The following is a 57090-nucleotide window of genomic DNA, read 5'->3' on the forward strand; positions in this document are numbered from 1 at the left end:
ACGGAGGAAAGCGTTGAATTATTTTAATAGAATTAACGTCATTGTGTTAACTATCGCACTACTTTGTGGGTGCAGAGATAAGACAGATCAGACGCTTTCCCCTCCTGATAATGCCCGACGTGTCAGCGTTTCATTCCGGATGCCAGAGGGCATCACTCTAATGCCGATGCAGGTTTTTTACCGCTCTGAAAAGTGTATGGATAAAAGCTATAACTCCAGCTTTGAATCTTACCCTGTCCGGGGATACAACGGTTTTACGCAGCCTTTCGTCCGGCAGGGTATGGGGGGGCTGTGGCAGATCAGTATTGCCATTGATGGTGGCGGGCCGTGCCAGTGGCAGCTAAATTCACTGAGAGTAAGTTTCAGGATTGCGGATAATATTCCACTGGTGAAAGGAAAAGAAGTCATTGAGACCAGTTATATCTTTGATTTTGGAGATTATGGCCTCAGTGACGGGTATGGGACAGGGAGGGCAAAAGAGGTCAGTGGAGATCTTGACTTAAAAACGGATTATTTCCCTGAAGTATTTATTAGCCATTTATTTAATCAAACAACATTGAACTTATTTGGTGGAAATGCCGGCCCTGAAAAATGGCGAAGGCGTTTTCGGCTTAGGAATACTCAAAACATCCTTATTGAGCCAGTCATTCATTTCGATAAAGTTGTTATATTGACACCTCCAGATGCTCCAGGCAAACTTACGGCAACTTATCCCGATGGCAGTAGTGAAAAGATCCCGCATATTTATCCCAGCTATGAAAAATTGCTGTCGATGAAATGATGATTTATGTAGTTCCCGCCAGAGAATGTGCTGGCGGGATTTTTCATTAATGGCCAATTTCTGAAGAATTACTTACCAATACAGAAGCTGGAGAAAATCCGTCCCAGCAGATCGTCGGAGGTAAATTCTCCGGTGATCTCACTGAGGTTCTGCTGCGCAAGGCGTAGCTCCTCAGCCAGCAATTCTCCGGCCCATGCTCCGAGCAGTTGGGCTTTACCCTGCTCGAGATGCTCTGCAGCTTCTGCCAGCGCCTGCAGGTGACGACGACGGGCCAGAAAGCCGCCTTCCATATTGGTTTCAAAGCCCATGCTCTGTTTGAGATGATTACGCAGTACGTCAACGCCTTCACCGGTACGCGCAGAGAGGCGAACCAGTGAGTGGCCATTTACTTCACTAAGGCCCAGCGTCTCACCGGTAATATCCGCTTTGTTACGCACCACGGTGATCGGCAGTTTGGCTGGCAGACGGGCAATAAAGTCTGGCCAGATATCTGCCGGGTCCACGGCGTCAGTGGTGGTGCCATCAACCATAAACAGTACACGGTCGGCCTGTTCAATTTCCTGCCAGGCACGTTCGATACCGATGCGTTCCACTTCATCGTTAGCGTCGCGCAAACCGGCGGTGTCGATGATGTGTAGCGGCATGCCATCGATGTGAATATGCTCACGCAGCACGTCGCGGGTAGTCCCGGCGATATCGGTGACAATGGCCGCCTCACGGCCAGCTAGCGCGTTCAGCAGGCTTGATTTCCCGGCGTTTGGACGCCCGGCAATCACCACCTTCATCCCTTCGCGCAGCAGGCTGCCCTGACGCGCTTCCGCACGCACGGCATCAAGATCGCTGATAACGCTGTTGAGTTGCGCTTCAATCTTGCCGTCAGACAGGAAGTCGATTTCTTCATCCGGGAAGTCGATCGCTGCTTCAACATAGATGCGCAGGTGAGTGAGCGCTTCCACAAGATGATTTACCCGTGCGGAAAATGCGCCCTGCAACGAGTTCAGCGCCGAGCGAGCGGCTTGCTCTGAGCTGGCATCGATCAGGTCGGCAATCGCCTCGGCCTGGGCTAAATCGAGCTTATCATTGAGAAACGCTCGCTCGGAGAATTCACCTGGTCTGGCAATGCGCAGCCCGGGAATGGTCAGAATACGTTTGAGCAGCAGGTCAAGAATCACTGGACCGCCGTGGCCCTGAAGCTCTAAAACGTCTTCGCCGGTAAAGGAGTTTGGGCCGGGGAACCACAAGGCAATTCCTTGATCCAGCGCGCTGCCATCCTCGTCTTTAAACGGCAGATAATCGGCATAACGCGGTTTGGGCAGTTTCCCCAGTACGGTTTCTGCGACCTCACGCGCCTTCAGGCCGGAGATACGCAGGATACCCACGCCACCACGTCCCGGTGGGGTGGCTTGAGCGACGATGGTGTCGTTATGGCTCATGGTTTGTCTCTTCTTAATGCAATAAAAAAGGCGGTCTAATGACCGCCCTTTACTTTATGTTCCGTTTGCCGGATGGCGGCTTCGCCTAATCCGGCCTACACCGAATCAGGAGTTTTTCTTCTCGCGGCTATGCAGGCCACGTTTCTCCAGACCACGGTAAATCAGCTGCTGCTGAATAATGGTTACCAGGTTGCTGACGATATAGTACAGCACCAGACCTGACGGGAACCACAGGAAGAACACGGTGAAGATGACCGGCATAAAGGTCATGATCTTCTGCTGCATCGGGTCGGTTACAGTGGTCGGAGACATCTTCTGAATGAAGAACATCGTCACGCCCATCAGAATCGGCAGGATGTAGTACGGGTCCTGTGCAGACAGGTCATGGATCCACAGAGCGAATGGCGCATGACGCAGTTCAATGGAGCCCATCAGCATGTAGTACAACGCCAGGAAGATTGGCATCTGGATGATCAGCGGGAAGCAGCCGCCCAGCGGGTTAACCTTCTCAGCTTTGTACAGGGCCATCATTTCCTGGCTCTGACGCTGTTTGTCATCGCCCAGACGCTCACGCATAGCCTGAATCTTCGGCTGCAGCATACGCATCTTCGCCATGGAGGTGTACTGCGCTTTGGTCAGCGGGTACATGATGCCACGAACGATAAAGGTGATAACGATGATGGAGAAGCCCCAGTTACCCAGGAAGCTATGGATCCACTTCAGCAGTTTAAACAGCGGCTGAGAAATGAACCACAACCAGCCGTAATCCACGGTCAGATCCAGGTGCGGTGCAACGGCCGCCATTTTATCCTGAATTTCCGGGCCGACCCACAGGGTGCTGGTCATCGCGCCAGTCTGGCCAGGCTGAACCAGTACCGGCTGTGATTTATAGCCGATAGCGGCAATGCCGTTACCCAGGTTAGCGGTATAGAAGTTGTTGGTGCCGTCGTTACGCGGAACCCATGCCGTTGCGAAATACTGTTGCAGCATTGCGACCCAGCCGTCTTTAGCATTGACGTTCAGGTTTTCGTTTTCAGCAATGGTGTCGAATTTGTATTTCTCATACTTCTCATCCGGCGTGGAGTACGCCGCGCCACGGAAGGTGTGCAGCGCAAAGTTGCTGCTACCGGTGTCGCGATGAGATGGCAGATTGATGGATTGCTTCAGCTGACCAAAGGTGGAGATTTCCAGCGGTTTTTCGCCGGCGTTCTGCACGCTGTAGTTAACGTTGACAGCATATTCACCACGCTTAAGAACAAACGTTTTAGTGAATGTGTTACCCGCTGCGTCAGTATAGGTCATCGGGATCTGCAGTTCGTTCTGACCGTCAGCCAGTACAAACGCGTCTTTATCGACGTTGTACAGCGGACGTGGGCCGTTAGCCGGGTTGTCCGGGCCGTCACGACCTGTCAGGCCACTCTGTGCCTGGTAGATGAACTGTGGCGTGGTTTCCAGTAACTGGAACGGTTCGGTAGAACCGAGTTCTTTCGGGTAAGCTGGCAGTGAAGCCTGTTCCACATCACCACCACGGGTGTTGATGGTCAGATCAAGCACGTCAGTTTTAACCGTAATCAGTTTCCCCTGGCCACTGGCCGGTACGCCCTGGTCTGCGGCGCTACCCGCTGCGGTGGTCGTTGTCTGCGTGGTCTGTTGGGCCTGAGGTTGCGGGTTTTTATCCTGCTCCCAGGCTTGCCAGATCATGAAAGACACGAACAGCAAAGCGATGACTAAAAGATTGCGTTGCGAATCCATCGTTAGTGTTCTCTGGTATCAAATGGTCCGGGCGGGACGGGATCGTCACCACCAGGGTGTAAAGGGTGGCATTTTAATACGCGTTTCACCGTCAACCAACTGCCTTTTATCACTCCAAACCTGCGCAATGCCTCAATTCCGTAGCTCGAACAGGTTGGAGTGAAACGGCAATGCGGCCCAAGCAGCGGACTGATCAGGCGTTGATAGACCCGAATGAGGGCTATCAGGACCCGCGAGCCAGGCGACAATGGCGACGCCATAATTTTTCCAACGCTTCCGAGAGAGCACGGTTATCGAGGTCAGCAACCCCTTTTTTCGCCACCACCACGAAATCCATTGCTGGAAGCTCGTGCTGACGTAAACGGAAGCTTTCACGCGTCAGACGTTTAATCCGATTGCGTTCATGCGCACGTTTAACATTTTTCTTGGCGACTGTAAGACCGATACGGGGATGCCCCAGCGAATTCAGGCGGCCGAGGATGGTGATTTGCGGCGTGCCAGCCCGTTGTGGCTGCTGGAAGACGAATGTGAAATGAGTGGGAGTTAACAAACGTAACTCCCTGGGAAATGCGAGCTTAACCACTCAGGGGCTAGCTTTTATTACTTAGAAACGGTCAGACGAGAACGGCCTTTAGCACGACGACGTGCCAGAACCTGACGACCATTTTTATTAGCCATACGAGCACGGAAGCCGTGAGAACGGTTGCGCTTCAGTACAGACGGTTGAAAAGTGCGTTTCATGGCGATTTCTACCTAAACTTGAATAAATTCACTGACTTTTGCGTATACCCGAACGAATTTCGAACGACTTACGCCACAGTGTGGGTGATTAAAGAGGCCGGATTGTAATAATTGTACACTCCGGAGTCAATTCTCTTTCCTTATTTCCCGCTTTTTTCCGCATGGTTTCGCGTAAAAAACAGGCAGCGTTGACGCCGTAAGGCGACCGTTACTCGCTGGGGGTAAGAATTATACGGGCTGGTGGATAAAGCGCAAGGATCGCTCGGGATCTTTATTAGATCGTTTAAGCAGTAAAGCATCTTTACTCATTAATTTTTTCAATATGCGCGCTAAAACCTGCAGCACTTCTCCAGGATCGTTTACACTTAGCCGATTCTGGATCATCCTGTGGATAAATCGGGAAGAATCTGTGAGAAACAGAAGATCTCTTTCTCAGTTTACGCTATGATCCGCGGTCCTGATCGTTTCAATGGATCCTGATCGGGTAAAAATTGCAGATAGCAATTCGCACGTCACCCTTTGCATAGGGTCTTGTCGATGTGCGTCAACAATCATGAATGTTTCAGCCTTTGTCATTTATCGACTTTTGTTCGAGTGGAGTCCGCCGTGTCACTTTCGCTTTGGCAGCAGTGTCTTGCCCGATTGCAGGATGAGTTACCAGCCACAGAGTTCAGTATGTGGATACGCCCGTTGCAGGCGGAACTGAGCGATAACACGCTGGCTTTGTATGCGCCAAACCGTTTCGTGCTCGATTGGGTAAGGGATAAATACCTTAATAATATTAATGGATTACTCAATAATTTCTGTGGAGCGGATGCCCCACAGCTGCGCTTTGAAGTCGGCACTAAACCCGTCACGCAAACGCTGAAAACGCCGGTCAACAACGTTGTTGCGCCCGCCCACGTGGCTCAGCAAGTGCAACCACAACGTGCTGCTCCGGCGGCGCGTCCAGGCTGGGATAACGTCCCGGCTCCGGCAGAACCTACCTATCGTTCTAACGTCAACGTCAAACACACGTTTGATAACTTCGTTGAAGGTAAATCTAACCAACTGGCGCGCGCGGCGGCACGTCAGGTGGCGGACAATCCTGGCGGCGCCTACAATCCGTTATTCCTATATGGCGGTACGGGTCTGGGTAAAACCCACCTGTTGCACGCTGTCGGTAACGGCATTATGGCGCGTAAGCCAAACGCCAAAGTGGTGTATATGCACTCCGAGCGTTTTGTGCAGGACATGGTCAAAGCCCTGCAAAACAACGCGATCGAAGAGTTTAAACGCTACTACCGTTCCGTTGACGCGCTGCTGATTGACGATATCCAATTCTTCGCGAATAAAGAGCGATCGCAGGAAGAGTTTTTCCACACCTTTAACGCCCTGCTGGAAGGCAATCAGCAGATCATCCTGACCTCGGATCGCTATCCGAAGGAGATCAACGGCGTTGAAGATCGTCTGAAATCCCGCTTTGGCTGGGGACTGACTGTCGCGATCGAACCGCCTGAACTGGAAACGCGTGTTGCGATCCTGATGAAAAAAGCCGACGAAAACGACATTCGTCTGCCGGGTGAAGTCGCGTTCTTTATTGCCAAGCGTCTACGCTCTAACGTACGTGAGCTGGAAGGCGCACTGAACCGCGTGATCGCCAACGCCAATTTTACCGGCCGGGCGATTACTATCGATTTCGTGCGTGAAGCGCTGCGCGATCTGCTGGCTTTGCAGGAAAAGCTGGTCACCATCGACAATATCCAGAAGACGGTGGCGGAGTATTACAAAATCAAAATTGCGGATCTGCTTTCTAAGCGTCGATCTCGCTCGGTAGCTCGTCCGCGCCAGATGGCGATGGCGCTGGCAAAAGAGCTCACTAACCACAGTCTGCCGGAAATTGGCGACGCGTTTGGTGGGCGTGACCATACTACCGTGCTTCATGCCTGCCGCAAGATTGAGCAGTTGCGTGAAGAAAGCCATGATATTAAAGAAGATTTCTCCAATTTAATCAGAACATTATCTTCGTGACGCTATGAAATTTACCGTTGAACGTGAACATTTATTAAAACCGCTTCAGCAGGTCAGCGGCCCGCTGGGTGGACGTCCTACACTGCCTATTCTCGGAAACCTGCTGCTGCAGGTTGCTGACGGCACGCTTTCGCTGACCGGTACCGATCTCGAAATGGAGATGGTGGCGCGCGTGGCGCTGATCCAGCCTCATGAACCTGGCGCGACCACCGTTCCGGCGCGTAAATTCTTCGATATTTGCCGTGGATTGCCGGAAGGCGCGGAAATTGCCGTTCAACTGGAAGGCGACCGTATGCTGGTGCGTTCTGGCCGCAGCCGTTTCTCGCTGTCTACGCTGCCTGCCGCCGACTTCCCGAATCTGGACGACTGGCAGAGCGAAGTCGAATTCACCCTGCCGCAGGCGACGATGAAGCGCCTGATTGAAGCCACGCAGTTTTCGATGGCGCATCAGGACGTACGTTACTACTTAAACGGCATGCTGTTTGAAACCGAAGGGGAAGAGCTGCGTACCGTGGCGACCGACGGTCACCGCCTGGCGGTTTGTTCAATGCCTGTTGGTCAGCCGTTGCCAAGCCATTCGGTGATCGTACCGCGTAAAGGTGTGATTGAACTGATGCGTATGCTCGACGGCGGCGATAACCCGCTGCGCGTGCAGATTGGCAGCAACAACATTCGTGCGCACGTTGGTGACTTCATCTTCACCTCTAAGCTGGTTGATGGCCGTTTCCCGGATTATCGCCGCGTATTGCCGAAGAATCCGGACAAACATCTGGAAGCCGGTTGCGATATCCTCAAACAGGCGTTTGCGCGTGCGGCGATCCTCTCGAACGAGAAATTCCGCGGCGTGCGTCTGTATGTCAGCGAAAACCAGCTCAAAATCACCGCCAACAACCCGGAGCAGGAAGAAGCAGAAGAAATTCTGGATGTCTCCTATCCTGGTACAGAACTGGAAATCGGCTTTAACGTGAGCTACGTACTGGACGTTCTGAACGCGCTGAAGTGCGAGAACGTGCGTATTCTGCTGACCGATTCCGTATCGAGCGTACAGATTGAAGATGCCGCATCACAGTCGGCTGCCTATGTTGTTATGCCAATGAGACTGTAATGTCGCTCACCCGCCTGTTGATCCGCGATTTTCGCAATATCGAAAGCGCGGATCTCGCTTTATCCCCTGGCTTTAACTTCCTGGTTGGCGCGAACGGCAGCGGCAAAACCAGCGTCCTGGAAGCCATCTATACGCTCGGCCATGGCCGGGCGTTTCGCAGTTTGCAGATTGGCCGCGTGATTCGCCACGAGCAGGAGTCGTTTGTTTTACACGGGCGTTTGCAGGGTGAAGAACGTGAGACGTCGATTGGCCTGACGAAAGACAAACTGGGCGACAGCAAAGTGCGCATTGATGGCACTGACGGGCACAAGGTCGCAGAACTGGCGCACCTGATGCCGATGCAACTGATCACGCCAGAGGGGTTTACTTTACTCAACGGCGGCCCCAAATACAGAAGAGCATTTCTTGACTGGGGATGCTTTCACAATGAAGCCGGATTTTTCACCGCCTGGAGCAACCTGAAGCGACTGCTCAAGCAGCGTAATGCGGCACTGCGCCAGGTGAGTCGTTATGAGCAACTGCGCCCGTGGGATAGAGAACTTATCCCGCTGGCGGAACAAATCAGCACCTGGCGCGCGGAGTACAGCGCCGGTATTGCGCAGGATATGGCGGATACCTGCCAGCAGTTTCTTCCCGAGTTTTCGCTCTCCTTCTCGTTCCAGCGCGGCTGGGAGAAAGAGACTGATTATGCCGAAGTGCTGGAACGCAGTTTTGAACGCGATCGCATGTTGACCTACACTGCGCACGGCCCGCATAAGGCGGATTTCCGCATTCGCGCCGACGGTGCGCCGGTGGAAGATACGTTGTCGCGTGGGCAGCTAAAGCTGCTGATGTGCGCCTTACGTCTGGCGCAAGGGGAGTTCCTGACCCGTGAAAGCGGGCGGCGCTGCCTGTACCTGATAGATGATTTTGCCTCTGAACTGGATGACGCGCGTCGCGGACTGCTGGCCAGCCGCTTAAAAGCCACGCAATCTCAGGTCTTTGTCAGCGCAATAAGCGCTGAACACGTTATAGACATGTCCGATGAAAATTCGAAGATGTTTACCGTGGAAAAGGGTAAAATAACGGATTAACCCAAGATAAAATGAGCGAGAAACGTTGATGTCGAATTCTTATGACTCCTCCAGTATCAAAGTCCTGAAAGGACTGGATGCGGTGCGTAAGCGCCCGGGTATGTATATCGGCGACACGGATGACGGCACCGGTCTGCACCACATGGTATTCGAGGTGGTAGATAACGCTATCGACGAAGCGCTCGCGGGTCACTGTAAAGATATCGTGGTAACGATTCACGCTGACAACTCCGTGTCCGTTACCGATGATGGCCGTGGTATCCCAACCGGTATTCACCCGGAAGAGGGCGTTTCGGCAGCGGAAGTTATCATGACCGTTTTGCACGCAGGCGGTAAATTCGATGATAACTCCTATAAAGTTTCCGGCGGTCTGCACGGCGTGGGTGTTTCCGTCGTTAACGCCCTGTCACAGAAGCTGGAACTGGTGATTCGTCGTGAAGGCAAAGTGCATCAGCAAACGTACGTGCACGGTGTGCCGCAGGCGCCGCTGGCGGTAACGGGCGAAACGGAAGTAACGGGTACTCAGGTCCGTTTCTGGCCAAGCCACGAAACCTTTACCAATGTTGTTGAATTTGAATACGACATTCTGGCGAAACGTCTGCGTGAGCTGTCATTCCTGAACTCCGGCGTCTCTATTCGTCTGCGCGACAAGCGTGACGGCAAAGAAGACCATTTCCATTATGAAGGCGGCATCAAGGCGTTTGTTGAATACCTCAACAAAAACAAAACGCCGATCCACCCGAATATCTTCTACTTCTCCACCGAAAAAGACGGTATCGGCGTTGAAGTTGCGCTGCAGTGGAACGATGGTTTCCAGGAAAACATCTACTGCTTCACCAACAACATTCCACAGCGTGACGGCGGTACTCACCTTGCAGGCTTCCGTGCGGCGATGACCCGTACCCTGAACGCCTACATGGACAAAGAAGGCTACAGCAAAAAAGCGAAAGTCAGCGCTACTGGTGACGATGCCCGTGAAGGCCTGATTGCCGTTGTTTCCGTGAAAGTACCGGATCCGAAGTTCTCCTCACAGACCAAAGACAAGCTGGTCTCCTCTGAGGTGAAATCGGCGGTAGAACAGCAGATGAACGAACTGCTGAGCGAATATCTGCTGGAAAACCCGTCTGACGCGAAAATCGTTGTCGGCAAAATTATTGATGCTGCGCGTGCTCGTGAAGCTGCACGTCGTGCGCGTGAAATGACCCGTCGTAAAGGCGCGCTGGACTTAGCGGGTCTGCCGGGCAAGCTGGCGGACTGTCAGGAACGCGACCCGGCGTTGTCCGAACTGTACCTTGTGGAAGGGGACTCCGCGGGCGGTTCTGCTAAGCAGGGCCGTAACCGTAAAAACCAGGCGATTCTGCCGCTGAAGGGTAAAATCCTCAACGTCGAGAAAGCGCGCTTTGACAAGATGCTCTCCTCTCAGGAAGTCGCGACGCTGATCACCGCGCTCGGCTGTGGCATCGGTCGTGACGAGTACAACCCGGACAAACTGCGTTATCACAGCATCATCATCATGACCGATGCCGACGTCGATGGCTCGCACATTCGTACGCTGCTGTTGACCTTCTTCTATCGTCAGATGCCGGAAATCGTTGAACGCGGCCACGTTTACATTGCACAGCCACCGCTGTACAAAGTGAAAAAAGGCAAGCAGGAACAATACATTAAAGATGACGAAGCGATGGATCAGTATCAGATCTCTATCGCTCTGGATGGTGCTACGCTGCACACCAATGCCAACGCACCAGCCCTTTCAGGTGAGTCGTTAGAGAAACTGGTTTCTGAATACAACGCGACACAGAAAATGATTGGCCGTATGGAACGTCGTTTCCCGAAAGCGCTGCTGAAAGAGCTGGTTTATCAACCGACGCTGCCAGAAGCTGATTTGGCAAATGAACAGGCCGTTACCCGCTGGGTGAATGCACTGATTACCGAGCTGAACGAAAAAGAACAGCACGGTAGCCTGTGGAAGTTTGATATCCACCACAACGCAGAGCAGAACCTGTTTGAACCGATTGTGCGCGTCCGTACTCACGGTGTGGATACCGACTACGTTCTGGACCACGAGTTTGTGACCGGTGGCGAATACCGTCGAATTTGTACGCTTGGCGAGAAGCTGCGTGGGCTGATCGAAGACGATGCGTTTATCGAACGTGGCGAGCGTCGCCAGCCGGTTGCCAGCTTTGAGCAGGCACTGGAATGGCTGCAGAAAGAGTCTCGTCGTGGCCTCGCTATCCAGCGTTATAAAGGTCTGGGCGAGATGAACCCGGAACAGCTGTGGGAAACCACCATGGATCCGGAAAGCCGTCGTATGCTGCGCGTTACCGTGAAGGATGCGATTGCTGCCGACCAGCTGTTCACTACGCTGATGGGCGATGCCGTTGAACCACGTCGCGCATTTATCGAAGAGAACGCCCTGAAAGCGGCGAATATCGATATTTAAGCCAATCTGTAGGCCGGATAAGGCGGTTTACGCCGCCATCCGGCAAGACGTTGTATTGTGCCTGATGGCGCGTTGCTTATCAGGCTTTCAAACGACAACCAATCTACAAAAAGGGGAATCTCGATTCCCCTTTCTATCCCCCTTTTCGTAGCTGTTTTTTGAGCGGAATCGCGTTAGCATGAGGACGGACTCATTTAATCCGGGGAACTCATGGCTATCAAACTTATTGCTATCGACATGGATGGCACACTTCTGCTGCCCGATCACACCATTTCACCAGCGGTCAAAACGGCGATTGCCGCGGCACGCGCGCGTGGCGTGAATGTGGTGCTGACCACGGGACGCCCGTATGCCGGCGTTCACAGCTATCTGAAAGAACTACATATGGAACAACCCGGTGACTACTGCATTACCTACAACGGTGCGCTGGTGCAGAAAGCAGGGGATGGCAGTACCGTGGCGCAAACCGCGCTGAGCTATGATGATTATCGCTACCTGGAGCAGCTTTCCCGGGAAGTTGGCTCGCATTTCCACGCCCTCGATCGCAATACGCTGTATACCGCGAACCGTGATATCAGCTACTACACGGTGCACGAATCGTTTGTCGCGACCATCCCGCTGGTGTTCTGTGAAGCCGAGAAAATGGATCCCGCAACCCAGTTCCTGAAAGTGATGATGATTGACGAGCCGGAGATCCTCGATAAAGCTATCTCTCGTCTACCTGCGGAAGTAAAAGAGAAGTACACCGTGCTGAAAAGTGCGCCGTATTTCCTCGAAATCCTCGATAAACGCGTCAATAAAGGGACGGGCGTAAAATCGCTGGCCGATGCGTTAGGCATTAAAGCCGAAGAGGTGATGGCGATTGGCGATCAGGAAAACGACATTGCGATGATTGAATACGCAGGGGTGGGCGTTGCTATGGATAACGCTATTCCATCAGTCAAAGAAATCGCCAACTTTGTGACGAAATCTAACCTTGAAGATGGCGTCGCCTGGGCGATAGAGAAATACGTCCTTTCCTGATTCGTGTTATGCCTGGTCTCGGCTGGGCATTAACATTAAAATGTTATAAAACATATATTTATATTATCAGATGTGAAACCGCACATTAATACCTCCACATAGTACGTAACTTCTATACTCTCCCTTCTTCTTTTATATCTGGGCAATTCTTGCCTGCTACTAAACTTTCTTATGACAAACACAAGCATCCGCGTGGTGTTGATAACGTCTTCCTGTCTGGTTTTTCATGCCAGTGCCGCGACGGATTCCAGCTCAACTATTACACCTCTCTTTGGCTATCAGGATGACGGTCTGTCTGCGCCTGTACCGGAAAAAACGACGGTTAAACCTGCCGAAAACCACACCATTTTGCCCTTTTTAGGCGATGAAGCGCGTAAGCGCGGATATGAACTACCGGCACCATTTGGCGTGAATATTAACTACATGAATATCCGACAAAATATTAATGTTGATAGTATTAACTTCAACGGTCTTTCCCTCGGTGGCCGCTCACTGGATAACGCGTTTAAAATTAGCGTCGGCAATACGCGTGAACGCAGTAAAACCGAAACGCTGAAGCTGGATGCCTGGCTGCTGCCGTTTATGAACGTCTATGGCCTGATTGGCTATACCGATGGCCACTCCGTTTCGCAAATAGGCGTCGGGATAAAAGGCCCCCTTAAAGACCGCACACCAAGCAGTTTGCAGAATCTGGCGTTTCAACTCGACTTTAAAGGCACCACCTACGGCGTAGGGACGACGCTGGTTGGCGGTGTAGGCAACTGGTTTACTGCTTTTGATGCCAACTACACCCAGACGCGGTTCGATATTCTGGATGGGAGTATTGACGCCTTAACCCTTTCTCCGCGCATCGGTTATCGCTTTACTACCCCCAGTGTGGATGCGCTGCACCTGCCATCCGGAAAGTTGAATCTATGGGTTGGCAGTATGTACCAGGACGTGCAGCAAGAATTTAGCGGTAGCCTTAACGACCTCACCATGCCGTCTGAAACGCTGCAAAGACTCGTTGATATTGCCAACAAAGACGGTAATGGTCGCTTTGACGTTAAACAGCATCTGCAATCCCCCTGGAACGTGCTGGTGGGCGCACAGTATGAAATTACCCGGAACTTCAACGTCACGACCGAAATCGGCTTTGCTGAACGTAACAGTTTCTTCATGGCGGGAGAGTATCGCTTTTGAGCCGTCTTACCCTCTTCCTGCTGTTCAACATGCTCTCCTGTACAGTGCGGGCAGCGTTGCCGAGCCGAGGCGAAGTTGACGGTTGGCTAAATAAGTTGGGTGCCAGTGATAGCTTTGACGCCAGCAAAGGCATTGACTGGGGCGTAATGCCGGGACCGTTTTATACCCCGGAGCTGGGGTTAGGGATCGGTACAGCGGTGGTGGGGATGTATCGCCCTGACCCGAATGATACGGTAAGCCAAAACTCGACGCTGACGCTCAGCGGCTATTTTAGCTCAACTGGCGCATTCGGTATCACGATGCAAAATTACGCATTTTTTGCCGACGATCGGTGGCGATTTTTTCTCAATGGCGCATTAACGGATACTCCAACCTACTACTGGGGGCAAGGTTTTAGCGCTGGGGATAAAGATAACCAAAAACAGCAATACACCGCTCAGATCCTGGAGTTGCGTCCAACGTTGTATCGCCAGTTGGCACCCAATGTTTATCTGGGGCTTGGCTGGTCGCTGAACGCCCAGCAAGCTACCCAAATGGACGATAACGATCCGCCCAACATTGAGCATACCGGGCAGGGGGCGTCGGTTCTCAGCTCCGGAAGTAGTGTCGAACTCAGCTGGGACGATCGTGATTTCGTTCCCAACCCGCGTAAAGGACAGTATGCCGGTGTGCGCTATACCCGATTCACACCAGAGGTGGGAAGCGATACGCGATTTGATGAATATCAACTGCACTACAGCCGCTATCACTCGCTGGACGAGAACAATGTGCTTGCCTGGGAGATGGACGGCGCGTTTACCCAAGGCGATGTGCCGTGGAGCATGATGCCGCTGCTTGGCAGCAATCAGCGTATGCGCGGTTATTACGAAGGGCGCTACCGGGATAAAAACGCCGTCAGCGGGCAACTGGAGTATCGGCGGAAACTTGACTGGCGGCATGGTGTGGTTGGTTGGCTCGGTGCGGGCACGATGGGACCCTCTTTTCATGCGCTGGACGATGGACGCTGGTTACCGTCCGCCGGTGTGGGCTACCGCTTTGAATTTAAGCCCCGGGTGAATGTGCGTCTTGATTATGGGATTGGCAAAGGGAGCAGCGGTTTTTATTTTCAGGTTGGAGAGGCATTTTGATCAATAAGGTGGTGTTAATAGCGCTCTTATGGCTGGCAACGGCGATAGCCCGTGCGGCAATACCTGTAACTTTGCAGCTCGTTTCTACAGAGGATAAGGCCCAGGGTACTGCCTGGCCGGTAGTTTCGCCCCTCCCTGCACCTCAGGGATTACGTCCGTGCTGCGCGTTTGGCTACGACCTGCACGCACAGGTACTGCATATGCCGGTGCCATTTTATGAACTTGATAATGTTGTCACGATCGATAGCATCGGCGAGCACCGCTATAACGATAGCCTACTGTTAGGGCTAGCGAATCTGGCAGGGATCGGGCATGAGAATAATGGCATAGTGTATACCGCTCGCGGTGGCTTCATTGATACCGCACATGTCCGTGATACCGCAGACATGACGGCCTGGCTCTTTAGCCATCTTCTTCCACGGCTTGGTCAATCATTTACGCTGCGTCTGGATGATGAGCTTGCGCAACGGCATGTCGTATTTAACGCTTTCACACCCCCCACAGAGCCTGCTGATCGTTACGCGCTGGCGGCATGGATGGCCGCGCATCTGGCGTTTCAGCTCGCTGCCTGGCATGAAATTGCGCAATGGTATGGTTTTGAGTCTGTTCCAGGATTTTCGGAGGAGGTTTCTGCATTTTCCCCGGAAGATCTCTACTCAAATTTGTTGGGTACCAGAATTGCGGTATCGCTGATCCTCAATGGGCAACTGGCAACAACGGAAATGTACGATGCGGCGATGAACAACGCGCTGCGCCAGGCGTTGATGCAATTGGGGGCAAAACCGGAAAAAATCACCCGCTTTCAGTTTGATATGCTGGATGGCAAATGGTGGAACAGCCAGCGTCGGGTACCAGAGAAATATTTGGTTCTGCACAGAAACTATGATGTGAGTGACTCGCGTTTACCGACGCCGGTACCGGGTGAACAAGCCTCGCCATTGAGACTGATGTTGCCACATCACTGGCGAGAATATTCCCTTGATGCGTTGGCACAACTCGAACTTTGGCCTGGCCGTACAATGGAGCGGCTGCCTACGCCAGGTTCCTGGTACACCGCCGCCAACTTTCCCGCGCTGGCTACGGTGGCACAAGGCCGTGACAGCGAGGTGAACTCAGTCCCTTAAGAAAACGCGCCACAATGTCATTGCCTTACTACGTTTTCTCTCACGTTTTTCTTTCGCTGGCGGGTGACTTTCAGATTTTGCCAAGGGAATATGCGCCACGCCGCTGCGCATTATCCATTTACGGGAAAACGCTGACGTCAGGGCCCGGCTTTTCAGGATTTTGCCATACAGTTTGAGACGTAACTTGTGGGTGGCTTTACGGTAAGCGTGATTCATATCTGGTGTATCCCGCAGCAGTACCGATTTGAGGATCTCCGCGCTGTCCAGCGCATAGCTAATCCCTTCCAGCGAGCTGGCGCTGATAAAACCGGCCGCTTCACCAATCAAAAATGCGTTGTCCTCGCCGCAGACGAAGTCTTTCCAGCGTGAGGGGAATAGCACCGTACATTTTTCACTTTTCACCGGTTTGCCGAACTGGAAATGGAACGCTTCCAGCTTCTCTTTCAGCGCGTCAAAGCGTGCCTGTCCGTCCTTCATGGGGTAGGCGCCACCAAAGATAAAATAGCCATCTTTGCTGATACTCCAGGAATAACAGTCAGTTGCATCGTTATCAAAAATACAGGAATAGAACGGTACGGGATGCTTTTCCGCAAACCATTGTTGAATAGCGACATATTTACGGATTTGGTGCTGTGGATAGAGATGACGGCGCACCAGTGAGTTCGCACCGTCTGCCCCCACCAGATAACGTGCAGTTATCTGCTGCTCCCAACCGTCGGCGCGGAAGATAACATGCCATTTATCGCCCTCGCGCCAGATTTTCCGGCACAGGCTGTCGTGATAAACCTGCACATCATCAGGGATGAGAGATTTAAGCCATAAATCAAAAGCATGGCGGTTGATATTAATGTAGCTGCGCTGGTAGTTACGCGTCAAAGAAGCGGCAACATCAACCGTTTTAACGCTAAAAATCTGCGGGTTGGCGATAACATCAACGGGTAAGGTTATCCCGTCGCGGATAAACGAACGCTGGGCGTCCGGGGCCAGCAGACCGCCGCAGGGTTTAGTGAAACCTTCGTTGCCGCACTGGCGTTTTTTATCCAACGCAATCACGCGCATTTTTCCGCTCAACTGTCTCGCCAGCGCTGCGCCTGCCGGACCTAAACCGATAATCGCTACGTCAAAATGTTCCATCTTTCTGTCCGCAAAAATGAAGATGGCGATACGCTAAAGCCTGAAAGTGAAGTGCTTGTGAAGTATGATTGTTTTAATCGTCTTGTATCAGGGCATCCCATGAAGCAAATCACCTTTACGCCGCGTAATCATCAGCTTACCAATATCAATACCTGGACACCGGACAGCCAGTGGCTGGTCTTTGATGTGCGCCCTTCCGGCGCCTCTTTTACCGGTGAAACAATTGAGCGCGTCAATATCCATACTGGCGAGCTGGAGGTGATTTACCGGGCTACTCAGGGATCGCACGTTGGTGTGGTGACCGTTCATCCAAAGTTGGAAAAATATGTCTTCATTCACGGGCCTGAAAATCCTGATGAAACATGGCATTACGACTTCCATCATCGTCGTGGGGTGATTGTTACGCAGGCTGGGGTGGAGAATCTGGATGCAATGGATATTACTGCGCCCTATACGCCAGGTGCGCTGCGCGGCGGGAGTCATGTGCATGTCTTTAGCCCGAACGGTGAGTTTGTCAGTTTCACCTATAACGACCATGTACTGCATGAGCGCTCTCCGGCGCTCGATTTACGCAACGTCGGCGTGGCTGCACCGTATGGTCCGGTGAAGGTCTCCGCGCAGCATCCGCGTGAATACAGTGGCAGCCATTGGTGCGTACTGGTGAGCCAGACGACACCAACGCCAAAACCGGGTAGCGATGAGATTAACCGCGCCTATGAAGAGGGCTGGGTTGGAGAAAACAGGCTGGCGTTTATCGGTGATACGCTATCAGCCACTGGCGAGAAAGTACCAGAGCTGTTTATTGTTGATTTGCCACAGGATGAAAGCGGCTGGAAACAGCCGGGGGACGCGCCTCTGGAGGGGACTGACATGACCATGCCTGCGCCACCATCCGGTATTCGCCAACGCCGTCTGACGTTTACCCATGAGCGCGCCTTCCCGGGGCTGGTGAATCAGCCTCGCCACTGGGTACGCAGTAATCCAAAGGCAGCTGAGATTGCGTTTTTAATGCGCGATGACAACGGTATTGTGCAGCTATGGCTGATTTCCCCACAGGGTGGAGCGCCGCGTCAGCTTACCCAGTGCGCTACGAATATTCAGTCAGCCTTTAACTGGCACCCATCGGGGAAATGGCTGGGATTTGTACTGGAGAACAGAATTGCCTGTTGTGATGTTCAAACGGGCGAGATTGATTTTTTAACGGAACGTCATGATAACCCGCCGTCGGCCGATGCGATCGTCTTCTCCCCTGATGGTCGACAGGTTGCGTGGATGGAAGACGTCGAGAGTTTCCGCCAGCTGTGGGTGACTGAAACCGGGCGTTAATTTATGGAGCAGACATTTCTGCCGGGGGAATAACGGCGTTCGTGGCCTGGGTTCTCTCCTCGCTCTTTTCCACGCGGGATCTCACCGAGTTATCTTTGCGAAAGAGATCCCAAGGTAGCAATACCGTATCGAGCACCGCGGTAAAAGGCATATCCAGAATCGCCAGCGACTTGGTTCCCCAGTTCGTATCACTTTCGCTAATCATTGTGGCACTGGCTCGCGTGCCAGGATACGTCCCTTCTTTGCCACCTGTATGCGACATGATGCTGGAACAGCCGCTTACAAACGCCATCCCACTACACATCGTCAGTGTTACCAACATTTTTTTAATCATCATTTATTCATCTGTATTTATCGTGTTTGCATGGTGAGTTAAAGCGATCCGTTGCGAAAATAACATCACCATTTCGTCGCACTGTGGCGGCCATCGCGATTTAACGAGAACAACTGCTCCCCCCAGTGTATGCAATAGACAACAAACTGCAAAAAAAGTCAGATGAATACGCTTGAAAAGTTTGTATTAAGACCCATTTTTAGAGTGTAGACAAATGAAGGGCATGCCTGATGGGTGTCCTGGCTACCTGACCTGTCCATGATGGAAGGTCAATTATTCTCGCTGATTTCAGGAGCTATTGATTATGCGTAACTTTGATTTATCCCCGCTGTACCGTTCTGCTATTGGTTTTGACCGTCTGTTTAACCTGCTGGAAAACAATCAGGGCCAGAGCAATGGCGGCTACCCTCCGTACAACGTTGAGCTGGTAGACGAAAACCATTACCGCATTGCAATTGCCGTTGCCGGTTTTGCTGAAAGCGAACTGGAAATTACTGCCCAGGACAATCTGCTGGTGGTAAAAGGCGCCCATGCGGACGATCAAAAAGAACGTACTTACCTGTATCAGGGTATTGCCGAGCGCAACTTTGAACGCAAGTTCCAGTTAGCGGAGAACATTCATGTTCGCGGCGCAAACCTGGTAAATGGTCTGCTGTATATCGATCTTGAGCGCGTGATTCCTGAAGCGAACAAACCGCGCCGCATCGAAATCAACTAATTCTGTTGGCCGCTTCAGGCGGCCTTGCTAAGTCATCGGCTTGCCGTCAGGGAGCCGAAAGGTACCTACTCGCTTCTTAGAAGGAGATTATTATGCGTAACTACGATTTATCCCCACTGCTGCGTCAATGGATCGGTTTTGACAAACTGGCCAATGCCTTGCAAAACACCGGTGAAAGCCAGAGCTTCCCGCCTTATAACATCGAAAAGAGCGATGATAACCACTACCGCATTACCCTTGCGTTAGCCGGTTTCCGCCAGGAAGATCTGGATATTCAACTGGAAGGCACGCACCTGACCGTAAAAGGTACGCCGCAGCAATCGGAAAAAGAGACCAAATGGTTGCATCAGGGGCTGGTCACTCAGCCGTTCAGCCTGAGCTTTACGCTGGCTGAAAATATGGAGGTCTCCGGCGCAAGCTTCACTAACGGCTTGCTGCATATTGATTTGACCCGGAATGAACCTGAAACCATTGCTCCACAACGTATCGCCATCAGCGAACGTCCTGCATTAGATAGTTAAATAGCTCCATGCCTTTGCCCCGCCAGAAATGACGGGGCTTTTTTGTGCTTTACCACCCATACATTGCGACTGTACTCTGCGAGAATCCATTTACTTAATGATGTTATTCACAGGGAACAGGATATGAGTGATATAGCATTGACGGTCAGCGTTCTGGCATTGGTGGCAGTTGTCGGGTTATGGATCGGCAACATAAAAATACGTGGTGTGGGTTTTGGCATTGGAGGCGTGCTGTTCGGCGGTATTATCGTCGGGCATTTTGTCGATCAGGCAGGGATGACCCTGAGCGGCGACATGCTGCATTTTATTCAGGAATTTGGCCTGATTCTTTTCGTCTACACCATTGGTATTCAGGTGGGGCCGGGCTTCTTTGCTTCTCTGCGCGTTTCGGGCCTGCGGCTGAATCTGTTTGCTGTGCTGATTGTCATCATGGGTGGCCTGGTCACCGCGATCCTGCATAAGATTTTTGCCATTCCTCTCCCTGTGGTGCTGGGAATATTCTCTGGAGCGGTCACCAATACCCCGGCGTTAGGTGCGGGGCAGCAAATTCTGCGCGATTTAGGTACGCCTGGCGACGTAGTTGACCAGATGGGGATGAGCTATGCCATGGCTTATCCTTTCGGCATCTGCGGAATTTTACTGACCATGTGGCTGATGCGCCTTATTTTCCGCGTTAACGTCGATGCTGAAGCCCAGCAGCATGAATCCACGCTGACCAACGGGCACGCACTGATTCAGACGATGAACATCCGCGTGGAAAACCCAAACATCAACAATATGGCGATTCAGGATGTCCCGATTCTGAACAGCGACAAAATCATCTGCTCGCGTCTGAAACGTGACGAGACATTGATGGTGCCGTCGCCAGGGACGATTATCCAGATGGGCGACCTGCTACACCTGGTCGGGCAGCCAGCTGACCTGCATAACGCGCAGGTGGTGATTGGGCAGGAGGTAGACACATCGCTGTCCACGCGAGGTACCGATTTACGCGTCGAACGCGTGGTGGTGACCAACGAACAGGTACTGGGTAAACGTATCCGCGACCTGCACTTTAAAGAACGTTACGACGTGGTGATTTCCCGCCTGAACCGTGCGGGTGTTGAGCTGGTAGCCAGCAGCGACGCCAGCCTGCAATTCGGGGATATCCTCAATCTGGTGGGACGTCCTTCGTCCATTGATGCTGTTGCCAATGTTGTCGGCAACGCGCAGCAAAAACTGCAGCAGGTGCAGATGCTGCCGGTATTTATCGGTATCGGGCTGGGGGTTCTACTGGGTTCAATCCCGCTGTTCATCCCGGGGTTCCCGGTGGCGTTGAAACTGGGGTTGGCCGGCGGGCCGCTGATTATGGCCCTGATCCTGGGGCGTATTGGTAGCATCGGTAAGCTGTACTGGTTTATGCCTCCCAGCGCTAACCTGGCGTTGCGAGAGTTGGGTATCGTGCTGTTTCTTGCAGTGGTGGGTCTGAAGTCAGGCGGTGATTTTGTCGATACCCTAACACAGGGAGATGGTCTGAGCTGGGTGGGTTACGGTATTTTCATTACCGCGATTCCGCTTATTACCGTGGGCTTGCTGGCGCGAATCTTTGCCAAAATGAACTATCTGACGCTGTGTGGCATGTTGGCTGGCTCAATGACCGATCCCCCGGCTCTGGCGTTTGCTAATAACCTGCATGCCACCAGCGGGGCAGCAGCGCTCTCCTACGCTACCGTTTATCCACTGGTCATGTTCTTGAGGATTATCACCCCGCAACTGTTGGCGGTGCTCTTCTGGGGATTAGGTTAAAACTGACTTATCCGGCCTGCATCTCCTGTAGGCCGGATAAAACGCAACTCTCCATCCGGCATTACAAACCCCTCTCTCTTTCCCATTGTCTCATCACCCGACTCGCCCACTCGTTTGAGAATCAGGTTCATACTCCTTAACTGTTCCGGTATAACGACCAGACAACAATATTTAAGGAGCTGTCATGAAGATTTCTCGCCTTGGAGAAGCACCGGATTATCGCTTCTCGCTGGCAAATGAACGTACCTTTCTGGCGTGGATCCGCACTGCGCTCGGATTTCTGGCGGCGGGGGTTGGCCTTGATCAACTGGCCCCGGATTTTGCCACGCCGGTCATCCGTGAGGCGCTTGCCTTGTTGCTGTGTCTGTTTGCCGGCGGTCTGGCGATCTACGGCTACCTGCGCTGGCTACGTAACGAAAAGGCGATGCGACTGAAAGAGGACTTGCCCTACACCCACAGCCTGCTGATTATCAGCGTCATGCTGACTATTGTGGCGGTGATTGTCATGACGCTGGTGCTGTATGCCGGATAGCCGCAAATCGCGACGCATCGCTGACCCGGGGTTACAACCGGAGCGGACTTCACTGGCCTGGTTTCGCACGTTGTTGGGCTATGGCGCGTTAATGGCGCTGGCGATTAAGCACAACTGGCACCAGGCGGGAGCGTTGTTCTGGATATCGGTAGTTGTGCTGGCGATAGTGGCGATTATCCTCTGGCGCTACACCCGCAGCCGTAATCTGATGGATGTGAGTCATAGCGATTTTTCTGAATCTCGCGCGGTGCGTGACAAATTTATGATCTCCCTCGCGGTGTTATCCCTCGCAATGCTGTTTGCTGTAACGCATGTTCGCCAACTTATCGTATTTATCGGGAATTATGCATGACAGGATGTGAGAACATGGATGTTAGTGATGATGTTTTAAACGTGGTGATTGACCATCAGAAGTGTTTACAACCGGTTGAAGTGTACCGTGGTTTGCAACAAGGAAATGTTCGCCTGGTACAGTTTATTCCGCTGGTTAAGCACGATGGTTCAGGTCATCTGACAGACGAATCGGTTACGTCTGAGGCGTGGGGCCGATTTTTAATTACGATATTTGATATCTGGGTACGTGAAGATATTAATCAGATATCTATCCAGCTTTTCGATAAAACGCTTCGCCAGTGGTGTGGTCTGACGGCACAGATTGAACGACAGACCATGTCATCAATGAATACGCGTTGCCAGACATGCTCATTGTTTCAATATTACCACGGTGATTGTCCTGCGTACTGCGAGGAAAATGGAAAGGGCGTGCTGTGTGCAGGCTATCAGGCTTTCTTCAGCCACACCGCACCGCATATGCGCGTGATGCGTGACCTGCTTAAGCAGCATCGCTCACCGATGGAGCTGATGGCGATGCTGCGTTAAGCTCAGCTGTATTTAACGTCCTTTGGCCAGATACTGCGCCATTTCATCTTCCGGGACCATTCCACCGCCGGTCGCCCACACCAGATGAGTGGCGTTATTGAGCTTATCCGCGCTGAAGCCGTGCATGTGCTGATAGTCAGCAGAGGCGCAAACGTGTTGCGGACCGGCCATCCCTGCCAGCGCTGACGGTTCGAGGCGAATACCTTCTTCCTGCGCCAGCCAGCCCAGCATGTCGTACATAGTCTGATCGTCCAGGGTGTACAGACCGTCGAGCAGACGTTCCATTGCCCGGCCAACAAAGCCAGACGCACGGCCGACAGCCAGCCCATCAGCCGCCGTCAGGTTGTCGATGCCAATATCCTGCACGGAAATCGTATCGTGCAGTCCGGTATAAATCCCCAGTAGCATGCACGGTGAATGGGTTGGTTCTGCGAAGAAGCAGTGCACGTTGTCGCCAAACGCCAGCTTCAGGCCAAACGCCACGCCGCCAGGGCCACCGCCGACGCCGCATGGCAGGTAAACAAACAGTGGATGGTCTGCATCCACCACGCGCCCCTGCTGGGCAAACTGCGCCTTTAAGCGCTGTCCGGCCACCGCATAGCCTAAAAACAGCGTGCGCGAGTTTTCATCATCGATAAAGAAGCAGTTTGGATCGGACTCCGCCGCCTTACGGCCCTGTTCAACCGCCACGCCGTAATCTTCTTCATACTCCACGACCGTCACACCGTGGCTGCGCAGTTTGGCTTTTTTCCATGCGCGGGCGTCGGCCGACATATGCACCGTCACCTTAAAGCCGATACGGGCGCTCATTATACCGATCGACATGCCGAGGTTACCGGTGGAGCCTACCGCGATGCTGTACTGGCTAAAGAACTGTTTGAACTCAGGCGAAAGCAGAACGCTGTAATCGTCTTGTGTGGTCAGCAGACCGGCTTCCAGCGCCAGTTTTTCCGCGTGGGTCAATACTTCATAAATACCACCACGGGCTTTAATCGAGCCAGAAATTGGCAGGTGACTGTCTTTCTTCAGCAGAATTTCGCCATTGATGCGCTGCCCGTACTCTTTCTCCAGCCGCTTTTGCATGGCCGGAATCGCGGCCAGCTCAGATTCAATAATGCCGCCGGTGGCCGCGGTTTCCGGGAATGCCTTTGCCAGGTACGGCGCAAAGCGCGTCAGACGGGCGTGAGCATCCTGAACATCGTGTTCAGTCAGGCCAACATACGGTAAACCTTCCGCAAGAGAGGTGGTGCCAGGGTTAAACCAGGTTGTCTCCTTGAGAGCAACCAGATCTTCCACTAAAGGATACTGGGCGATAAGTGTTTGAATGTTTTCCATAGTCAGTCTCTTTGCGCTTAGATAATAAAGGAAAGCAGGAATGTGCAAGCCAGTGCAATCACGGACGCGATAAATGTCGCGGTCGTATAGTATTTAAACGTTTCATTCAGGGTGGCACCGCAGTATTGCTTCACCAGCCAGAAGAGGGAATCGGTAACGATCGTGCAGCCAATAGCGCCGGAACCGATAGCAATGGCGATGATCTCCGGGCTGACGTTGGGATAGAGCGGCAGCATCGGTGCAACGATTGCCGTGGCACCCATCATTGCCACCGTGGCGGAACCCACCGCGGCATGCAGGATTAACGCCACCAGCCACGCCAGCAGAATCGGGTGCATATGCATGTTCGAGAGGATCAGTGCAAGAGTATCCGCCAGCCCACTGCTCTTGAGGATAGCGTTGAATGCGCCGCCTGCGCCTATAATCAGCAGAATGTTAGCGATGGAGCCAAAACCGTTTTCAGTGTGGGTCAGCAACGTACCCATACCGATGTGCTGACGCAGGCCGAGAATGTAATAGGCAACGAAAACGGCAATAAACATCGCGGTGATCGGGTTACCAATAAACTCCAGCAGCGTATATACCGTGCTGCCTTTCGCCATGTTCAGCTCAGCGACGGTTTTTACCAGCATCAGGCCAATCGGCAGCAGAACGGTAAACAGCGTAGCACCCAGCGACGGTAGCGTACTTTCGTCACGCACTTTAAGGTCAGAAAACTCAGCCGGAACCGGTTTAAACGGGAGACGGTTACCCAGGAATTTCAGGTACAGAGGACCGCCGATCAGCGAGGCCATCAAGCCGACCAGTAAGCCGTAGACAATCACGGTGCCAATGTCTGCGCCCAGCTTGTTCGCCACGAACAGGGCAGCCGGATGCGGTGGTACCACGCAGTGCACCGCCATCAGCGCCGTACACAGCGGAATCGCCAGCTTCAGTAATGAAGTATTGGTTTTCTTGGCAATTGAAAAGGCCAGTGGAATCAACAGCACCACGCCGACTTCAACAAACAGCGTGATCCCGCAAATCAGTCCAACCAGAACCATAATGACGTCGGCGGATAGCCAGCGGCAGCGCTGCAGCGTCAGGCCAATGCGTTCGGCTGCGCCGGACACTTCCATCATTTTACCCAGAATGGTCCCAAGGCCGATAACCGCGGCGAGGAAGCCCAGCGTACCGCCGATGCCACTCTCAATGGCATTGACCATATCCAACGGCCCCATGCCCATCATCGTACCCACGAAGAAGCTGGCTAACAGTAGCGCCAGAAACGGGTGGAATTTGAACTTCACGATGGTCAAAACGATTAACACGATGCTTATCAGCAGCGTGCTCACAACCCAGATTTGAGAGTGCATAACTCACCTTGCCCTGTGATTAATATAGGGTTATTGGACAAAAATAAGGCATGGTCTGACAAACGATATAAATCCCCCTTCACATGAGCCAGATTGCATCAAATGAGTGATTTATGTCTAATTGTGCTTTGTTTATGCGATATGGTTCACTCTGGTTCACCTTTAAGCTGATTTTTGCAGCGAACTTTTTTACACTCCAGCGCATGAATTAGAAGGAAAAGAGGTGAGAATGGATCCCCTACGCGAAGTCAGAAACCGGCTGCTCAACGGCTGGCAGCTGTCAAAGCTGTATACTTTTGAAGTGGCGGCCCGGCATCAGTCGTTTGCGCTGGCGGCAGACGAGTTGTCATTGAGCCCCAGCGCCGTCAGCCATCGCATAAATCAGCTTGAAGATGAGCTTGGTATCCAATTATTTGTTCGTTCTCATCGCAAAGTGGAACTCACTCATGAGGGCAAACGAGTATTTTGGGCGCTGAAGTCGTCACTGGACACGCTCAACCAGGAGATTCTTGATATTAAGAATCAGGAGCTCTCGGGGACGCTCACCGTCTACTCACGGCCTTCTATCGCCCAGTGCTGGCTGGTTCCGGCGCTCGGCGACTTTACCCGTCGCTACCCGTCAATTTCGCTAACCATGTTGACCGGGAACGACAACGTCAATCTACAGCGTGCGGGTATCGATCTCGCCATCTATTTTGACGATGCACCCTCCGCGCAACTCACGCATCACTTCCTGATGGATGAAGAGATCCTGCCGGTGTGCAGCCCGGACTACGCCCGCCGCCATGACCTTACCGGTTCGCTGGTGAATTTGCCGCACTGTACGTTGCTGCACGACAGACAGGCGTGGAGTAACGATTCCGGGACCGATGAGTGGCACAGTTGGGCGAAGAATTTTGCGGCGAATTTGCCGACATCGTCGGGGATTGGTTTTGATCGTTCTGATTTAGCAGTAATTGCGGCAATGAACCATATCGGCGTGGCGATGGGACGAAAACGGCTGGTGCAAAAACGCCTCGACAGCGGAGAATTGATTGCGCCTTTTGGCGATATGGCGCTGAAATGTCATCAGCATTACTACATCACCACGCTGCCCGGCAGGCAGTGGCCGAAAATCGAGGCGTTTATTGGCTGGCTACAGGAGCAGGTTAAATAAGCGGGTCGCGAATATTTTTTACGCTTTCGCTCTACACGGAAATTGAAAAAGCGTGCTAAATACGTGATATCACTCCTGATGATTTGCGTAAGGACAACCGTGTTAAAGCCGATTGTTTCCCTTTTACTGTTGGCCAGCGCCACCGTGTGTGCCGCGCAACCTGTGTTGACGGCGGCGCAGTATGTGCAGCAGCTTGGGGTTGGGATGAACGTAGATTGGGCGCGTACCGATCGGGGCATCCGTGAATTCGATCCGCTGGTGGTGCGGGATTATAAGGCGAAAGGGTTGACCCACGTGCGCATTCGCGTGGCGGGTGAGCCAACGGAGGCGCGGCTCATTCATCTGCGCAAGCTGGTGGAAGCCTGCGAGCAGTATGGCGTGATCCCGATAATCGCCTATCAGGCTGACGAGTATAAAAAAGACCCCAGTGCCAGTAACGAAAAAGAGGTGGTTAACTGGTGGGTGGCGGTGGCGCATTACTTTGGCCAAAGCTCGCCGTTGCTGGGTTTCGACCTGATTTATGAACCTGCCGATAAGCTCAACCATAATCAGGCGTCGCTCAATAGGGTGTATGACAAAACCATCCGTACCATCCATGCCATCGATCCACAGCGAATGATATTTATCGCGCCGAAACTGCATGCCGCTCCGGAAGATTTGCCCAACCTAAAGTTGCCGCCGCAAAGTCAGAATACCGTGCTGGCCCAATGGCATATTTTCCCGTGGGGGCCGCTGAAAAATAACGGTAAATACCCGTGGACCTCAGGGACAGCGGCAGAAAAGGCCGCCATTCGCGCCCGTTTCAATACCGCCATTCACTGGCAGCAAAAAACCGGTCATGTTAGTTGGGTAGGAGGCTGGTCGCCGGGAGAAACCATCAGGAACGCGCCTTCTGCCTCGCAAATAGCGTTTGCCCGCTTTATGGCTTGCGAGCTGAAGAAAGCGAAAATTCCCTATGCTATCAATGCGGATACGCAGTTCTATGATGGTGAGGAAGGGGCATGGAGACCGGCGCTGGAGCCGTTGTTGAATACCATGATTGCCCCTGAGTGTGAAAAGCCCGGCGAGAAGCCGGGCCATCATACGCTTAAACCGCCTGTCCCTGATGCGACACGCGTGACGCCAGCGGAAGCCAGCAAACAAAAATCAACAGCCCCATAAGGGTCATCAGCAGGCCCAGGCTGGCTTGCCCGGTCTGCGGCAGCATGGCAGAGAACCACGCCAGCACGCCGGAACCAATGTTCTGTAATCCACCAACCAGCGCACCAGCAGTACCGGCCAGGAACGGGAAAGGCTCCATTGCGCCGCTGGTTGCCAGCGGAAACAGCATCCCGGCGCCGAAGAAAAACAGTGCGGCGGGAACCAGCAGTGTCCAGACGTTCATCACGTCGAACAGACCAGGGATCCACATCATCAAACCGGCGACCAGACAGCAGATAACCGACTGCCACATTAGCGTCGAGAAACGCTTATTCGGGCGACCGGCGAACCAGGCACCAAAAAACGCCGCCGGAATGGGCAGAATAAACAGGATACTGACCACCATGCTGCTTAAGCCGAGACGCGCGCCTAACAACACCCCGGAACAGGCTTCGAAGACCGCAACGCCCGCCAGGCCGCCGATCAGCATCAGCACGTAACAGGTGAAAGAGCTGTTGCCAAACAGCGTTTTGTAGCTGGCGATAAGCTGTGGACGCGGCGCACCTGCGGGGCGCGTTTCTGGCATCCAGCGCGCCATGCTAAACGTGACGCCTGCGCACAGCACCAGCAGAAAGATGTAACAGGCACGCCAGTTCCACAGGGTATCCAGCATACCGCCAATCAATGGTGCCAGCAGTGGGCTGACCAGAATCCCCATGTTTAACAGGCTATTAGCGTGGCGTAACTGCGTGCCTTCATACAAATCGCGCGGTAACGTTCGTGCCATCACACCGCCGACGCCCGTTCCCATCCCCTGTATTGCGCTGGCGATAATCAATACCGTCAGGCTGTGAGTGGTTATGGCGACTAGCGTAGCCAGCATAAAAATGGACATCCCGGCGAGGATCACCGGGCGGCGACCAACGCGATCGGAAAGTGGGCCGTAAATCAGTTGTGACAGGCCATAGGTCAACAGATAGGCGGCCATCACGCTTTGCACCGCCCCTTCGCGAACGTTCAGTTCACGCGCCATATCAGCAATCGCGGGGATATAAATGGTTTGCGCCATCTGACCTACCGCCACCAGTAATACCAACATCAACAACAAATTGACGCTTCTATGCCTTTTCATTTCGCTGATTACTTTTCAAAAAGTGAAAAAATAAGAATAAGGTGCTGCACTTTCCCGTAAATGCGCGTGGAATCTACCACAACAGAAAAAGAAGACCAGATAGTGGGCTGGAATGTTTAAACGATGGACGGCAGGAAATGTAAACAAAAAGCGGCAACAAATGTTGCCGGATTGCATCGGGTTTACAGAGGTCATGATAAGCGTAGCAAAACTGCGCCTATGGCAATGCCTCCAGCCGCAACGAGACGTATTCCGGCAACCTTCTCTTTCAGTAGCAGCCACGCGAGCAGCGCGCCAAACAGGATGGAAGTTTCACGCAGCGCAGCGACTACCGCCAACGGAGCCTGAGTCATGGCCCACAGCGCCAGACCGTAAGAACCCATTGTGCCAATCCCGCCAAGAATACCTTTTTTCCACTGTTGTACCAGATAACGTGACGCTTCCCGGCGTCGGGCAATCATCGCCCAGCCCAGCAGGCAGGAGCCGTTCAGAAAGAAGGTCCACAGCGTATAACCCAGCGCGGTTTCAGATAAACGTACGCCGGTGCCATCAACCAGCGTATATCCGGCGATAAAGCAGGCGTTAATGAGCGCCAGCACGATCCCGCGTTGCGAGCTGCTGCGTCCGTTAAACGCCATGCCGAGGATCGCCAGACAGATCGTGGCAATCCCCACCCAGGCTAGAACAGAGAGGCTATCGCCAAGAAACAGGACGCTGATAATTGCGACCAGTAGTGGCGCTGTGCCGCGCATTAACGGATAGGTCTGGCTCATATCCGAAACCTGATAGGTTTTGGCGACCAGGACGGTATATACAATTTGCAACGCAGTTGAGACGGCTAAAAACGGCAGGCTGGCGGCGGAAGGTTGCGGCGCGAAGGGTAAGCAAATCAATGCCATAATTGCAGCAGAACCGCTGACACCGATCGCTGAGTACAGTTTATCGTTTCCAGCTTTAACAATGGCATTCCAGCTGGCATGCAGCAGCGCGGCGAACAGCAAAATGCAGAAAACAGAAAGCGTCATGGTGGAATTCTTCCCTGAGAATGTCATAAAAACGTAACATATTGGCGCGACACAAGCACCAGGGAGAAGGTGAAAGGGGAGCGGAGTGTTACCCGCCCCCCTTAGGTGCGACTTGAATCCGAATTACTTAACGTATTTCAGAACAGCATCAAGTAGTTGCAGTGCTGCAACAATGAGTTTGAGGATAAGAATAGCGATATCCACGAGGCTCATACGCTCTCCTTTTGGTACAAGGAGCACGGTGCTGACGTACCTCGCCGCTGCCTGTTGCCAGCACCTTTGTTGACATAACACAGTGTGCTCACACGGGGGTTAAGGCGCTGACGGCACCACCCGTTTCAGCCAGGACTTTGATGCGCCGGTTTACGATGCGGCCCCCGCATAACACATTGCGTACCGAGACATTATAGATAAATACTGTATAAATTAACAGTATTTTATGGACGTTACGCTATTCATGTTCCATACTCAAAACCATCAAAATTCGTGCCGAAATTGCGTGTTCTTCGCAGAACGCGTATACTTTTTTCGTTGACATAACACAGTGTGTTCGGCGGCTACCAACCGCACAGCACTGAAAAAAACCTCGCTCCGGCGGGGTTTTTTGTTTTTCAGCAATGCACAACGAAATGTGATCATTGGCGCATTTTTATGCAGATGAAAATTTTTCCATTGTCACGCTGAAAAACCTGTGTTTGTATAAATCCAGTTAATCAACAAACAGACAGGTCCCTAATGAACCCTTCCATGCTGACTGCGACCCTACTAAAAACTGCGCCATCTCGCGCAGCGGTCGTCGTGCGTGTGGTGGTGGTCGTCGGCAATGCGCCGTAGGGTCCGAATCAACACACGATTCCAAAACCCCGCCGGCGCAAACCGGGCGGGGTTTTTCGTTTCAGAGACCTGCCCGGAGCAAAGGCCCAGAATAAAAGGACTGGAGCATGGCAAGTTCGGGCATAACATCCAAGCGTACGCGTTTTACGGGCGCAGAATTCATCGTTCATTTCCTGGAACGCCAGGGAATTCAGGTTGTTACCGGTATTCCCGGCGGATCGATTCTTCCCGTCTATGACGCCTTAAGTCAAAGCACGCAAATCCGTCATATCCTGGCGCGCCACGAGCAAGGAGCAGGGTTTATCGCTCAGGGAATGGCGAGAACCGATGGCAAACCCGCCGTCTGTATGGCCTGCAGCGGACCGGGCGCAACCAATCTGGTGACCGCCATTGCTGATGCGCGTCTGGATTCCATCCCGCTGGTGTGTATCACCGGGCAGGTTCCGGCCTCAATGATAGGCACCGACGCCTTCCAGGAAGTCGACACCTACGGCATCTCTATCCCCATCACTAAGCACAACTATCTGGTCCGCCATATCAGTGAATTACCGCAGGTCATGAGCGATGCGTTCCGCATTGCGCAGTCCGGACGTCCAGGCCCGGTGTGGATAGACATTCCTAAGGATATTCAAACCGCCGTTTTTGACATTGAAGAGATGCCGGAGCCTGCGCAGAAAATGGCGGCACCAGCGTTCAGCCAGGACAGCATTCGCGATGCCGCAGCCATGATTAACGCCGCACAGCGTCCGGTGCTGTACCTCGGCGGCGGCGTGATTAACGCACCTGAGCGCGTACGTGAACTGGCGGAAAAAGCGATGCTGCCCACCACTATGACCTTAATGGCGCTCGGTATGTTGCCGAAAGCGCATCCGCTGTCGTTAGGCATGCTGGGCATGCACGGCGCGCGTAGCACTAACTTTATTCTGCAAGAAGCGGATTTATTGATTGTTCTGGGCGCACGTTTTGATGACCGGGCGATTGGTAAAACGGAGCAGTTCTGCCCGAACGCCAAAATCATTCACGTGGATATCGACCGCGCGGAGCTGGGTAAAATCAAACAACCGCACGTGGCGATTCAGGCGGATGTCGATGAGGTTCTTGCACAATTGATCCCATTAATTGACGCGCAGCCGCGAGAGTCGTGGCATAAGACGGTGGCCGATTTACAACGTGAATTCCCTTGCACTATTCCGCAGGAAAGCGACCCGCTCAGCCACTATGGATTGATCAACGCCGTGGCTGCCTGCGTAGACGATAGCGCCATTATCACCACCGACGTAGGCCAGCATCAGATGTGGGCGGCACAGGCTTATCCGCTGAACCGTCCGCGTCAGTGGCTGACCTCCGGCGGTCTGGGAACTATGGGCTTTGGCTTGCCAGCGGCAATTGGCGCGGCGCTGGCCAATCCAGACAAGAAAGTGCTGTGCTTCTCCGGCGACGGCAGCCTGATGATGAATATTCAGGAAATGGCGACAGCCAGCGAAAATCAGCTGGATATTAAAATCATCCTGATGAATAACGAAGCGTTGGGTCTGGTGTATCAGCAGCAGAGTCTGTTCTATAAGCAGGGTGTTTTTGCCGCGACCTATCCGGGGATGATTAACTTTATGCAGATAGCCGCCGGGTTTGGTCTCGAAACCTGCGATCTGAATAACGAAGCGGACCCACAGGCAGCGTTGCAGGAGATTATTAATCGTCCTGGGCCTGCGCTGATTCACGTGCGCATCGATGCCGAACAAAAAGTGTACCCGATGGTGCCGCCGGGTGCGGCAAACACAGAAATGGTGGGGGAATAAGCCATGCAACAGCAGACTCATGACAACGTAATCCTGGAACTCACCGTACGCAACCATCCGGGCGTAATGACTCACGTTTGCGGGCTGTTCGCCCGCCGCGCGTTCAACGTGGAAGGCATTCTCTGTCTACCGATTCAGGACAGCGATAAGAGCCGCATCTGGCTACTGGTCAACGACGATCAACGTCTTGAGCAGATGATAAGCCAGATCGACAAGCTGGAAGATGTGGTGAAAGTGGCCCGCAACCAGTCCGATCCGTCGATGTTTAACAAAATTACCGTGTTCTTTGAGTGAGTTAGTCGCCGTCTGAATCCGGGGTGATCACTTTGACAGAGCCGTTCCGGCAGTGGGTTGCGTAATCTGCCGGTAACGGACGGTCGCTTATCAGTACGTCAAAGGTGGAGAGTGGACCAATGCTGGCGGGGGCGACCTCATCGAACAGGGCGTGGCGCGTCAGCAGAATTTTGCGTAATCCGCGTTCCATCGCTTTGCGTTTTGTGGCCAGATCGTCCGGATTGAACCAGCTAACGCCGAAATGCTCATGGACTCCGCTGGCGGAGATAAAGACTTTCCGTGGGTTGAGTGCATCCAGCGGGGAGGGATTGCTGGTGTCGTAAAAGGCGTCACTTTTCGCCCGGTAGGTCCCCCCGCAAAGAATCGCTGTGGCGTTGGGCTTTTCATTAAGCGCTACGAACACCCGGTGCGAGTAGCAAATCCCGGTAAAGGAAATATCGTCCGGGATCATGCTGACCACCAACGGCATTTCCGCACCATTATCAAAAAAGACCAGATCATTTTCACTCACCAGTCCCGCAGCCAGAATGGCAACCGGTAAATCGTCGCGGTGATACTGTTTTTGCGCGGGGAGTGGCGCGTTAACGATGGCGGCAGGTTTGTTCACCATCACAATGTAACCACCAAGCAGCGTGAGTGGTAACGGTTCGTCATCCTGACTGAGATCCCGACGAATAGTCATCACGGAAACTTCCAGCATTCGTGCCGCCTCTTTCAGATGGATTCGGTCGGTCTTCTTCAACAATTCCATCAGACGTCGAATACGTTCTTTTTGCTTAGTTTCCATGTGCTTCTCCACGAATCATGTTCCCATGTTCCTTCAGTAACATTTTTGTGTTTCTGAGAACATGACATTGCCGCATTACTATACGTCTGACTATCCGGAAATAAAAGCGTGTTTTTTCACGTTTTATTGATTATAACCAGTTAATTTTCAGTCAATTGTAAGCAACTTCATCATTTGTATTGTGATGTGGGTGTAACAGTTAGTGCAATAAATAAACAATAAAATGATCTTCCAATCGCGATCCTAGTCACAAATGATACGAAAGTAACATGATAATGTTATTTTAATATCATTGTTGTGTGATTGTTTCTGAGAGGTAGTAAAATGGATATCGCGGTTATTGGCTCCAACATGGTGGATCTCATCACCTACATCAACCAGATGCCCAAAGAAGGGGAAACGCTGGAAGCACCGGCGTTCAAAATTGGCTGCGGGGGCAAAGGCGCAAATCAGGCCGTTGCGGCCGCTAAGCTCAATTCCAAAGTGCTGATGCTGACAAAAGTCGGTGATGATATTTTTGCGGATAACACTATTCGCAATCTCGAATCCTGGGGAATTAATACCACCTATGTCGAAAAGGTACCCTGCACCAGCAGCGGTGTCGCACCGATCTTTGTTAATGCGAACTCCAGCAACAGTATTCTGATTATTAAAGGAGCGAACAAATTTCTCTCCCCGGAAGATATCGATCGTGCGGCGGAAGATCTGAAAAAATGTCAGCTTATTGTCCTGCAACTGGAAGTGCAGCTGGAAACTGTTTATCACGCGATTGAATTTGGCAAAAAACACGGTATTGAAGTGTTACTAAATCCCGCCCCTGCATTACGGGAATTAGATATGTCTTATGCCTGTAAATGTGATTTTTTTGTGCCGAATGAAACCGAGCTGGAAATATTAACCGGTATGCCAGTAGATACTTATGACCATATTCGCGCAGCGGCACGTTCTCTGGTTGATAAAGGTCTGAACAATATTATCGTCACCATGGGTGAGAAAGGTGCGCTGTGGATGACGCGTGACCAGGAAGTCCATGTTCCAGCGTTTAAAGTGAACGCTGTCGATACCAGTGGCGCAGGCGACGCTTTCATCGGTTGTTTTGCTCACTATTACGTTCAAAGCGGTGATGTGGAAGCCGCCATGAAAAAAGCCGCTCTCTTCGCTGCTTTCAGCGTTACCGGGAAAGGCACTCAATCATCTTATCCAAGCATCGAACAATTTAATGAGTTTCTTACCTTAAACGAATAATACTCCTGCACTGTAAAAGGTAGCACTATGAACGATAAAAACATCATTCAGATGCCTGACGGCTATTTGAATAAGACCCCTCTGTTCCAGTTTATTTTGTTATCCTGTTTATTCCCGTTATGGGGATGCGCAGCCGCATTAAATGATATTCTGATTACGCAATTCAAAAGCGTATTTTCACTCAGCAACTTTGCCTCGGCATTAGTTCAGAGTGCCTTTTATGGCGGTTATTTTTTAATTGCGATTCCAGCATCTCTGGTGATTAAAAAGACCAGTTATAAAGTCGCCATCTTAATGGGGCTGACCCTTTATATCGTTGGGTGTACGCTCTTTTTCCCGGCATCGCACATGGCCACCTACACCATGTTCCTTGCGGCGATTTTCGCGATTGCGATTGGTCTGAGCTTCCTGGAAACAGCAGCCAACACCTACAGCTCAATGATCGGCCCAAAAGCGTATGCCACTTTACGCCTGAACATCAGTCAGACTTTTTATCCTATTGGTGCGGCTGCTGGCATTCTGCTAGGTAAATATCTGGTCTTCTCTGAAGGCGAAAGCCTGGAAAAACAGATGGCCGGGATGAACGCTGAGCAGATCCATAACTTTAAAGTGTTGATGCTGGAAAATACCCTTGAGCCATACAAGTACATGATTATGGTACTGGTTGTGGTGATGGTGTTATTCCTGCTGACTCGCTTCCCGACCTGTAAAGTCGCGCAAACCACGAGTCATAAACGCCCGTCAGCGATGGATACACTGCGTTATCTGGCCAGCAATGCCCGTTTCCGTCGTGGAATTGTGGCGCAATTTCTTTATGTGGGGATGCAGGTCGCGGTGTGGTCATTCACCATCCGTCTGGCACTGGAATTAGGTGATATCAACGAGCGCGACGCCTCAACCTTCATGGTCTATAGCTTCGCCTGCTTCTTTATCGGCAAGTTTATCGCCAACATTTTGATGACGCGCTTCAATCCGGAAAAAGTGCTGATTCTCTATTCCATTATTGGTGCGCTGTTCCTCGTCTATGTTGCACTGGCGCCAAGCTTCAGCGCTGTGTATGTCGCAGTGCTGGTGAGTGTCCTGTTTGGACCCTGCTGGGCGACAATCTATGCTGGTACGCTTGATACCGTGGATAACGAGCATACCGAAATGGCAGGTGCTGTCATTGTCATGGCGATTGTCGGTGCGGCGGTGGTTCCTGCGATTCAGGGCTATGTGGCCGATATGTTCCATTCATTGCAACTCTCGTTCCTGGTCTCCATGCTGTGCTTCGTGTACGTCGGTATCTACTTCTGGCGTGAAAGCAAAGTGCGCAACAACCTGGCTGAAGCGACCGTTTCCTGAGGAGAGCGATCATGACAACACGTATAACGCTGTGGCGAGAACTCTTTGCAGAGCATCCGCGAATCTTACTGAAGAATAACGACTTCACGGTTACCGCATTTCGTTACGCCAGCGGAGTGGAAGGGCTGAAGGTAGAAAACAGTCGTGGACATCTGGTTATTCTGCCCTGGATGGGGCAGATGATCTGGGATGCTCAGTTTGATGGCCATGACCTGACCATGCGTAACATGTTCAGTCAGCCGAAACCGGCGGCGGAAGTGGTGGCGACCTACGGCTGTTTTGCCTTCCACTCAGGTCTGTTGGCAAATGGCTGCCCATCACCAGAGGATTCACATCCTTTGCACGGTGAAATGGCTTGTGCCGCGATGGATGAAGCCTGGCTGGAGCTGGAGGGTGAGAATTTGCGCGTGGGTGGACGCTATGAGTATGTGATGGGGTTCGGTCATCATTATCAGGCGCATCCTGCGGTGGTAATGCACAAAGCGAGCGCGCTGATTGATATTCAGATGGCGGTTACCAACCTCGCCTCAGTGGCAATGCCGTTGCAGTACATGTGCCATATGAACTATGCCTACGTACCGGAAGCCACCTTCAGCCAGAATATTCCGGATGAGGCCATGAAGCTGCGTGAGTCGATACCCGCGCATGTTAAGCCGACTGAGCAGTGGCTGGCGTTTAATCAGCGGATTGTTCAGGGCGAGGCTTCTCTGGCGCGGCTCAATGAACCGCATTTTTACGATCCGGAAATTGTCTTCTTTGCTGACCAACTGGACAGGTACACAGATAAGCCGGAATTTAGCATGATCGCACCTGATGGCACCACGTTCGTTACGCGTTTCTCCAGCACGGAGCTGAATTATGTGACGCGTTGGATCCTCTATAACGGCGATCAACAGGTTGCGGCATTCGCCTTGCCTGCAACCTGTCGACCTGAAGGATTCCTGGCAGCACAACGCAATGGCACCTTGATTGAAATAGAACCGCAGCACACCCGGACATTTACAGTCACAACTGGCATAGCCTGATCGCTCAAGGCTTGAACACCAAAGCACTTATCGTTAAGGTAAGCGCTTTTGCTGGGTGGCGGCATTAATGCCTTATCCGGCCTACAACGGCACCCGCCCGTAGGCCTGATAAGCGTAGCGCCATCAGGCATGCCTTAGCGCCAGGATGAACCCATGATTACCGTTGCCCTTATTGACGACCACCTCATCGTCCGCTCCGGCTTTGCCCAACTGCTGGGGCTGGAACCTGATTTGCAGGTGGTCGCTGAGTTTGGCTCAGGCAGTGAGGCGCTGGCGGGATTACCGGGACGCGGCGTGCAGGTGTGTATCTGCGATATCTCTATGCCTGATATCTCTGGTCTTGAACTGTTAAGCCAGTTGCCAAAAGGAATGGCGATTATCATGCTCTCTGTCCACGACAGCCCGGCGCTGGTGGAGCAGGCGCTCAACGCGGGCGCGCGTGGTTTCCTTTCTAAACGCTGCAGCCCGGATGAGCTGATCGCGGCGGTGCATACTGTGGCGACTGGCGGCTGTTACCTGACGCCGGACATCGCCGTCAAACTGGCGGCTGGTCGTCAGGATCCGCTCACCAAACGCGAACGTCAGGTGGCGGAAAAACTGGCGCAAGGTATGGCGGTCAAAGAGATTGCCGCTGAACTGGGTCTGTCGCCGAAAACGGTGCACGTGCATCGCGCTAACCTGATGGAAAAGCTGGGGGTCAGCAACGACGTCGAACTGGCCCGCCGGATGTTTGACGGCTGGCAATGAACACGTTCTGTTCCCGGTTAATCACCGTTGTTGCCTGCTTCTTTATCTTCTCTGCCGCGTGGTTTTGCCTGTGGAGCATCAGCCTGCATCTGGTTGAGCGCCCGGAGCTAGCGGTACTGCTGTTTCCGTTTGGCCTGCGTCTGGGGTTGATGCTGCAATGTCCGCGCGGCTACTGGCCGGTGCTGCTGGGCGCGGAATGGCTGCTTCTTTTCTGGCTGGCGCAGGAAGTGGCGCTGGTCCATTTACCACTTTTGATGATCGGCAGCTTCCTCACGTTACTCCCGGTGATGTTGATTTCGCGATACCGCCATCAGCGCGACTGGCGCACGCTGCTGTTGCAGGGCGCGGCGCTCACGGCGGCGGCGCTGCTGCAATCGCTGCCCTGGCTTGGGCAAGGTGAAGAGGCGTGGAACGCGCTGTTGCTGACGCTCACCGGCGGATTAACGCTGGCGCCGATCTGCCTGGTGTTCTGGCACTATCTGACCAGCACGACCTGGCTGCCGCTGGGCCCGGCGGTGGTGTCGCAGCCGGTGAACTGGCGCGGGCGGCATCTGGTCTGGTACCTGCTGCTGTTTAGCGTCAGCCTGTGGCTACAGCTCGGTTTACCCGCCGAACTTTCGCGCTTCACGCCGTTTTGCCTCGCGTTGCCGATCATTGCGCTGGCCTGGCACTACGGCTGGCAAGGGGCACTGATTGCGACGCTGATGAACGCCATCGCGCTGATTGCCAGCCAGACCTGGCACGATCATCCCGTCGATCTGTTGCTCTCGCTGCTGGTGCAAAGCCTGACCGGGCTGCTGCTCGGTGCGGGTATTCAGCGTCTGCGCGAACTTAACCAGTCGCTGCAAAATGAATTAGCACGCAACCATCGTCTGGCGGAACGCCTGCTGGAAACCGAGGAGAGCGTGCGCCGGGATGTGGCGCGCGAACTGCACGATGATATCGGCCAGACCATCACCGCCATTCGCACCCAGGCGGGCATTGTTCAGCGGCTGGCGCCAGAAAACGCAGGGGTGAAGCGCAGCGGGGCGCACATCGAACAACTTTCTCTCGGCGTGTACGATTCGGTGCGTCGCCTGTTAGGCCGCCTGCGACCGCGCCAGCTGGACGATCTCACGCTGGAGCAGGCCATCCGCTCATTGATGCGCGAAATGGAGCTGGAAAGCCGTGGCATCGTCAGCCATCTCGACTGGCGAATTGACGAATCTGCACTTAGCGAAAGCCAGCGGGTGACGCTGTTTCGCGTCTGTCAGGAAGGGCTGAACAACATCGTTAAGCACGCCAACGCCAGCGCGGTGACGCTTCAGGGCTGGCAACAGGATGAACGGCTAATGCTGGTGATTGAGGACGACGGCAGCGGTCTGCCGCCTGGGTCGAATCAACAGGGATTTGGCCTCACTGGGATGCGTGAACGCATTAGCGCCCTCGGCGGATCGCTCTCGATTTCCTGTACGCACGGCACGCGGGTCAGCGTGTCGTTACCCCAGCGATATGTGTAAGGCGCGGTCATGTTTTCATTTTTAAAAGCTCCGGCCAGTGCGCCGCTCATTACTGATAAGCGTGAAGTGGATGCCCTCTACCGCTACTGGCGGCGGCATATCCTGACCACCATCTGGCTCGGCTACGCGCTGTTCTATTTCACACGCAAGAGCTTCAATGCCGCCGTACCGGATATCCTCACCAGCGGCGTGCTGACTCGCAGCGACATTGGGCTGCTGGCGACGCTGTTTTACATCACCTACGGCCTGTCGAAGTTTGTCTCCGGTATCGTCAGCGACCGTTCGAACGCCCGCTATTTTATGGGTATCGGACTGATTGCCACCGGCGTGGTAAACATTCTGTTTGGATTCTCCACCTCGCTATGGGCCTTTGCGGTGCTGTGGGCGCTGAACGCCTTTTTCCAGGGCTGGGGATCGCCGGTCTGCGCACGTTTATTGACCGCGTGGTATTCGCGTACTGAACGCGGCGGCTGGTGGGCGCTGTGGAACACCGCACACAACGTCGGCGGGGCGCTGATCCCTATCGTGATGGCGGCGACAGCGCTGCACTACGGCTGGCGCGCCGGGATGATGATCGCCGGGCTGCTGGCGATTGTGGTGGGGATTTTTCTCTGCTGGAGGCTGCGCGACAGGCCGCAGGCGATTGGTCTGCCGCCAATTGGCGACTGGCGGCATGATGAACTGGAAATTGCCCAACAGCAGGAAGGTGCTGGGCTGAGCCGCAAAGAGATCCTCACCCGCTATGTGCTGCTGAATCCTTATATCTGGCTGCTGTCACTGTGTTATGTGCTGGTGTACGTGGTCCGTGCCGCGATTAACGACTGGGGCAATCTGTACATGTCGGAGACGCTCGGCGTGGATCTGGTGACCGCCAATACCGCCGTGACAATGTTTGAGCTGGGCGGATTTGTTGGCGCGCTGGTGGCGGGTTGGGGTTCGGATAAGCTGTTTAACGGCAACCGCGGTCCAATGAACCTGATTTTCGCCGCCGGAATTTTGCTCTCCGTTGGCTCGCTGTGGCTGATGCCGTTCGCCAGCTATGTGATGCAGGCCGCGTGCTTCTTCACCACCGGATTCTTCGTCTTCGGCCCGCAGATGCTGATCGGCATGGCAGCGGCGGAGTGTTCGCACAAAGAGGCGGCGGGCGCGGCAACCGGATTTGTCGGGCTGTTTGCTTATCTGGGGGCATCGCTCTCCGGCTGGCCGCTGGCGAAGGTGATGGAGGTCTGGCACTGGACCGGATTCTTTGTGGTGATCGCTATTGCGGCGGGAATTTCCGCGCTGCTGCTGCTGCCGTTTTTAAATGCCCAGGCTCCGCGCGAACTCAACGAAGCGTGATGTACCTCACCTTTTTGTCCCGAGTGGAGCAAAACTAAGAAATTTTCCCGGTTTCACCTGGACGCTGTCTCAGGCGCGTCTTCCGGCTGATTTTTACAATGCCTGCCATTCGCAGGTATAAAAATTAGCTCGGGAGTGTCAAATGCTGGCCTTTCTAAACCAGGTGCGCAAGCCGACCCTGGATCTGCCGCTCGATGTGCGGCGCAAAATGTGGTTCAAACCGTTCATGCAGTCCTATCTGGTAGTCTTTATCGGCTACCTGACCATGTACCTGATCCGCAAAAACTTCAACATCGCGCAGAACGACATGATCTCCACCTACGGGCTGAGCATGACGCAGCTGGGGATGATTGGCCTGGGCTTCTCCATCACCTACGGCGTGGGTAAAACGCTGGTTTCCTACTACGCGGACGGCAAAAACACCAAGCAGTTCCTGCCGTTTATGCTGATCCTCTCCGCCATCTGTATGCTTGGCTTCAGCGCCAGCATGGGCGCGGGTTCAACCAGCCTGTTTTTGATGATCGCTTTCTACGCGCTGAGCGGTTTCTTCCAGAGTACTGGCGGCTCATGTAGCTATTCCACCATTACTAAATGGACGCCGCGTCGCAAACGGGGTTCTTACCTCGGCATGTGGAATATCTCCCACAACCTCGGCGGTGCGGGTGCGGCGGGCGTGGCGCTGTTTGGCGCTAACTATCTGTTCGACGGTCACGTCATCGGTATGTTTATCTTCCCGTCGATTATTGCTCTGATTGTCGGCTTTATCGGCCTGCGCTACGGCAGCGACTCCCCGGAATCTTATGGCCTCGGTAAAGCCGAAGAGCTGTTCGGTGAGGAGATCAGCGAAGAAGACAAAGAGACCGAAGAAAACGAGATGACCAAATGGCAGATCTTTGTTGAGTACGTGCTGAAAAACAAAGTGATCTGGCTGTTATGTTTCTCGAACATCTTCCTGTACGTAGTGCGTATCGGTATCGACCAGTGGTCCACAGTCTACGCCTTCCAGGAGCTGAAGCTTTCCAAAGAAGTGGCGATTCAGGGCTTTACCCTGTTCGAAGTGGGCGCGTTGGTCGGTACGCTGCTGTGGGGCTGGCTCTCTGACCTGGCGAACGGTCGTCGTGCGCTGGTGGCCTGTGTAGCGCTGGCGTTGATTATCGCCACCCTGGGCGTTTATCAGCACGCCAGCAACCAGTACGTTTATCTGGCTTCGCTGTTTGCGCTGGGCTTCCTGGTGTTTGGCCCGCAGCTGTTAATCGGCGTTGCGGCAGTCGGATTTGTGCCGAAAAAAGCGATCGGCGCAGCCGATGGGATTAAAGGCACTTTCGCTTATCTGATTGGTGACAGCTTCGCCAAGCTCGGTCTGGGGATGATTGCCGACGGCACGCCGATTTTCGGGCTGACCGGCTGGGCAGGCACCTTTGCTGCGCTGGATACCGCCGCCATTGGCTGTATCTGCCTGATGGCCATCGTGGCCGTGTTTGAAGAACGTAAAATTCGCCGCGAGAAAAAGATTCAACAATTGAAAGTTGCTTGAGTTAAGTGTGCATTGGTAACTTTTGCCCGCCTTAATGGCGGGCTTTTTTATACTCTAAACTGGCTGGTTTCATGTACCAGATTGCGCAGCCACTGATGAGCGGCATCGCGGTGCGTGCGTTCATGCCAGGCCATGCTTTTTGTAAAACCGGTTATGGGCAGCGGGGGCGGTAAAACGTGCATACGGGTGTCGTCATACGCCAGACGGGCAGGAACAACGGCAATCATATCGCTGATAGCGAGGATGTCCGGCAATACCAGGAAGCTGCTAACCGACAAACCAATCTGCCGTTGGCGTCCGACGCTTGCCAGTGCCTCATCGGTGACGCCCCAGAAACTTTCGCCCTCATAAGAAACCAGCACATGCTCCAGCGCGCAGAAGCGATCGAGCGTCAGCGGTCCCCCCGCATCAGGATGCGCATGACGCATGAGACAAACGTACTCTTCATCATATAACGCCCGGCTGTGCAGGTTGTCGGGCGTGGAATCCGGCGTCAGCAACGCCAGGTCGATTTTCCCCTGCTCAAACTGTGTGGTGAGCAGCACTGGCTCAACCGGGATCACTCGTACACGAATGCCCGGTGCGCGCACGCGAAGCGCGGCAATAAATGGCACGATAACCGCTTTGAGCGCGTAATCCGTAGCGGCGACGGTAAAGGTGAGCGCTGCGGTGAGCGGGTCAAATTGTGTCGGTTTAAGCAGGATATCGATATCGCTGAGGATTTGTTTGACCGGAGCGGCCAACTGTTGGGCACGCAGCGTCGGAACAATGCCATGCGGTGTGCGACTAAACAGCGGATCGTCAAAATAGTCGCGCAGGCGGTTGAGCATACCGCTTACCGCAGGCTGGGTGAGCGACAGCCGCTGCGCCGCCCGGGTTACGCTGCGTTCATCCAGCAGGGCATCCAGCGTTTTTAACAGATTGAGATCGAGCGTTCTGATATCAGATTTCATGATGTCTGCCTGCGAGTTCGATAAGTCACATTATGACACGTTCAGTCGTCGACAGAGGTGAATTTGCCGCTATGATGGGCGTCCTGTCTGGTAATGGATGTGCGCATGATTTGGATAATGCTGGCCACGCTGGTGGTTGTTTTTGTGGTGGGATTTCGGGTGCTAACGTCCGGGTCGCGGCGGGCAATTCGCCGTCTGAGCGAGCGGCTGAACATTGATGTCGTGCCGGTAGAATCGATGATCGATCAGATGGGAAAAGTACAGGGAGAGGCTTTTTTACAGTACCTCCACCGTCCTGATGAATCGCATCTACAAAATGCTGCCCAGGTGCTGTTGATCTGGCAAATCGTTATTGTCGACGGCAGTGAGCAGAACCTGTTGCAATGGCACCGCTGGCTGCAAAAAGCCCGGCTGGCTGCACCGATTACCGACGCGCAAGTGCGTCTGGCGCTCGGTTTTCTGCGCGAGATGGAGCCGGATATGCAGGAGCTTAATGCGTTCCAGATGCGCTATAACGCCTTTTTCCAGCCCGAGGATGGCGTGCACTGGCTGCACTGATATCAAAATTTATGATGACGACTATTTTGAATCGTCATTATCTTTATATCTTACGCGAAAGCATGATGTACCTCGTTAATTCACACGACGAGGTACATCATGAATCAAGCGACTCAACAACGTGCAATTATCTGGCCTGCAGCGTATCTGCCGGGGACGACTGATAACTTTGCTTCAAATGAAATTATCGTTGCCGGACTGAGCGCCCGTGCCGTCTGGGCACAGCTTAATGACACAACGCGCTGGCCGACGTATTACAGCAACGTAGCGGATATCCGTTTTCACGACGGTTCCGGTCCATTGTTAAGCATGGATGCCCGCTTTCGTTTTACGACTTTTGGTTTCCCCATCGAAGCGCAAATCACTGAGTATGTGCCGCCGGTTGACGGCCAGGCCGCGCGTGTTGCCTGGCATGGCTGGGCGGAAGGCGACGCCACTACACGTCTGGATGTGATCCACGCCTGGCTCTTTGAGGATTTACCCGGCGGGCGCGTACGTATTCTGACCCAGGAATCACAAATTGGCGTTCCGGCACAAGAAATGGCACGTACGCTGCCCAATCCGATGATCAACGGTCATCAGGAGTGGATAACCGGCCTGGCCCGGGCTGCGCGTGACGCTTAATTGAGCCAGAAAGGGCTCTCTGTCCTGGGCCGGATAAGGCGCAGCCGATCTCTGGTGAATAGTTGTCAAAACGTTAAATACGTCACAAATTTAATGTTACACTGCGTAACTTTTCTACAATAACCCCACGCAGGTAACAAAATGAGTGAAGCTGTTGAACAAAAATCCCGCGCTGAGGCAAATTCCCGACCTAACTGGTCGGCGGTATTTGCCGTGGCGTTCTGCGTTGCCTGCCTGATAACCGTTGAATTTCTCCCCGTTAGCCTGTTAACGCCGATGGCGCAGGATTTGGGGATTTCTGAAGGTGTGGCCGGGCAATCGGTGACCGTGACGGCATTTGTCGCCATGTTCGCCAGCCTGTTTGTGACGCAAATTATTCAGGCGACCGATCGTCGCTATGTGGTGATCCTGTTTTCGGTGCTACTGACGCTTTCCTGTCTGCTGGTTTCCTTTGCCAATTCTTTTTCGCTGCTGCTCGTTGGCCGCGCCTGCCTCGGTCTGGCGCTTGGCGGCTTCTGGGCGATGTCGGCGTCGCTGACCATGCGTCTGGTTCCTGCACGTACGGTGCCGAAAGCGCTGTCGGTTATTTTTGGCGCGGTCTCCATCGCGCTGGTAATTGCCGCGCCGCTGGGGAGCTTTTTGGGCGGCATTATCGGCTGGCGTAACGTGTTTAATGCGGCGGCGGTAATGGGCGTGCTGTGCACGATTTGGGTGGTGAGAGCGTTGCCTTCGCTGCCAGGTGAACCTTCGCATCAGAAACAAAACATGTTCAGCCTGTTGCAGCGTCCAGGGGTGATGGCCGGGATGATTGCCATCTTCATGTCCTTTGCTGGTCAGTTCGCCTTCTTTACCTATATTCGCCCGATCTATATGAATCTGGCGGGCTTTGACGTTGATGGCCTGACGCTGGTGCTGCTGAGCTTCGGTATTGCCAGTTTCGTTGGTACGTCGTTCTCGTCGATGATTTTGAAGCGTTCGGTCAAACTGGCGTTAGCCGGTGCGCCACTGGTGCTGGCGCTCAGTGCGCTGGTCCTGATCCTGTGGGGCAGCGACAAAGTGGTCGCGGCGGGTATTGCGATTATCTGGGGGCTGTTGTTTGCGCTGGTACCGGTCGGCTGGTCGACGTGGATCACCCGTTCGCTTGCCGATCAGGCAGAAAAAGCCGGATCCGTCCAGGTCGCCGTGATCCAGCTTGCCAATACCTGCGGGGCAGCGGTGGGAGGCTATGCGCTCGATACCCTCGGACTGCTGTCGCCCCTGATGCTTTCCGGCAGCCTGATGCTGCTGACGGCGCTTTTGGTTACGATGAAGGTCAGGATTCAGTGAAAACAGTTGCCGGATGGCGCATCGTTTTCAGTCAACACTGTCATCCGGCAACTTAATCAATCAAAACCATTATTTTCGGCGGTATGGGCAAACCATTCGCCGCTCTTTTTCACTGTGCGCTTTTGCGTTTCTAAATCCAGCTGGACAAAACCGTAGCGGTTTTTATAGCCGTTGAGCCATGACCAGTTATCAATAAAGGTCCACATATGGTAGCCAAGACAATGACAGCCTTCGCTAATGCCTTTATGTAGCCATTTCAGATGCTCAGCAACAAATTCGATACGGTAGCTGTCGTTAATTTGCCCTTCCTGAATAAAGCGCTGTTCGTTTTCTACGCCCATACCGTTTTCTGAAATAAAGCAGCGTGGGTTACCGTAATTATCGCGAAGATTGGTAATAATATCGTAAATACCCGGCTCATAAATTTCCCAGCCGCGGTAAGGGTTCATTTTACGTCCCGGCATTTCGTAGTAATCAAACAGCCACTCCGGCATAAATGGCGCATTCGGATTGACTGCCGTATCGCGGCATTTCACACGACGCGGCTGATAATAGTTAATCCCCAGCAGGTCGATTTTGCCGTCGGCGATCAACTGCGCATCGCCTGGCTGGCAGGCCGGAAGCTGATCGTACTCTTTCAGCAATGCCACCAGATCCGCCGGATATTCCCCTTTCAGTACCGGGTCGAGGAAGCTGCGATTAAACAGCAGATCCGCATGGTGCGCGGCTTTGACATCTGCCGGATGCTGCGAGCGCGGATACGAAGGCGTCAGGTTTAATACCACGCCAATTTCACCGTCATGGTTTGCATCACGATACGCCCGCACCGCCGTCGCATGCGCTAGCACGGTATGGTACGCCACGGTGGCCGCACGTTTGAAATCCACCACGTTAGGGTAATGGAAGTCATACAAATAACCACCTTCTACCGGAACAATCGGCTCGTTGAAGGTGAACCAGTGCTTAACGCGGTTGCCGAACAATTTGAAACACGTCTGTGCGTAGTGGCCAAACGCCTCGACCACTTCACGGTTTTCCCAGCCGCCTTTTTCCTGCATCCCCATCGGCATGTCGAAGTGGAACAGAGTGATAAATGGCGTTATGCCTTGCGCCAGCAGCTCGTCGATGACGTTATTATAGAAATCGACGGCCTCAGGATTAACCTCACCGGTGCCGTCCGGGATCAGGCGTGACCAGCTCAGAGATGTACGGAAGCTGTTGTGTTTCAGCTGTTTGAGCAGTGCGATGTCCTGTTTCCAGTGCTGATAAAAGCCTGAGGTGTTCGCCGGGCCAACCCCCTGATGGAAACGACCTGGCTGGCGGTCGAACCACACATCCCACGTGGTCTGGCTTTTGCCGCCGTTCTGGCTATCTCCTTCGGTTTGTAGCGCCGAGCAGGCACTGCCCCACCAGAAGTTTTCAGGAAAACGGTATCGCATATTGTTGCTCCATTGCTATTTATCTGTTCTGGCAACAATACGTGTTTTTACGATACAGAAACCGGTTACAGTGCTCATTTTACAACATAATAGCTATAAATCCGGGCATTCAACTTTGCCAAGCGCTTCCCAGTAGTTGTTTTGATTGTTTCTTTGAATTGCCAGAATGGCTTCGCGGATGTGCTGCTGATTACGCGTATCAGCCATAATCGTTTTTTCCCACACCTCATCAGATGGCGACCCTTGCGGGGTGCAAATCTTACGCAAATCCTTCATAACAGTATTCTTTTCGTGTACAGCCTGCAGACTGCCATAAGCCGAGTCGGCTTGCGCCAGACCGGGTAGCGTGAAAAGGACGGCAATAATCGGAAAAATGACTCGTTTCATGATAATAATCCTTGTTGTCTATGCGCATCATCTCAAGAGTAAGTGTAGACGGCATACGACTCACTCATCACCCTGTGTTAATGTCTAAAAATAAATCAGCCAGAAGTTGTAGTTATTTCAGGAGGATAGGATGCAAATACAGATTACAGATACGATTACCGAAGACGATCAAAATGCCCTGCTTGCCGGATTGCGCGCTTACAACCGGCAGTTTCTCAGAACCACCAATTTTGGCGACCTGGCGGTGTACTGGCGCGATGAGCGCAATGACATTCTGGGTGGGCTGATCGGCAAAATCAAAGGCGAATGGCTGTGCATTGATTTTCTGTGGATGCATGACTCGCTGCGTAAAGGTGGTTACGGCACAAAATTGATGCAGGCCGCAGAACAGACGGCGCGTGAGAGAGGATGCCTGCATGCGCTGGTGGATACCATGAGTTTCCAGGCGCTGCCGTTTTATCAGAAAAACGGCTATCAGCTGCAAATGACCCTCGATAACTTCCCGGAAACCGGTTCCGCGCGCAATTATTTGTCGAAAACGTTTTGATGACCGGAAGGTCTGGATGCCGCCGCCAAAGAGGATTTAGGTACTTGCCCGGAGGGTGATCTCACTTACCGGGCATTTTTGCGAGCGTTATTCCCTGAAAATGAATACATTGCAAAAGTATGTATTTATCCGCCAAGCCGCCCCGCAACTAGAAAAATTCACAGATGTTGTGTGTGCGCCTGGCGAGTAAGGTTCTGTCATCTTGTTCTTCTGGTGACGGACCGCCATGAAAAAACCAACAACTTCTACGCCGCATGATGCGGTATTTAAAAAATTCTTAAGCCATCCAGAAACAGCACGGGATTTTATTGAAAGCTATCTCCCCGCACCATTACGTGAACTTTGCGATCTGAACACACTGAAGCTGGAGCCAGGGAGTTTTATTGAGGAAGACCTGCGTGCCAGTTATTCCGATGTTCTGTGGTCGCTAAAAACGAGAACTGGTAAAGGCTATATCTACGCGTTGATTGAACACCAGAGTTCACCGGATGCTCATATGGCATTCCGAATGATGCGTTACGCCATTGCCGCGATGCAGAATCACCTTGATGCTGGCCACAAAACGCTGCCGCTGGTGGTTCCGATACTTTTTTACCATGGCGTTGCCAGCCCGTACCCTTATTCGCTGTGCTGGCTGGATGAGTTTGACGATCCAGAGACTGCGCGGCATCTTTATGGAGCGGGCTTCCCGCTGGTCGATATCACGGTGGTGTCTGATGATGAGATTATGCAGCACCGGCGAGTGGCACTACTGGAACTTGTCCAGAAGCATATACGCGAGCGCGATTTGATGGTGCTGGTCGATAAACTGGTTGCCCTGTTGATTAAGGGACACGCTAATGACAGTCAGGTAGAAACGCTATTTAATTACCTGGTGCAGTCTGGCAGCGCACCGCGTTTTGAGGCGTTTATTCGAGAGGTTGCCCTGCGCGTTCCCCAGCATAAGGAGAGATTAATGACGATTGCAGAATGCTTACGTGAGTCGGGACGAAGGACAGGGTTGCTAGAGGGCAAACGCGAGGGCAAAAAGGACGAAGCGTTGCGGATAGCCCATGCCATGCTTGAGAAGGGGATCGATCGTGAACTGGTGCTAATTATTACCGGGCTTGCAATTGATGAACTAACGGTATCTTCCGACTAATTAATCTCAGCCCCATTATGCTTTTTTCTTCTTGCTGATGCTTTTTCGTTTTTTAAACCGCAGCGGCCTTCCCGCTATAGTCATTTCATTACTCATCAGGCGGTTATTGCAAAAGGATAAAACGTGAAGCTGAAGATACCTTATTTCGGGGCCGGGGCGGCGGTATTACTGGCGGGATTATTGCTGGCAGGATGCGATCAACAGAGCAGTGATGCAAAGCATATCAAAGTGGGTGTAATTAACGGTGCTGAGCAGGATGTAGCGGAGGTCGCGAAGAAAGTCGCTAAAGAAAAATATGGTCTGGAGGTGGAACTGGTGGGTTTTAGCGGTTCTCTGCTGCCCAACGATGCCACCAATCATGGTGAGCTGGATGCCAACGTCTTCCAGCATCGCCCGTTCCTTGAACAAGATAATAAAGCACACGGCTATAAGCTGGTCGCAGTGGGCAATACCTTTGTGTTCCCGATGGCTGGTTATTCGAAGAAAATCAAAACTGTCGCTGAACTAAAAGACGGTGCAACGATTGCGATACCTAACGATCCTACCAATCTGGGCCGGGCGCTGTTGCTGCTGCAAAAAGAGAAGTTAATTACGCTGAAAGCGGATACCGGCCTGCTGCCAACAGCGTTGGATATCACTGATAATCCTCGGCATCTGAAAATTATGGAACTGGAAGGTGCGCAGTTGCCGCGTGTACTGGACGATCAGAAAGTGGATGTGGCGATTATCAGTACCACCTACATCCAGCAAACCGGGCTTTCCCCGGTACATGACAGCGTATTTATTGAAGACAAAAACTCACCGTACGTGAACATTCTGGTGGCGCGAGAAGACAATAAAGATGCCGAGAATGTGAAAGAGTTCCTGCAATCTTATCAGTCACCTGAAGTGGCGAAGGCGGCAGAAACTATCTTTAACGGTGGCGCGGTTCCGGGCTGGTAATCATGACCTTTTGCCGCGCCGGTTGGTGTTAAACCGCTCTGGCGCGGCGACGTGAGTCCATTGAGATAAGTATTACCGAAGAGAGGATCAAAAGCGTTCCCAGCCAGTCTGGCAGGGTAAAGGTAATACCTAACAGCAGCAGGGACAGCAATGCGCTGCTCAACGGTTCCGCGCAGCTTAAAATGCTCGCTTTCGGTCCACCAATCATCTGCGCGCCTTTCAGGTACAGGCTAAACGTCAGCGACGTGCCGATGACCACCAGATAGAAAAACGCCAGAATCAAACTGCCATTCACCACGAAATTAGTGCCCTGTCCGGCATAAAACGGCAGCAGGATCATGCCGCCGATTAACATACTCCAGCCGACGACCGGCAGCGTGCCGTAGCGCGCGATAAGCGTTGAGGGGTAGGTGGTGTAGAACGCGGCGGCAAACGCCGAGGCAATTCCCCAGAACAGCGCGGCAGGTGAGATAGACAGCGATGTCGGGTTACCGTGGGTGACCAGCAAGAAGGTGCCGATAAGCGAGGTGAAGATCGCAGTCAGCACTAAAATCCCCGGTCGTGCTTTGCGCACCACGGAAAACCACGCCACGATTATGGTCGGTGACAAAAATTGCAGCACCGTCGCGGTGGCGGCGTTGGATTTTTCAATAGTCAGCAGAAAGGTTAGCTGTACGGTGAGCGCCCCAACCACGGAAAAAATCAGCAGGCTGATGGCGTCTTTGCGGTTTTTGATAATGGAGAACACTTTGTCGCCGTGAACGAAAGAGAGCATCAGCAGAATGAGCCCGGCGAAAATCAGGCGCGTCATGGTCAGAAACTGCGACGACATCTGGCTTTGCTCCATGATGTATTGCGCGCAAACGCCTGAACTTCCCCACAATACGGCGGCAATCAGGACGTTCATCATCCCTCTTCTGGTGGAACTCATCTTTCCCTCGGCATGTTGTTTTGTTTTATTTGTGTGCAGGCATCATAGCAGAGATGGTTGTGATTTCTGCCAGCACATCCGCAATCAGCCAGTCATTAAAGACTTTTACCTCCGGACGCATTACCGCGTGCTGTGGCGTAACAATGTAGTAAGACCACGCCAGAGGCCAGCGGGTGTTGGGATGAAGCTGAACCAGTTGTCCGTCTGTCAGTAGCTGCTGCACCAATGCTCTACGCACAATGGCGACACCTTGACCGCTGAGCGCCGCCAGAATCACCGCAGAGGTAGAGTTGATGTGCAATCCACTGTCGCAAACGGCAGGTGCCTGGATGGCGGTCAGGACATCATTCCAGCCCGGGAAATTGGCGCCGGGGTGGGGAGTGTCATCATGGATAAGCTTCTGTGCGGCCAACCATTCTCCACAGGAAATTTTATCTACTGGCACAATACGTGGGCTACAAACCAGAACCGCTTCTTCATCCATCAGCCAGGTTTTATTTACCCCAGGCCAGTCGCCTTTACCGCAACGTACGCCCAGATCCGCTTCGCCATGAGCAACATCCATCAGCTTTTCCGTCACGTTCAAGCGTAATTCTATGTTTTCATGCGCTTGTGAGAAGCGATTGAGGCGGCTCATCAGCCAGTTCATCACCAGTACCTGAGAGGCCGTGATGATCACCACCGAGCGCGCCCGTCGGCCGCGTAACTTGTTCAGCCCAGATTCCAGGCTATCCAGTCCTTGGGTTATTTCACGCAACGCGTCCTGTGCTTCGCTGACCAGCGTGAGACGCTCTTTGCCTGAACGGGTTCGATGCAGCAGCGGGTGGCCAACCCAGTCTTCCAGCGCACGAACCAGTTGCCCAACGGCAGCCGGAGTGACCCCCAGTTCCTGCGCCGCACCAGTAAAACTGCCGTGGCGGGCTGTGGCCTCAAAAGCGTGTAACCATTTAAGCCGATTAAGTGAGCGCATTAGGTCATTTCCCGTTTTGTGAATATCTTCAGTATATGCCATCGAGATAGATTTTCTTTCTCGGTTCGCTATTTCTTCTCATTCGTCAGCGCCTCAGGGTAGTGGCATTGTTAGCGCATTAATGAATACTTGAAACGAGGCTAGCGATGAACACATTATTTGTCGGCAAAAAACTGTTAGTGGTGGGCGGTACCAGTGGTATCGGATTTGAAACCGCAAAACTGATCCTCCAGGGTGGTGGTCGAGTGGTGCTGGTTGGCAATCGTGCCGAGAAAGCGGAACGGGCCCATCAGGCGTTGGCGGAGCTGGGTGACGTCTCTGTCATTGTGGCGGATCTGATGTCAGAAGCGGGTGTTAAGCAGGTGATGGCAACGGTAAATGCTGAGCACAAAGACATCAACCTGTTAGTAAATGCAGCTGGGGTTTTCTTCCCAAAACCTTTCACTGATCATGAAGTTGAAGATTATGAACTGTACATGAGCCTCAACCGCGCGACGTTTTTTATCACCCGCGATGTCGTGCGTAATATGGTGGCGGCTAACATCCAGGGTGCCATCGTGAATATTGGTTCGATGTGGGCACAACAGGCAATTGGCGCAACACCTTCTTCAGCGTACTCAATGGCAAAAGCGGGACTGCATGCATTAACTAAAAATCTGGCCATCGAGCTGGGGGCGAATGGGGTCCGCGTCAATGCCGTTTCGCCAGCAGTTGTGCATACACCTATCTACGAAGGATTTATCCCGAAAGAAGACGTACAAGGTGTGATGAGCAGCTTTGACAGCTTCCATCCGATTGGTCGGGTTGGTACGCCGCGTGATGTGGCTGAATCCGTCGCCTTCCTGTTGTCAGACAAAGCGCAATGGGTAACTGGCGCTATCTGGGATGTGGATGGCGGTGTTATGGCCGGACGTAATGGCTGATGGAAATCCCCCGCACAGCTGCGGGGGAGCGTCGAGACATTAAGGCTCAATCGGCGTCAGATAATCCAGCCGTAGCGGTTCGGCTAGCAGATCGTTCATTTGTAGAATGAACGCCTGGAAATGTGGCAGAGCGATATGCTCATCCAGACCGGCCTGACCGCGCCAGGATTCGCGCACGTAGAACACATCCGGCGTGTCGCGTAACTGGAACAGGGCATATTCAATATTGCCCGGCTCCCGGCGCGTGGGCAGCAGCAGAGCTTGTAGCGCCTGTTTCAGTGCGTCGATTTTCCCCGGTTTGGCTTTCAGTACCGCAATAATTGAAATCACGTCAGAATCAGACATGTTAAAACCCCTCCAGCACGATCTTGCCAACCGAGCGGCCGGTTTCAATTTGCGTGTGGGCTTTTTGCAGATTTGCCGCGGTAATCGCGCCAAAATGTTCGCCCAGCGTGGTACGAAGGGTGCTGTCGTCGATCAGGTGCGCCACGCGGGTCAGTAACTGATGCTGCGCAATGATGTCGTGGGTTGTGAACATCGAACGGGTAAACATAAACTCCCAATGCAGCGAAATGCTTTTGGCCTTCAGCGGGCGCGCATCGAGAGTTTGCGGATCGTCAATCAGCGCCAGTTTGCCCTGCGGCGCCAGTGCGGCAATAATTTGCGAATAGTGCTGCTCGGTATTGTTCAGGCTGGCAACGTGCGTCACCTCTTTAATGCCTATCCGTGCCAGCTCTTCCGTCAACGGCTTGCTGTGGTCAATCACATGATGAGCGCCCGCTTCACGTACCCATTTCTGGCTCTGCGGACGTGATGCGGTACCGATGACGGTCATTTTGGTCAGCTTACTGGCCAGTTGTGTCAGAATAGAACCGACGCCGCCAGCCGCGCCAACAATCAATAACACATCATCTTTATTGCCATTTTCCTCAACGCCCAGACGGTCGAACAGCATTTCCCAGGCGGTGATAGCGGTCAGTGGCAGCGCCGCAGCAGAAGCATTATCCAGTGTTTTTGGCTTCAGCGCGGTAATACGTTCATCAACCAGCTGAAATTCACTGTTACTGCCAGCGCGGCCGAGCGCTCCGGCGTACCAGACTTCATCGCCGGGTGCGAACAGGGTGACGGCTTCGCCCACGGACTTCACCACGCCAACGGCATCCCAGCCCAGCACACGCGGCACATCAGCGTTAAAACCTTCGCGGACCTTGGTATCTACGGGGTTGACGGAAATGGCTTTCACTTCAACCAGCAGATCGTGCCCGGTAGCAACTGGCATGGGCAGGTCAATATCTTGTAAAAATTCAATGTTATTGCCGTCGGTCGCGGCGCTGGTAATGGCGATGGCTTTCATATTCTCTCCGGTCACAGGAATCAGTTGAATAATTCGATGGTAAACCGGTAACAGAACGGGAAAAATAGCCCTATGGCGACAGGACTTATACTCGGGGAGTGAAAATGTTCCGGCTTGAAGATCTCACGTTGTTTGTCCGCGCCGCGGCGCTGAATAGTTTTAGTGATGCTGCGCGCGAAGTCGGCGTTCAGCCTGCTCAGGTCAGTTCAGCTATCAAGCGCCTGGAGTCTACGTTGGCTATCCGCTTGTTCGCCCGCTCCACGCGCAGCCTGCGCCTGACACCAGAAGGTGAAGTCTGGTTACCCTATGCCCGCCAGATGCTGGATGTAATGCATGCCGGGCTGCAAAAAATTCAGACCCCGGAAGATGAAGTGTCAGGCACGCTGCAAATCGCCGTGCCTTCCGATCTCGGTCGTAACCTGCTGCTACCGGTCTTTCAGTCGTTTCGACGCCGCTATCCCGCGCTGCGCCTGCGGATTTTTTTCTCCGACCAGGTAACGGATGTCTTTAAAGACCCCGTCGATGTTGCGTTTCGCTATGGCAACACCGAAGACGCGTCCTACATTGCGCTGCCGGTTGCACCGGGTAACCGACGCGTGCTGGTGGCATCACCGGAATGGGTTGAGCAAAACGGCGCGCCGCAAAAACTGGATGATTTAACACAGCTCAACGCCATGACTTTCGTATTACGCGGCCGCCTGCACGATCGCTGGACGTTTACGCGCAACGGCGAGGTCAGCAGTGTGCAGGTTAACGGCACCATTATGAGTGACGATGCGGAAGTGATCCGGCGCCTGGCGATTGCCGGAGAAGGTGTGGCGTACAAGTCGTGGCTGGATGTCAGCGAGGATGTGCGTGACGGTCGATTACAACTGCTGATGCCGGATTATCAGGGCGAGAAAGTCCCGCTGAATATGATTTGCCCGCATCGGAAACAGCTTTCAACCGCGGTACGCCTTCTGCACGAGGCGGTGAAGGCACGGTGTGAAATGCTGGCGCAAAGCTAATAAGCGCTTTACGCCAGAATACTATCGCGTCGTTACTCAGTCTTTTTTCGTTGCATTCGCAAAGAAAATATCAGACTGAATGTCTTTAGTGCGGATGGTAAAGAGCTGATTAGTCAGATCTTCCGTCAGCTTCTCGGCGTCGGCCATGATGCGCAGGTTGAAGTCATTCAGCATCTTATCCGCGGCGGGTTTATCGGTTTTCGCCATCTTCAGATACTCTGCTTCGACCTCTTTTTGCTCCTTCGCCACTTTGTCTTCCCACGCTTTGTAGGCTTTTTTGACGATTGGTGCGAGCTTCGGATAATCGGTCATCGTCAGCGTTTGTAATTTACGATATTTCCAGTAGATAGACTGATCGTCCGCTTTATCGGTACCCATCGTGTAGTTAGCCGGATACGCTTTCAGGCCGCTGTAGTACGGAACGAAGGCGGTGAGGTCAGCCATGCCCAGGCCAATGTAGGTCGTTTCACCAATCTCTTTTGGCAACCACGGACGGACCTGCATGACGTGCGCTTCATAGGTACGGAAAACGCTGACCGGACGCCATGGCTCTTTGCCGTTCAGACCGTTGGTGTACGGGTCATGGCTGGTCCCTTCATAGTGACTACGCAACACGGCCTTCACATCGTCCAGCGTCATTTTCTTCTCTGGCGTCATGAAGACCGGGAATTCGCGCCCTTTGGCCATATCCTGATTTACGGAAGGATTGAATTCTTTCTGGATGGTCCATACACGAGGGTCGTTATACGTGCGGTCACGCTCGTCATCACGGGTATAGGCTTTGGAGAAGTTGAATTTACCGTCTTTCGCCGGATCGTACAGTCCTTTTTCAGTCGCAAATTGAATCAGGTTTTTTGACGCCATCATGTCCGGATTTTTAGGATCGTAATCCTGTAAGCGGCCCTGATTACCGGTGGCAAAATACTGGTTATTCGGCAGACGCTGCGCCATCCACTGGTGGCCGCTACCGGTTTCCAGGTACCAGATCTCGTTATCGTCGACGACGGCAACGCCAAAACCTTCGCCTGCGCCGACGGTCTCAACGATATGGCCCAACAGCGCCACAGCTTCACGTGCGGTTTTACTTTGTGACAGCAGAATATCCGGGATATCGTCTTCGGTGATCCCTTTATCCTCAACGTACGGGTCGGCGGCCAGTGCTTTCGGTGAGGCAAAAATGGATTCTGTACCGCTCACGCCGACACCCAGCTCGTTAAATCCGGTCGCGCCGTGCAGTTGGGTTTTCCAGTTTGGGACAGTGGTATAACGCAGAGAGTTTTTCGGCAGTGGCCAGGTAAAATCATTCGCACCATTATGTGCTTTGGTGCTGTATACCCCGGTCTGATTTTGCTTTGCCGGATGAATGACAAAATGCTGTG

General features: G+C 53.1%; 58 protein-coding genes and 1 other annotated feature (1 of these 59 only partly in view). Of the genes, 36 read left to right on the top strand and 22 right to left on the bottom strand.

The features are described from left to right. On the top strand, nt 1-781 hold a 781-nt coding region (locus OGY33_RS21410; RefSeq protein ID WP_286572300.1), incomplete at its 5' end, for a hypothetical protein. Between the two features lie 68 nt (nt 782-849). On the opposite strand, the gene mnmE is transcribed toward OGY33_RS21410, so the two are convergent. The 6 genes from mnmE to OGY33_RS24625 all read right to left on the bottom strand — a co-directional run bounded on the left by mnmE (nt 850) and on the right by OGY33_RS24625 (nt 5091). Then, nucleotides 850-2214, bottom strand: a complete 1365-nt coding sequence (gene mnmE, locus OGY33_RS21415) for a tRNA uridine-5-carboxymethylaminomethyl(34) synthesis GTPase MnmE (protein WP_103014648.1) — start codon at nt 2212-2214, stop codon at nt 850-852. A gap of 105 nt (nt 2215-2319) precedes the next feature. Further along, entirely contained in the window at nt 2320-3966 is a 1647-nt protein-coding gene (gene yidC / locus OGY33_RS21420; RefSeq protein ID WP_003827058.1) for a membrane protein insertase YidC, read from the bottom strand. Between the two features lie 2 nt (nt 3967-3968). Continuing rightward, nucleotides 3969-4226, bottom strand: a complete 258-nt coding sequence (yidD, locus tag OGY33_RS21425) for a membrane protein insertion efficiency factor YidD (RefSeq protein WP_003023846.1) — start codon at nt 4224-4226, stop codon at nt 3969-3971. Continuing rightward, nucleotides 4190-4549: a ribonuclease P protein component gene (gene rnpA, locus OGY33_RS21430; protein WP_003844432.1), complete on the bottom strand. Its 360-nt coding sequence runs from the start codon at nt 4547-4549 to the stop codon at nt 4190-4192. The genes yidD and rnpA overlap by 37 nt, the downstream gene beginning before the upstream one ends. A 17-nt stretch (nt 4550-4566) precedes the next feature. Continuing rightward, a complete protein-coding gene (gene rpmH / locus OGY33_RS21435) occupies nt 4567-4707 on the bottom strand; it encodes a 50S ribosomal protein L34 (protein ID WP_003023858.1) in 141 nt (46 codons plus the stop codon). Nucleotides 4708-4935: 228 nt separating this feature from the next. Further along, a complete protein-coding gene (locus OGY33_RS24625; protein WP_418219453.1) occupies nt 4936-5091 on the bottom strand; it encodes a hypothetical protein in 156 nt (51 codons plus the stop codon). A gap of 222 nt (nt 5092-5313) precedes the next feature. Between OGY33_RS24625 and dnaA the strand changes: the two genes are divergently transcribed. From dnaA to OGY33_RS21475, 8 genes are all read left to right on the top strand, one after another. Further along, the gene (gene dnaA, locus OGY33_RS21440; RefSeq protein ID WP_003827078.1) at nt 5314-6717 is read left to right on the top strand and encodes a chromosomal replication initiator protein DnaA; all 1404 of its coding nucleotides are present in this window, start codon (nt 5314-5316) and stop codon (nt 6715-6717) included. A 4-nt stretch (nt 6718-6721) separates the two neighbouring features. Further along, the gene (gene dnaN, locus OGY33_RS21445) at nt 6722-7822 is read left to right on the top strand and encodes a DNA polymerase III subunit beta (RefSeq protein ID WP_003023863.1); all 1101 of its coding nucleotides are present in this window, start codon (nt 6722-6724) and stop codon (nt 7820-7822) included. Continuing rightward, a complete protein-coding gene (gene recF, locus OGY33_RS21450; RefSeq protein ID WP_038635725.1) occupies nt 7822-8895 on the top strand; it encodes a DNA replication/repair protein RecF in 1074 nt (357 codons plus the stop codon). The genes dnaN and recF overlap by 1 nt, the downstream gene beginning before the upstream one ends. Before the next feature lie 28 nt (nt 8896-8923). After that, nucleotides 8924-11338, top strand: a complete 2415-nt coding sequence (gene gyrB / locus OGY33_RS21455; protein ID WP_191237986.1) for a DNA topoisomerase (ATP-hydrolyzing) subunit B — start codon at nt 8924-8926, stop codon at nt 11336-11338. 210 nt (nt 11339-11548) lie between these two features. Continuing rightward, a complete protein-coding gene (yidA, locus tag OGY33_RS21460; RefSeq protein ID WP_008786541.1) occupies nt 11549-12361 on the top strand; it encodes a sugar-phosphatase in 813 nt (270 codons plus the stop codon). Between the two features lie 171 nt (nt 12362-12532). Further along, nucleotides 12533-13543 (top strand): hypothetical protein, encoded by a 1011-nt coding sequence (locus OGY33_RS21465; protein ID WP_020996043.1) that lies wholly within the window; start codon nt 12533-12535, stop codon nt 13541-13543. Beyond that, nucleotides 13540-14670, top strand: a complete 1131-nt coding sequence (locus OGY33_RS21470; protein WP_410725592.1) for a BamA/TamA family outer membrane protein — start codon at nt 13540-13542, stop codon at nt 14668-14670. The genes OGY33_RS21465 and OGY33_RS21470 overlap by 4 nt, the downstream gene beginning before the upstream one ends. Further along, a complete protein-coding gene (locus OGY33_RS21475; protein ID WP_149607920.1) occupies nt 14667-15794 on the top strand; it encodes a DUF4056 domain-containing protein in 1128 nt (375 codons plus the stop codon). Before OGY33_RS21470 ends, OGY33_RS21475 begins: the two co-directional genes overlap by 4 nt. On the opposite strand, the gene cbrA is transcribed toward OGY33_RS21475, so the two are convergent. Beyond that, nucleotides 15783-16928, bottom strand: a complete 1146-nt coding sequence (cbrA, locus tag OGY33_RS21480; protein WP_149607919.1) for a colicin M resistance lipid reductase CbrA — start codon at nt 16926-16928, stop codon at nt 15783-15785. The genes OGY33_RS21475 and cbrA overlap by 12 nt on opposite strands. Before the next feature lie 99 nt (nt 16929-17027). Between cbrA and OGY33_RS21485 the strand changes: the two genes are divergently transcribed. Then, on the top strand, nt 17028-18254 hold the full coding sequence (locus tag OGY33_RS21485; RefSeq protein ID WP_149607918.1) for a YidR family protein: 1227 nt from the start codon (nt 17028-17030) through the stop codon (nt 18252-18254). 1 nt (nt 18255) lies between these two features. Here OGY33_RS21485 and OGY33_RS21490 read toward each other — a convergent pair whose 3' ends face one another. Next, entirely contained in the window at nt 18256-18588 is a 333-nt protein-coding gene (locus OGY33_RS21490) for a YceK/YidQ family lipoprotein (protein ID WP_003023879.1), read from the bottom strand. A gap of 238 nt (nt 18589-18826) precedes the next feature. Beyond that, nucleotides 18827-18899 (top strand) — a sequence feature (ROSE (Repression Of Heat Shock gene Expression) occurs in the 5'-region of heat shock genes and acts as an RNA thermometer to modulate expression.). Between OGY33_RS21490 and ibpA the strand changes: the two genes are divergently transcribed. The 6 genes from ibpA (at nt 18893) to OGY33_RS21520 (ending at nt 23023) form a co-directional block, all read left to right on the top strand. Beyond that, nucleotides 18893-19306: a small heat shock chaperone IbpA gene (gene ibpA, locus OGY33_RS21495; RefSeq protein ID WP_003023882.1), complete on the top strand. Its 414-nt coding sequence runs from the start codon at nt 18893-18895 to the stop codon at nt 19304-19306. It overlaps the preceding feature by 7 nt. A gap of 92 nt (nt 19307-19398) precedes the next feature. Then, the gene (gene ibpB, locus OGY33_RS21500; RefSeq protein ID WP_191237987.1) at nt 19399-19827 is read left to right on the top strand and encodes a small heat shock chaperone IbpB; all 429 of its coding nucleotides are present in this window, start codon (nt 19399-19401) and stop codon (nt 19825-19827) included. Between the two features lie 123 nt (nt 19828-19950). After that, the gene (locus OGY33_RS21505) at nt 19951-21612 is read left to right on the top strand and encodes a putative transporter (protein ID WP_071444544.1); all 1662 of its coding nucleotides are present in this window, start codon (nt 19951-19953) and stop codon (nt 21610-21612) included. A gap of 184 nt (nt 21613-21796) precedes the next feature. Then, complete coding sequence (locus tag OGY33_RS21510) at nt 21797-22144, top strand: YidH family protein (RefSeq protein ID WP_003023888.1); 348 nt, start codon at nt 21797-21799, stop codon at nt 22142-22144. Then, a complete protein-coding gene (locus OGY33_RS21515) occupies nt 22134-22496 on the top strand; it encodes a DUF202 domain-containing protein (protein WP_048215242.1) in 363 nt (120 codons plus the stop codon). Before OGY33_RS21510 ends, OGY33_RS21515 begins: the two co-directional genes overlap by 11 nt. Nucleotides 22497-22510: 14 nt before the next feature. Next, complete coding sequence (locus OGY33_RS21520) at nt 22511-23023, top strand: radical SAM protein (protein WP_003827104.1); 513 nt, start codon at nt 22511-22513, stop codon at nt 23021-23023. A gap of 12 nt (nt 23024-23035) precedes the next feature. On the opposite strand, the gene dsdA is transcribed toward OGY33_RS21520, so the two are convergent. Next, entirely contained in the window at nt 23036-24358 is a 1323-nt protein-coding gene (gene dsdA, locus OGY33_RS21525; protein ID WP_191237989.1) for a D-serine ammonia-lyase, read from the bottom strand. A 17-nt stretch (nt 24359-24375) separates the two neighbouring features. Beyond that, nucleotides 24376-25713, bottom strand: a complete 1338-nt coding sequence (gene dsdX / locus OGY33_RS21530; protein WP_003827107.1) for a D-serine transporter DsdX — start codon at nt 25711-25713, stop codon at nt 24376-24378. Nucleotides 25714-25942: 229 nt separating this feature from the next. On the opposite strand from dsdX, the gene dsdC reads away from it, so the two are divergent. Both dsdC and OGY33_RS21540 read left to right on the top strand, forming a co-directional pair. Continuing rightward, nucleotides 25943-26869 carry a DNA-binding transcriptional regulator DsdC gene (gene dsdC, locus OGY33_RS21535; RefSeq protein ID WP_191238993.1) on the top strand — a complete coding sequence of 309 codons (927 nt, stop codon included), beginning with the start codon at nt 25943-25945 and terminating at the stop codon, nt 26867-26869. Between the two features lie 78 nt (nt 26870-26947). Further along, the gene (locus OGY33_RS21540) at nt 26948-28030 is read left to right on the top strand and encodes a cellulase family glycosylhydrolase (RefSeq protein ID WP_191237990.1); all 1083 of its coding nucleotides are present in this window, start codon (nt 26948-26950) and stop codon (nt 28028-28030) included. Here the strand turns inward: OGY33_RS21540 and emrD are convergent. The 3 genes from emrD to tisB form a co-directional block, all read right to left on the bottom strand. Beyond that, the gene (gene emrD / locus OGY33_RS21545) at nt 27957-29141 is read right to left on the bottom strand and encodes a multidrug efflux MFS transporter EmrD (protein ID WP_057067118.1); all 1185 of its coding nucleotides are present in this window, start codon (nt 29139-29141) and stop codon (nt 27957-27959) included. The genes OGY33_RS21540 and emrD overlap by 74 nt on opposite strands. Nucleotides 29142-29332: 191 nt before the next feature. Then, nucleotides 29333-30166 (bottom strand): EamA family transporter, encoded by an 834-nt coding sequence (locus OGY33_RS21550; protein ID WP_020996046.1) that lies wholly within the window; start codon nt 30164-30166, stop codon nt 29333-29335. A 123-nt stretch (nt 30167-30289) separates the two neighbouring features. Further along, nucleotides 30290-30379, bottom strand: coding sequence for a type I toxin-antitoxin system toxin TisB (tisB, locus tag OGY33_RS21555; RefSeq protein WP_003023909.1), 90 nt, complete (start codon nt 30377-30379; stop codon nt 30290-30292). A gap of 522 nt (nt 30380-30901) precedes the next feature. Here tisB and ivbL point away from each other — a divergent pair. The 3 genes from ivbL to ilvN all read left to right on the top strand — a co-directional run bounded on the left by ivbL (nt 30902) and on the right by ilvN (nt 33090). Then, a complete protein-coding gene (gene ivbL, locus OGY33_RS21560; protein WP_003827118.1) occupies nt 30902-31000 on the top strand; it encodes an ilvB operon leader peptide IvbL in 99 nt (32 codons plus the stop codon). A 107-nt stretch (nt 31001-31107) separates the two neighbouring features. Beyond that, the gene (gene ilvB, locus OGY33_RS21565; protein WP_191237991.1) at nt 31108-32796 is read left to right on the top strand and encodes an acetolactate synthase large subunit; all 1689 of its coding nucleotides are present in this window, start codon (nt 31108-31110) and stop codon (nt 32794-32796) included. 3 nt (nt 32797-32799) lie between these two features. Next, a complete protein-coding gene (ilvN, locus tag OGY33_RS21570; protein WP_003023914.1) occupies nt 32800-33090 on the top strand; it encodes an acetolactate synthase small subunit in 291 nt (96 codons plus the stop codon). Nucleotide 33091: 1 nt separating this feature from the next. Here ilvN and OGY33_RS21575 read toward each other — a convergent pair whose 3' ends face one another. Beyond that, nucleotides 33092-33877 (bottom strand): DeoR family transcriptional regulator, encoded by a 786-nt coding sequence (locus OGY33_RS21575; protein ID WP_003827122.1) that lies wholly within the window; start codon nt 33875-33877, stop codon nt 33092-33094. Nucleotides 33878-34201: 324 nt separating this feature from the next. On the opposite strand from OGY33_RS21575, the gene rbsK reads away from it, so the two are divergent. The 7 genes from rbsK (at nt 34202) to uhpT (ending at nt 42609) form a co-directional block, all read left to right on the top strand. Further along, complete coding sequence (gene rbsK, locus OGY33_RS21580; RefSeq protein WP_003827124.1) at nt 34202-35122, top strand: ribokinase; 921 nt, start codon at nt 34202-34204, stop codon at nt 35120-35122. Nucleotides 35123-35149: 27 nt separating this feature from the next. Beyond that, complete coding sequence (gene fucP / locus OGY33_RS21585; protein WP_003827126.1) at nt 35150-36466, top strand: L-fucose:H+ symporter permease; 1317 nt, start codon at nt 35150-35152, stop codon at nt 36464-36466. A gap of 11 nt (nt 36467-36477) precedes the next feature. Beyond that, a complete protein-coding gene (locus tag OGY33_RS21590) occupies nt 36478-37491 on the top strand; it encodes an aldose 1-epimerase family protein (RefSeq protein WP_071444548.1) in 1014 nt (337 codons plus the stop codon). A gap of 153 nt (nt 37492-37644) precedes the next feature. Then, nucleotides 37645-38238, top strand: a complete 594-nt coding sequence (uhpA, locus tag OGY33_RS21595) for a response regulator transcription factor UhpA (RefSeq protein ID WP_003023923.1) — start codon at nt 37645-37647, stop codon at nt 38236-38238. Next, a complete protein-coding gene (gene uhpB / locus OGY33_RS21600) occupies nt 38235-39737 on the top strand; it encodes a signal transduction histidine-protein kinase/phosphatase UhpB (protein ID WP_048215248.1) in 1503 nt (500 codons plus the stop codon). Before uhpA ends, uhpB begins: the two co-directional genes overlap by 4 nt. A 9-nt stretch (nt 39738-39746) precedes the next feature. Further along, the gene (locus OGY33_RS21605) at nt 39747-41075 is read left to right on the top strand and encodes an MFS transporter (protein WP_048237040.1); all 1329 of its coding nucleotides are present in this window, start codon (nt 39747-39749) and stop codon (nt 41073-41075) included. 142 nt (nt 41076-41217) lie between these two features. After that, nucleotides 41218-42609: a hexose-6-phosphate:phosphate antiporter UhpT gene (gene uhpT, locus OGY33_RS21610; RefSeq protein WP_003023929.1), complete on the top strand. Its 1392-nt coding sequence runs from the start codon at nt 41218-41220 to the stop codon at nt 42607-42609. A gap of 47 nt (nt 42610-42656) precedes the next feature. Here the strand turns inward: uhpT and OGY33_RS21615 are convergent, their stop codons facing one another. Beyond that, nucleotides 42657-43562, bottom strand: a complete 906-nt coding sequence (locus tag OGY33_RS21615) for a LysR family transcriptional regulator (RefSeq protein WP_191237992.1) — start codon at nt 43560-43562, stop codon at nt 42657-42659. 105 nt (nt 43563-43667) lie between these two features. On the opposite strand from OGY33_RS21615, the gene OGY33_RS21620 reads away from it, so the two are divergent. The 3 genes from OGY33_RS21620 to nepI all read left to right on the top strand — a co-directional run bounded on the left by OGY33_RS21620 (nt 43668) and on the right by nepI (nt 46070). Continuing rightward, a complete protein-coding gene (locus tag OGY33_RS21620) occupies nt 43668-44120 on the top strand; it encodes a DUF1198 family protein (RefSeq protein ID WP_003827141.1) in 453 nt (150 codons plus the stop codon). Between the two features lie 99 nt (nt 44121-44219). Continuing rightward, nucleotides 44220-44744 (top strand): SRPBCC domain-containing protein, encoded by a 525-nt coding sequence (locus tag OGY33_RS21625; protein ID WP_191237993.1) that lies wholly within the window; start codon nt 44220-44222, stop codon nt 44742-44744. A 141-nt stretch (nt 44745-44885) separates the two neighbouring features. Further along, nucleotides 44886-46070, top strand: coding sequence for a purine ribonucleoside efflux pump NepI (gene nepI / locus OGY33_RS21630; protein ID WP_048227349.1), 1185 nt, complete (start codon nt 44886-44888; stop codon nt 46068-46070). 56 nt (nt 46071-46126) lie between these two features. Here the strand turns inward: nepI and gmuD are convergent, their stop codons facing one another. Both gmuD and OGY33_RS21640 read right to left on the bottom strand, forming a co-directional pair. Continuing rightward, a complete protein-coding gene (gene gmuD, locus OGY33_RS21635; protein WP_191237994.1) occupies nt 46127-47509 on the bottom strand; it encodes a 6-phospho-beta-glucosidase GmuD in 1383 nt (460 codons plus the stop codon). Between the two features lie 93 nt (nt 47510-47602). Beyond that, nucleotides 47603-47896, bottom strand: a complete 294-nt coding sequence (locus tag OGY33_RS21640) for a YicS family protein (RefSeq protein ID WP_003827149.1) — start codon at nt 47894-47896, stop codon at nt 47603-47605. Nucleotides 47897-48026: 130 nt separating this feature from the next. Here OGY33_RS21640 and OGY33_RS21645 point away from each other — a divergent pair, with 130 nt between their 5' ends. The 3 genes from OGY33_RS21645 to nlpA all read left to right on the top strand — a co-directional run bounded on the left by OGY33_RS21645 (nt 48027) and on the right by nlpA (nt 50526). Beyond that, entirely contained in the window at nt 48027-48443 is a 417-nt protein-coding gene (locus tag OGY33_RS21645; protein ID WP_191237995.1) for a GNAT family N-acetyltransferase, read from the top strand. A gap of 226 nt (nt 48444-48669) precedes the next feature. Beyond that, nucleotides 48670-49584, top strand: a complete 915-nt coding sequence (locus tag OGY33_RS21650; RefSeq protein WP_191237996.1) for an Rpn family recombination-promoting nuclease/putative transposase — start codon at nt 48670-48672, stop codon at nt 49582-49584. 123 nt (nt 49585-49707) lie between these two features. Further along, nucleotides 49708-50526 carry a lipoprotein NlpA gene (nlpA, locus tag OGY33_RS21655; RefSeq protein ID WP_032945419.1) on the top strand — a complete coding sequence of 273 codons (819 nt, stop codon included), beginning with the start codon at nt 49708-49710 and terminating at the stop codon, nt 50524-50526. Nucleotides 50527-50554: 28 nt separating this feature from the next. Here the strand turns inward: nlpA and OGY33_RS21660 are convergent, their stop codons facing one another. Together OGY33_RS21660 and OGY33_RS21665 are read right to left on the bottom strand one after the other, a co-directional pair. Continuing rightward, complete coding sequence (locus OGY33_RS21660) at nt 50555-51457, bottom strand: carboxylate/amino acid/amine transporter (RefSeq protein ID WP_003827166.1); 903 nt, start codon at nt 51455-51457, stop codon at nt 50555-50557. 25 nt (nt 51458-51482) lie between these two features. Continuing rightward, complete coding sequence (locus tag OGY33_RS21665; protein ID WP_103014754.1) at nt 51483-52427, bottom strand: LysR substrate-binding domain-containing protein; 945 nt, start codon at nt 52425-52427, stop codon at nt 51483-51485. 146 nt (nt 52428-52573) lie between these two features. Here OGY33_RS21665 and OGY33_RS21670 point away from each other — a divergent pair, with 146 nt between their 5' ends. Further along, nucleotides 52574-53350 carry an SDR family NAD(P)-dependent oxidoreductase gene (locus OGY33_RS21670; RefSeq protein ID WP_103014662.1) on the top strand — a complete coding sequence of 259 codons (777 nt, stop codon included), beginning with the start codon at nt 52574-52576 and terminating at the stop codon, nt 53348-53350. A 39-nt stretch (nt 53351-53389) separates the two neighbouring features. On the opposite strand, the gene OGY33_RS21675 is transcribed toward OGY33_RS21670, so the two are convergent. Further along, the gene (locus tag OGY33_RS21675; RefSeq protein ID WP_162623446.1) at nt 53390-53680 is read right to left on the bottom strand and encodes a putative quinol monooxygenase; all 291 of its coding nucleotides are present in this window, start codon (nt 53678-53680) and stop codon (nt 53390-53392) included. A 16-nt stretch (nt 53681-53696) separates the two neighbouring features. Beyond that, nucleotides 53697-54704, bottom strand: a complete 1008-nt coding sequence (locus OGY33_RS21680; protein ID WP_191237997.1) for a zinc-binding alcohol dehydrogenase family protein — start codon at nt 54702-54704, stop codon at nt 53697-53699. Nucleotides 54705-54808: 104 nt separating this feature from the next. Between OGY33_RS21680 and OGY33_RS21685 the strand changes: the two genes are divergently transcribed. Continuing rightward, nucleotides 54809-55711 carry a LysR family transcriptional regulator gene (locus OGY33_RS21685; protein WP_048215260.1) on the top strand — a complete coding sequence of 301 codons (903 nt, stop codon included), beginning with the start codon at nt 54809-54811 and terminating at the stop codon, nt 55709-55711. Nucleotides 55712-55747: 36 nt separating this feature from the next. Here the strand turns inward: OGY33_RS21685 and OGY33_RS21690 are convergent, their stop codons facing one another. Further along, nucleotides 55748-57090 carry the 3' portion of a C69 family dipeptidase gene (locus OGY33_RS21690; RefSeq protein ID WP_003827181.1) on the bottom strand. It continues 154 nt past the right edge of the window, so only the last 1343 of its 1497 coding nucleotides appear in the window; its start codon lies off the right edge, out of view — the gene reads right to left on this strand; it ends in the stop codon at nt 55748-55750.

Source organism: Citrobacter sp. Cpo032, from assembly GCF_030332975.1.
Classification (GTDB): domain Bacteria; phylum Pseudomonadota; class Gammaproteobacteria; order Enterobacterales; family Enterobacteriaceae; genus Citrobacter; species Citrobacter portucalensis.

Bases quoted from the DNA above. Each gene is read 5' to 3' on its own strand.
- ilvB (WP_191237991.1), top strand. From the start codon at position 31,108: ATGGCAAGTTCGGGCATAACATCCAAGCGTACGCGTTTTACGGGCGCA.
- OGY33_RS21510 (WP_003023888.1), top strand. From the start codon at position 21,797: ATGAAGATTTCTCGCCTTGGAGAAGCACCGGATTATCGCTTCTCGCTG.
- OGY33_RS21620 (WP_003827141.1), top strand. From the start codon at position 43,668: ATGATTTGGATAATGCTGGCCACGCTGGTGGTTGTTTTTGTGGTGGGA.
- tisB (WP_003023909.1), bottom strand. From the start codon at position 30,379: ATGAGCCTCGTGGATATCGCTATTCTTATCCTCAAACTCATTGTTGCA.
- dsdA (WP_191237989.1), bottom strand. From the start codon at position 24,358: ATGGAAAACATTCAAACACTTATCGCCCAGTATCCTTTAGTGGAAGAT.
- rpmH (WP_003023858.1), bottom strand. From the start codon at position 4,707: ATGAAACGCACTTTTCAACCGTCTGTACTGAAGCGCAACCGTTCTCAC.
- OGY33_RS24625 (WP_418219453.1), bottom strand. From the start codon at position 5,091: ATGATCCAGAATCGGCTAAGTGTAAACGATCCTGGAGAAGTGCTGCAG.
- ivbL (WP_003827118.1), top strand. From the start codon at position 30,902: ATGAACCCTTCCATGCTGACTGCGACCCTACTAAAAACTGCGCCATCT.
- OGY33_RS21590 (WP_071444548.1), top strand. From the start codon at position 36,478: ATGACAACACGTATAACGCTGTGGCGAGAACTCTTTGCAGAGCATCCG.
- OGY33_RS21680 (WP_191237997.1), bottom strand. From the start codon at position 54,704: ATGAAAGCCATCGCCATTACCAGCGCCGCGACCGACGGCAATAACATT.
- OGY33_RS21575 (WP_003827122.1), bottom strand. From the start codon at position 33,877: ATGGAAACTAAGCAAAAAGAACGTATTCGACGTCTGATGGAATTGTTG.
- dsdX (WP_003827107.1), bottom strand. From the start codon at position 25,713: ATGCACTCTCAAATCTGGGTTGTGAGCACGCTGCTGATAAGCATCGTG.
- OGY33_RS21605 (WP_048237040.1), top strand. From the start codon at position 39,747: ATGTTTTCATTTTTAAAAGCTCCGGCCAGTGCGCCGCTCATTACTGAT.
- uhpT (WP_003023929.1), top strand. From the start codon at position 41,218: ATGCTGGCCTTTCTAAACCAGGTGCGCAAGCCGACCCTGGATCTGCCG.
- recF (WP_038635725.1), top strand. From the start codon at position 7,822: ATGTCGCTCACCCGCCTGTTGATCCGCGATTTTCGCAATATCGAAAGC.
- OGY33_RS21625 (WP_191237993.1), top strand. From the start codon at position 44,220: ATGAATCAAGCGACTCAACAACGTGCAATTATCTGGCCTGCAGCGTAT.
- mnmE (WP_103014648.1), bottom strand. From the start codon at position 2,214: ATGAGCCATAACGACACCATCGTCGCTCAAGCCACCCCACCGGGACGT.
- OGY33_RS21515 (WP_048215242.1), top strand. From the start codon at position 22,134: ATGCCGGATAGCCGCAAATCGCGACGCATCGCTGACCCGGGGTTACAA.
- OGY33_RS21485 (WP_149607918.1), top strand. From the start codon at position 17,028: ATGAAGCAAATCACCTTTACGCCGCGTAATCATCAGCTTACCAATATC.
- OGY33_RS21520 (WP_003827104.1), top strand. From the start codon at position 22,511: ATGGATGTTAGTGATGATGTTTTAAACGTGGTGATTGACCATCAGAAG.
- OGY33_RS21540 (WP_191237990.1), top strand. From the start codon at position 26,948: ATGATTTGCGTAAGGACAACCGTGTTAAAGCCGATTGTTTCCCTTTTA.
- uhpB (WP_048215248.1), top strand. From the start codon at position 38,235: ATGAACACGTTCTGTTCCCGGTTAATCACCGTTGTTGCCTGCTTCTTT.
- ibpA (WP_003023882.1), top strand. From the start codon at position 18,893: ATGCGTAACTTTGATTTATCCCCGCTGTACCGTTCTGCTATTGGTTTT.
- gyrB (WP_191237986.1), top strand. From the start codon at position 8,924: ATGTCGAATTCTTATGACTCCTCCAGTATCAAAGTCCTGAAAGGACTG.
- OGY33_RS21640 (WP_003827149.1), bottom strand. From the start codon at position 47,896: ATGAAACGAGTCATTTTTCCGATTATTGCCGTCCTTTTCACGCTACCC.
- OGY33_RS21660 (WP_003827166.1), bottom strand. From the start codon at position 51,457: ATGAGTTCCACCAGAAGAGGGATGATGAACGTCCTGATTGCCGCCGTA.
- dnaN (WP_003023863.1), top strand. From the start codon at position 6,722: ATGAAATTTACCGTTGAACGTGAACATTTATTAAAACCGCTTCAGCAG.
- OGY33_RS21465 (WP_020996043.1), top strand. From the start codon at position 12,533: ATGACAAACACAAGCATCCGCGTGGTGTTGATAACGTCTTCCTGTCTG.
- yidA (WP_008786541.1), top strand. From the start codon at position 11,549: ATGGCTATCAAACTTATTGCTATCGACATGGATGGCACACTTCTGCTG.
- OGY33_RS21550 (WP_020996046.1), bottom strand. From the start codon at position 30,166: ATGACGCTTTCTGTTTTCTGCATTTTGCTGTTCGCCGCGCTGCTGCAT.
- OGY33_RS21665 (WP_103014754.1), bottom strand. From the start codon at position 52,427: ATGCGCTCACTTAATCGGCTTAAATGGTTACACGCTTTTGAGGCCACA.
- cbrA (WP_149607919.1), bottom strand. From the start codon at position 16,928: ATGGAACATTTTGACGTAGCGATTATCGGTTTAGGTCCGGCAGGCGCA.
- uhpA (WP_003023923.1), top strand. From the start codon at position 37,645: ATGATTACCGTTGCCCTTATTGACGACCACCTCATCGTCCGCTCCGGC.
- emrD (WP_057067118.1), bottom strand. From the start codon at position 29,141: ATGAAAAGGCATAGAAGCGTCAATTTGTTGTTGATGTTGGTATTACTG.
- OGY33_RS21490 (WP_003023879.1), bottom strand. From the start codon at position 18,588: ATGATTAAAAAAATGTTGGTAACACTGACGATGTGTAGTGGGATGGCG.
- rbsK (WP_003827124.1), top strand. From the start codon at position 34,202: ATGGATATCGCGGTTATTGGCTCCAACATGGTGGATCTCATCACCTAC.
- OGY33_RS21615 (WP_191237992.1), bottom strand. From the start codon at position 43,562: ATGAAATCTGATATCAGAACGCTCGATCTCAATCTGTTAAAAACGCTG.
- yidD (WP_003023846.1), bottom strand. From the start codon at position 4,226: ATGGCGTCGCCATTGTCGCCTGGCTCGCGGGTCCTGATAGCCCTCATT.
- OGY33_RS21670 (WP_103014662.1), top strand. From the start codon at position 52,574: ATGAACACATTATTTGTCGGCAAAAAACTGTTAGTGGTGGGCGGTACC.
- gmuD (WP_191237994.1), bottom strand. From the start codon at position 47,509: ATGCGATACCGTTTTCCTGAAAACTTCTGGTGGGGCAGTGCCTGCTCG.
- fucP (WP_003827126.1), top strand. From the start codon at position 35,150: ATGAACGATAAAAACATCATTCAGATGCCTGACGGCTATTTGAATAAG.
- yidC (WP_003827058.1), bottom strand. From the start codon at position 3,966: ATGGATTCGCAACGCAATCTTTTAGTCATCGCTTTGCTGTTCGTGTCT.
- OGY33_RS21645 (WP_191237995.1), top strand. From the start codon at position 48,027: ATGCAAATACAGATTACAGATACGATTACCGAAGACGATCAAAATGCC.
- ibpB (WP_191237987.1), top strand. From the start codon at position 19,399: ATGCGTAACTACGATTTATCCCCACTGCTGCGTCAATGGATCGGTTTT.
- dsdC (WP_191238993.1), top strand. From the start codon at position 25,943: ATGGATCCCCTACGCGAAGTCAGAAACCGGCTGCTCAACGGCTGGCAG.
- OGY33_RS21650 (WP_191237996.1), top strand. From the start codon at position 48,670: ATGAAAAAACCAACAACTTCTACGCCGCATGATGCGGTATTTAAAAAA.
- nepI (WP_048227349.1), top strand. From the start codon at position 44,886: ATGAGTGAAGCTGTTGAACAAAAATCCCGCGCTGAGGCAAATTCCCGA.
- ilvN (WP_003023914.1), top strand. From the start codon at position 32,800: ATGCAACAGCAGACTCATGACAACGTAATCCTGGAACTCACCGTACGC.
- OGY33_RS21685 (WP_048215260.1), top strand. From the start codon at position 54,809: ATGTTCCGGCTTGAAGATCTCACGTTGTTTGTCCGCGCCGCGGCGCTG.
- OGY33_RS21505 (WP_071444544.1), top strand. From the start codon at position 19,951: ATGAGTGATATAGCATTGACGGTCAGCGTTCTGGCATTGGTGGCAGTT.